34 protein-coding genes are annotated in these 40,586 nt (G+C 63.5%); 17 read left to right on the plus strand and 17 right to left on the minus strand.

Features of this window, described 5'->3' with window-relative positions:
• The first annotated feature begins 295 nt into the window (after positions 1–295).
• The 5 genes from RA21_RS10080 to RA21_RS10100 all read left to right on the plus strand — a co-directional run bounded on the left by RA21_RS10080 (position 296) and on the right by RA21_RS10100 (position 6,611).
• Positions 296–2,023 carry a sensor histidine kinase gene (locus tag RA21_RS10080; protein WP_039148395.1) on the plus strand — a complete coding sequence of 576 codons (1,728 nt, stop codon included), beginning with the start codon at positions 296–298 and terminating at the stop codon, positions 2,021–2,023.
• A complete protein-coding gene (locus RA21_RS10085; protein ID WP_039148398.1) occupies positions 2,020–3,357 on the plus strand; it encodes a sigma-54-dependent transcriptional regulator in 1,338 nt (445 codons plus the stop codon). The genes RA21_RS10080 and RA21_RS10085 overlap by 4 nt, the downstream gene beginning before the upstream one ends.
• A gap of 125 nt (positions 3,358–3,482) precedes the next feature.
• Positions 3,483–4,493, plus strand: a complete 1,011-nt coding sequence (locus RA21_RS10090; RefSeq protein WP_039148401.1) for a C4-dicarboxylate TRAP transporter substrate-binding protein — start codon at positions 3,483–3,485, stop codon at positions 4,491–4,493.
• 72 nt (positions 4,494–4,565) lie between these two features.
• Complete coding sequence (locus RA21_RS10095) at positions 4,566–5,198, plus strand: TRAP transporter small permease subunit (RefSeq protein WP_039148403.1); 633 nt, start codon at positions 4,566–4,568, stop codon at positions 5,196–5,198.
• Between the two features lie 12 nt (positions 5,199–5,210).
• Entirely contained in the window at positions 5,211–6,611 is a 1,401-nt protein-coding gene (locus RA21_RS10100; protein ID WP_039148405.1) for a TRAP transporter large permease, read from the plus strand.
• Positions 6,612–6,665: 54 nt separating this feature from the next.
• Here the strand turns inward: RA21_RS10100 and RA21_RS10105 are convergent, their stop codons facing one another.
• The 8 genes from RA21_RS10105 to RA21_RS10140 form a co-directional block, all read right to left on the minus strand.
• A complete protein-coding gene (locus tag RA21_RS10105) occupies positions 6,666–8,213 on the minus strand; it encodes a sensor histidine kinase (protein WP_039148407.1) in 1,548 nt (515 codons plus the stop codon).
• Positions 8,198–8,893: a response regulator transcription factor gene (locus RA21_RS10110; RefSeq protein ID WP_039148409.1), complete on the minus strand. Its 696-nt coding sequence runs from the start codon at positions 8,891–8,893 to the stop codon at positions 8,198–8,200. The genes RA21_RS10105 and RA21_RS10110 overlap by 16 nt, the downstream gene beginning before the upstream one ends.
• A gap of 13 nt (positions 8,894–8,906) precedes the next feature.
• A complete protein-coding gene (locus tag RA21_RS10115) occupies positions 8,907–10,433 on the minus strand; it encodes a DUF4153 domain-containing protein (RefSeq protein ID WP_039148411.1) in 1,527 nt (508 codons plus the stop codon).
• Positions 10,434–10,681: 248 nt separating this feature from the next.
• Entirely contained in the window at positions 10,682–11,353 is a 672-nt protein-coding gene (locus RA21_RS10120) for a TetR/AcrR family transcriptional regulator (protein WP_039148413.1), read from the minus strand.
• A 1-nt stretch (position 11,354) separates the two neighbouring features.
• Positions 11,355–12,911 (minus strand): trimethylamine methyltransferase family protein, encoded by a 1,557-nt coding sequence (locus RA21_RS10125; RefSeq protein WP_039148414.1) that lies wholly within the window; start codon positions 12,909–12,911, stop codon positions 11,355–11,357.
• 4 nt (positions 12,912–12,915) lie between these two features.
• Entirely contained in the window at positions 12,916–15,321 is a 2,406-nt protein-coding gene (locus RA21_RS10130) for a GcvT family protein (RefSeq protein WP_039148416.1), read from the minus strand.
• Positions 15,322–15,457: 136 nt separating this feature from the next.
• Positions 15,458–16,444 (minus strand): pyridoxamine 5'-phosphate oxidase family protein, encoded by a 987-nt coding sequence (locus RA21_RS10135; protein WP_082008926.1) that lies wholly within the window; start codon positions 16,442–16,444, stop codon positions 15,458–15,460.
• Between the two features lie 59 nt (positions 16,445–16,503).
• Positions 16,504–17,124: a glutathione S-transferase family protein gene (locus RA21_RS10140; RefSeq protein WP_039148419.1), complete on the minus strand. Its 621-nt coding sequence runs from the start codon at positions 17,122–17,124 to the stop codon at positions 16,504–16,506.
• 141 nt (positions 17,125–17,265) lie between these two features.
• Between RA21_RS10140 and RA21_RS10145 the strand changes: the two genes are divergently transcribed.
• The 6 genes from RA21_RS10145 (at position 17,266) to RA21_RS10170 (ending at position 23,014) form a co-directional block, all read left to right on the plus strand.
• Entirely contained in the window at positions 17,266–18,162 is an 897-nt protein-coding gene (locus tag RA21_RS10145) for a LysR family transcriptional regulator (RefSeq protein WP_039148422.1), read from the plus strand.
• Positions 18,163–18,468: 306 nt separating this feature from the next.
• Positions 18,469–19,605 (plus strand): ABC transporter substrate-binding protein, encoded by a 1,137-nt coding sequence (locus RA21_RS10150; RefSeq protein ID WP_039148425.1) that lies wholly within the window; start codon positions 18,469–18,471, stop codon positions 19,603–19,605.
• 68 nt (positions 19,606–19,673) lie between these two features.
• Positions 19,674–20,594, plus strand: coding sequence for a branched-chain amino acid ABC transporter permease (locus tag RA21_RS10155; protein WP_019294606.1), 921 nt, complete (start codon positions 19,674–19,676; stop codon positions 20,592–20,594).
• On the plus strand, positions 20,591–21,580 hold the full coding sequence (locus RA21_RS10160) for a branched-chain amino acid ABC transporter permease (RefSeq protein WP_039148428.1): 990 nt from the start codon (positions 20,591–20,593) through the stop codon (positions 21,578–21,580). Before RA21_RS10155 ends, RA21_RS10160 begins: the two co-directional genes overlap by 4 nt.
• Positions 21,573–22,328: an ABC transporter ATP-binding protein gene (locus RA21_RS10165; RefSeq protein WP_039148431.1), complete on the plus strand. Its 756-nt coding sequence runs from the start codon at positions 21,573–21,575 to the stop codon at positions 22,326–22,328. The genes RA21_RS10160 and RA21_RS10165 overlap by 8 nt, the downstream gene beginning before the upstream one ends.
• Positions 22,325–23,014, plus strand: coding sequence for an ABC transporter ATP-binding protein (locus RA21_RS10170; protein WP_039148434.1), 690 nt, complete (start codon positions 22,325–22,327; stop codon positions 23,012–23,014). Before RA21_RS10165 ends, RA21_RS10170 begins: the two co-directional genes overlap by 4 nt.
• An 88-nt stretch (positions 23,015–23,102) precedes the next feature.
• On the opposite strand, the gene RA21_RS10175 is transcribed toward RA21_RS10170, so the two are convergent.
• The gene (locus RA21_RS10175; protein ID WP_039148437.1) at positions 23,103–25,352 is read right to left on the minus strand and encodes a methyl-accepting chemotaxis protein; all 2,250 of its coding nucleotides are present in this window, start codon (positions 25,350–25,352) and stop codon (positions 23,103–23,105) included.
• Between the two features lie 376 nt (positions 25,353–25,728).
• Between RA21_RS10175 and RA21_RS10180 the strand changes: the two genes are divergently transcribed.
• Positions 25,729–26,178 carry an Lrp/AsnC family transcriptional regulator gene (locus RA21_RS10180; RefSeq protein ID WP_019294601.1) on the plus strand — a complete coding sequence of 150 codons (450 nt, stop codon included), beginning with the start codon at positions 25,729–25,731 and terminating at the stop codon, positions 26,176–26,178.
• An 11-nt stretch (positions 26,179–26,189) separates the two neighbouring features.
• Here RA21_RS10180 and RA21_RS10185 read toward each other — a convergent pair whose 3' ends face one another.
• Positions 26,190–27,140, minus strand: a complete 951-nt coding sequence (locus RA21_RS10185; RefSeq protein WP_019294600.1) for a LysR family transcriptional regulator — start codon at positions 27,138–27,140, stop codon at positions 26,190–26,192.
• Positions 27,141–27,308: 168 nt separating this feature from the next.
• Here RA21_RS10185 and RA21_RS10190 point away from each other — a divergent pair, with 168 nt between their 5' ends.
• The 4 genes from RA21_RS10190 to RA21_RS10205 all read left to right on the plus strand — a co-directional run bounded on the left by RA21_RS10190 (position 27,309) and on the right by RA21_RS10205 (position 30,809).
• A complete protein-coding gene (locus RA21_RS10190) occupies positions 27,309–28,322 on the plus strand; it encodes a TRAP transporter substrate-binding protein (RefSeq protein WP_019294599.1) in 1,014 nt (337 codons plus the stop codon).
• Positions 28,323–28,392: 70 nt separating this feature from the next.
• Positions 28,393–28,929: a TRAP transporter small permease gene (locus RA21_RS10195; RefSeq protein WP_039148440.1), complete on the plus strand. Its 537-nt coding sequence runs from the start codon at positions 28,393–28,395 to the stop codon at positions 28,927–28,929.
• Between the two features lie 18 nt (positions 28,930–28,947).
• Complete coding sequence (locus RA21_RS10200) at positions 28,948–30,288, plus strand: TRAP transporter large permease (protein WP_019294597.1); 1,341 nt, start codon at positions 28,948–28,950, stop codon at positions 30,286–30,288.
• A 17-nt stretch (positions 30,289–30,305) separates the two neighbouring features.
• Complete coding sequence (locus RA21_RS10205; protein WP_019294596.1) at positions 30,306–30,809, plus strand: universal stress protein; 504 nt, start codon at positions 30,306–30,308, stop codon at positions 30,807–30,809.
• Positions 30,810–30,866: 57 nt separating this feature from the next.
• Here RA21_RS10205 and RA21_RS10210 read toward each other — a convergent pair whose 3' ends face one another.
• The 7 genes from RA21_RS10210 to RA21_RS10240 all read right to left on the minus strand — a co-directional run bounded on the left by RA21_RS10210 (position 30,867) and on the right by RA21_RS10240 (position 39,408).
• Positions 30,867–32,363: a M81 family metallopeptidase gene (locus RA21_RS10210; protein ID WP_039148442.1), complete on the minus strand. Its 1,497-nt coding sequence runs from the start codon at positions 32,361–32,363 to the stop codon at positions 30,867–30,869.
• Positions 32,364–32,365: 2 nt separating this feature from the next.
• Entirely contained in the window at positions 32,366–33,988 is a 1,623-nt protein-coding gene (locus RA21_RS10215) for an amidohydrolase (RefSeq protein ID WP_039148445.1), read from the minus strand.
• 38 nt (positions 33,989–34,026) lie between these two features.
• On the minus strand, positions 34,027–34,950 hold the full coding sequence (locus RA21_RS10220) for an oligopeptide/dipeptide ABC transporter ATP-binding protein (RefSeq protein ID WP_039148448.1): 924 nt from the start codon (positions 34,948–34,950) through the stop codon (positions 34,027–34,029).
• Complete coding sequence (locus tag RA21_RS10225) at positions 34,947–35,927, minus strand: ABC transporter ATP-binding protein (RefSeq protein ID WP_039148451.1); 981 nt, start codon at positions 35,925–35,927, stop codon at positions 34,947–34,949. Before RA21_RS10225 ends, RA21_RS10220 begins: the two co-directional genes overlap by 4 nt.
• Positions 35,924–36,781, minus strand: a complete 858-nt coding sequence (locus tag RA21_RS10230; RefSeq protein ID WP_019294591.1) for an ABC transporter permease — start codon at positions 36,779–36,781, stop codon at positions 35,924–35,926. Before RA21_RS10230 ends, RA21_RS10225 begins: the two co-directional genes overlap by 4 nt.
• A 14-nt stretch (positions 36,782–36,795) precedes the next feature.
• Positions 36,796–37,734 carry an ABC transporter permease gene (locus RA21_RS10235; RefSeq protein ID WP_019294590.1) on the minus strand — a complete coding sequence of 313 codons (939 nt, stop codon included), beginning with the start codon at positions 37,732–37,734 and terminating at the stop codon, positions 36,796–36,798.
• 111 nt (positions 37,735–37,845) lie between these two features.
• Positions 37,846–39,408 (minus strand): ABC transporter substrate-binding protein, encoded by a 1,563-nt coding sequence (locus tag RA21_RS10240; RefSeq protein WP_039148454.1) that lies wholly within the window; start codon positions 39,406–39,408, stop codon positions 37,846–37,848.
• A 224-nt stretch (positions 39,409–39,632) separates the two neighbouring features.
• On the opposite strand from RA21_RS10240, the gene RA21_RS10245 reads away from it, so the two are divergent.
• The gene (locus RA21_RS10245; RefSeq protein ID WP_019294588.1) at positions 39,633–40,436 is read left to right on the plus strand and encodes a helix-turn-helix transcriptional regulator; all 804 of its coding nucleotides are present in this window, start codon (positions 39,633–39,635) and stop codon (positions 40,434–40,436) included.
• The last annotated feature ends 150 nt before the right edge of the window (positions 40,437–40,586 follow it).

Raw genomic sequence — 40,586 nt, forward strand, 5'->3', positions numbered from 1 at the left:
GTTTCCTTCGCTCCTTTGAGGCCGGGCTTGGGCCCGGCTTTTGAAATTCAAGACTGCGCCATTGCGGCTGAAATTGCAGCCGCGGGGCGGTCACATCCTCGGGAGCCGCAGAAGCAGTGATCAGGATGCTGTCCCGGGACGCAACGTGCCGCCGCCCGGAAAGGTTCCGCCTGGCATTGATCTTGTTTCCGGAGTGTGCGGCAGGCGCGCAGAAGTTGTCCAGCCTTGAGAGCGGCTGGCGCCTGAGGTCCACTAATGTCTTGCCATGGCGCGTTTTTGCGGCCTATCGACGGGAATGCGCCTGATCCCGTTCCTGATATCCCTCGTGGTGACGATTGCCGTCGCGGTCGGCGTGTTCCGGGTTTCGAGCGTTTACTTCCAGTCGGAAGAGGTTTCGCAGGCCGAAGGGCCGCTGTCGCTTTATCAAAGCTCCGTTGTCGCTGAGCTGGAGCGGTTTTCCCATCTGACGCATGTGCTGGCGCGGGATGCCTCTGTCATAGGTGCCGCCGGCGGTGATGACACCGGCACGCTGAACCTGCGGCTGGAAGACTTCGCCGCCAAGGCGGGGCTGGATGCGATTTACCTGATGGACACAAACGGAGTTGCCATCGCGGCCTCCAATTTCCGCCAGCCCGGCAGTTTTGTCGGCCAGAGCTACGCGTTCCGGCCTTATTTCCAGCAGGCCCTGCAAGGCGGGCAGGGGCGGTTTTACGCCATTGGCACCACCACCGGCCTGCCGGGGTATTTCATCGCCGATGCAGTGCGGGGCCCGGAGGGAACGCTGGCGGGTGTGATTGCGATCAAGATCGGCTTTCAGCCGCTGGAGCAGAGCTGGAGCGGATCTGGCGAGCAGGTATTGATGGCCAATGAGGACGGCGTTGTGCTGCTGGCCTCTGACCCCGCCTGGCGGTACCGGGTGATGGCGCCGCTGACGGCAGGGCAGCGGCAGCGTATCAAGGCGGCGCGGCAGTTTCCGGGCCAGGCGCTGGAACCGCTGGACTGGCAGGCGGGCGAGGGGCCGCGCGCGGTGATTTCCGGGCGGGAGCAGATACATCTGACGGCACCGGTCCCGCCGCACGGCTGGACCCTGCATTACTTTGCCAGCGGCGACCGGGCGGTGGCGCGCAGCTGGCTGGTCACCTCGCTGGTTGGATTTGCCGCGGGCCTTGCACTGATCCTGTTCCAGGTGCAGCGGGCGCGCCGGATCAGCGCCGCGCTGGCGCGGTCCGAACAGGAAGAGGCGCAGCTGCGCCGGGCCAACGAACTGCTGGCGGGCGAGATCGAGGACCGCCGCACCGCGGAACGGCGGCTGAAGCGCACCCAGGATGAACTGGAGCGCGCCAGCCGCCTGGCAGCTCTGGGCAGGCTGGCCGCATCGGTGACGCATGAGCTGGGCCAGCCGATTGCCGCCATGCGGAACCATCTGGTTGCCGCGGAGATCGCTCCGGGCAATTCCGCGGCGCTGCCAGCCAGGATCGGAGCGCTGGTAGACCGGATGGAGGGGATCACCCGGCAGCTAAAGTTCTTTGCGACTCCGGATGCCGAGAGCCAAACCGCGGTTGACCTGAACGCTGCGATGCGTGCCTCTGCCGCCCTGGTTGCCCCCAATCTTGAGGAGGCGGGGGCAGAGCTGCGGCTGGATCTCTGTCCCGGACCGGTCAGCGTGCAGGGCAGCCGCCTGCGGATTGAGCAGGTGATGACCAACCTGTTGCGCAATGCCATTGATGCCAGCGAGGACAGCGCGGCGCCGCTGATCGTGGCCCGCACCGGCGCCGAGGGGGGCGAGGCCTGGTTTGACATCAAGGACAATGGCCATGGCCTGGGCGAAGCCACGCTGGCTGATCTGCAGGAACCCTTTGTCACCACCCGCGAAAGCGGCCGGGGCATGGGCTTGGGCTTGGCGATTTCTGCCGGTATCGTGCAGGATCACGGCGGCACGATGACGGCCCGCAACAGGGACGCAGGCGGTGCGGTGTTCCGGGTCGCGTTTCCGGTCCGGCAAGCAGAGGAAGATCAGCCATGAGCAGCGCCAGGCCCTTCAGCATTCTGGTCATTGATGATGACAAGGCGATGCGCCAGTCGGTGGCGGAACTGCTGGAGGCTGCGGGCTGGCAGGTCACTGCGGCGGCACGGGCGGCGGCGGGGCAGGAGAGGCTGGCAGAGTTTCAGCCCGATGTCATCCTGTCGGATGTGCGGATGCCCGGCATGTCTGGGCTGGACCTGCTGGCCGCGCTGGATCCCGCCGCGCCGCCGCTGGTGCTGATTTCTGCCCATGGCGACATTCCGATGGCCGTGAAGGCGATGCAGGACGGCGCCTATAGTTTCGTCGAAAAGCCCTATGAGCCGCGCCGTCTGCTAGCGATCCTGCGCCACGCGGCCGAACAGCACCGGATGCAGCAAAGCAACGCGCGGCTGAAGGCGCGGCTGTTTGCGCTGTCGGGGCTGGACCGGGTGCTGCTGGGACAGTCGGCGCCGGTGGTGCAGCTGCGGCAGGATATCCTGGATCTTGCAGAGACCAGCACCACGGTTTTGATCGAGGGCGAGACCGGCACCGGCAAGGAGCTGGTTGCCCGCGCGCTGCATGATCTGGGGGAAAACGCCGATGCGCCGTTTCTGGCGCTGAACTGCGCCGCCCTGTCGCCCGCCACCTTTGAAGCGGAAATGTTCGGCACCGAAGGCGGGTCCGGCGGGCGGCTGCTGGCGGCTTCGGGCGGCACGCTGTTTCTGGATGAGGTCTGTTCTTGCCCCATGGAAGTGCAGGCCAAGCTGCTGCGGGTGATCGAGGACAAGCAGATCCTGCCCGCAGGCGGCCAGTTGCCGGTGCCGGTCAGCTTCCGCGTGGTCTCAGCCACCAATGAGGACGTTGAACTGGCTGTGCAGGAGAACCGCCTGCGCAAGGATCTGCTGTTCCGCCTGAATACCATGGTGCTGAGCCTGCCGCCGCTGCGCCAGCGCCGCGATGACCTGATGCTGCTGGCGGCGCATTTTCTGGCGCAGTTTGCGCAGCTTTACGAAACCGCCGTACCGGACATTTCCCAGGACGACTTGACGGCGCTGCTGGCACATGGCTGGCCGGGGAATGTGCGCGAGCTGCGCAGCGTGTGCGAGCGCCGGGTGCTGGCGGCGCGCCGCGGCGGCGGCACCATGGCTGAAGCCATCCGCATGGATCAGCCCCCGGACGACGTGCCGAATACCCTGCGCGAGGCTGTGGCCGCGTTTGAGCGCGAACTGATCGGCAAGGCGGTGAAAGCCCACGAGGGCCGCATGGATGCAGCGGCTGAGGCGCTGGGGATCGGCCGCCGCACGCTGAACGAAAAGATCGTGAAACTGGGCCTCGACAAGGACGCCCTTCTGTAGCCCGTGCACCTTGCGGAAATCCGCAGGGCGGCCCGCAAATGCCGCGCGGTTTCCTTCATAGGCAGGCGGCCCGCCGTCCCGGATACTCCCCCAATCATATCCGCATGTTTCTGGGAGGAGCACTGATGCGCACTTATCTCAAGGGGGCCGCGCTGGCCGCCCTCACCGCCGCCTTTGGCACCGAAGCCCTGGCCACCGAATGGAACGTCTCGCTGTGGGGCAAGCGCCGGGCCTTTACCGAGCACGTCGAGAAGCTGGCCGAACTGGTCTCTGAGAAAACCGGCGGAGAGTTCACCCTGAACATCAGCTATGGCGGGCTTTCGAAGAACAAGGAGAACCTCGACGGCATCTCCATCGGCGCCTTTGAAATGGCCCAGTTCTGCGCCGGCTACCACCGCGATAAGAACCCGACCATCACCGTGCTGGAGCTGCCGTTCCTGGGGGTGACATCGCTGGAGCAGGAAATCGCCGTCTCGCAAGCGGTCTACCAGCACCCCGCAGTGCAAAAGGATCTGGCCCGCTGGAACGCAACCCTGCTGATGCCTTCGCCGCTGCCGCAATACAATCTTGTCGGCACCGGTGATGTGCCCGGCACGCTGAAGGACTTTGAAGGGCTGACCGTGCGCGCAACCGGCGGTATCGGCAAGGCGATGGAAGCGGTCGGCGCGGTCCCGACCTCGATGTCGGCCACCGAGGTGCGCCAGGCAATGGACAGCGGCATCGTCAAGGCGGTGGCCTTTGCACCGCACGCGCATATGTCCTTTGGCACCATCGAAAACGGCACCTGGTGGACCACCAACCTGAACCCCGGCACGGTGAACTGCCCGGTGGTGGTGAACACCGATGCGCTGGACAGCCTGTCCGATGAGCACCGCGAAGCGCTGCTGGGTTCGGTGGATGAGGCGCTGGCCCATTACGTGGACTTTTACAAGTTCAACTCGCTGGACACCTGGGAACCTGCGCTGGATGCCGCCCGGATTGAGCTGGTGACCTTCCCGGATGCGGAAATCGCTGCCTTCAAGGAGGCCGCTGCGGCACCTGCGGCCCAGGCGTGGATCGAGGAAAACGCCGCCCGCGGCCTGCCTGCGCAGGAACTCTACGACCTGGTGACAGGCCTGATTGCCGAAGGTAATTAAGCCTGCCGCGCCCCGCAGCCGCGCGCTGCGGGGCCACTGCTTTTTCCCCTGAAAAACTGATGGAGTCCCGCCATGGCCGGCTCATCCCTCGTGCTGACAGACGGCAGCCGTCTCAGCGCGCTTGACCAGAAACTCTACCGTTTGGAAAAGCCCCTTGCCCTGCTCAGCGGCCTGGCGGTGTTTTCCCTGATGCTGCTTGCCGTTGGCTCCGTCGGCGGGCGCAATTTGTTTAACAGCCCGCTGCCGGGTTACGTCGACTGGATCGAGCAGGCGATGCCGCTGATTGCCTTCATGGGCATTTCGTTCACCCAGCGCGACGGCGGCCATATCCGCATGGACATGCTGGTGGGCGCGCTGAAGGGTAGGGCGCTGTATCTGGCCGAGTTGCTGACCACCGCCGCCGTGCTGATCCTGATGCTGCTGATGGTCTGGGGCAGCTGGGCGCATTTTCAGCGCAGTTTCGACTTTGCCGCGCCGTGGTGGAGCGCTGATAGCTCGATGGATATCTCGCTGCCGCTCTGGCCTGCGAAACTGCTGGCGCCGGTAGCGTTCAGCGTGCTGTGCCTGCGCCTTTCACTGCAGCTCTGGGCCTATGGCCGTGCTTTGCGCAGCGGCACGGACAGGCCCGTTGCCGTCCCGATGATTGCCGATGCCGCCACCCAGGCGGCGATGGAGGCGGATCACGTCTCCGGCCACGACAGCTGAGGAATTTCTGACATGGAACCGATTGAAATTGGGCTGATCGTTTCAGCCGGGCTGCTGGTGATGGTGATCCTGGGCATGCGGGTGGCCTTTGCCGCGGCTGCTGCCGGGATGATTGGCCTGATCTGGATTTTCTGGGCCAAGTTCGGCTATGATCCGGCGCGGTTCACCAAGGCGCTGACCATCGCGGTCAAGACCGCAGGCCAGGTGCCGCATTCCAAGGTGTCCAGCCAGGCGCTGAGCCTCATCCCGACGTTCATCCTGATTGGCTATCTCGCCTATTACGCGGGCCTGACCAAGGCATTGTTCGAGGCCGCCAAGCGCTGGATGGCCTGGGTTCCGGGCGGGCTGGCGGTCTCCACCGTCTTTGCCACCGCGGGGTTTGCCGCCGTGTCCGGCGCAAGCGTGGCCACCTCCGCCGTCTTTGCCCGCATCGCCATCCCGGAGATGCTCAAGATCGGCTATGACAAGCGCTTTGCCGCCGGTGTGGTGGCAGCGGGCGGCACCCTGGCATCGCTGATCCCGCCCTCGGCCATTCTGGTGATCTATGCGATCATCGTTGAACAGGATGTGGGCAAGCTGTTGCTGGCAGGCTTCATTCCCGGGGCGTTTTCGGCAGTGATCTATGGTCTCTTGATCGTTGGCATGGCGATGGTGATCAAGGACTTCGGGCCGCGCGTCACCGGTTTCACCTGGCGCCAGCGGTTTGCGGCATTGCCGCCTGCGCTGCCGATCGTGTTTGTCGTCGTGACCATCATCTTCTTTGTCTACAACCCCTTTGGCGGCGACGCCTGGGGCACCCCGACCGAGGGCGGGGCAATCGGGGCGTTTGTGGTGTTCCTGATGGCCCTGCGCCACGGCATGCGCTGGCGGGAACTGAAGGATGCGCTCTTGGAGACCGCCAAGCTGAGCGTGATGATCTTCACCATCATATGGGGGGTGCTGATCTATGTGCGGTTCCTCGGCTTTGCCGATCTGCCCGGTGCCTTTGCCGATTGGATCACCTCGCTGACCATGAGCCCGATGCTGATCCTGATCTGCATCCTCTTGGCCTATGCGGTGCTGGGGATGTTTATGGATGCAATCGGGATGCTCTTGCTGACGCTGCCGGTGGTCTACCCGGCGGTGATGGCGCTCAATGGCGGCGAGGCGGTTTCCGCCGCGGACAGCACCTTTGGCATGTCCGGCCCGATGTGTGCGATCTGGTTCGGCATTCTGGTGGTCAAAATGGCTGAGTTCTGCCTGATCACCCCGCCCATCGGCCTCAACTGCTTTGTGGTGGCGGGCGTGCGCGATGATCTGAGCGTGCAGGACGTGTTCAAGGGTGTGACGCCGTTCTTCATCGCCGATGCGGTGACCATCGCGCTGCTGGTGGCGTTCCCGGCGATTGTACTGTGGCTGCCGGGGCAGGTCTGACACGTCTTTGATGCGCTGAACCGGGCCGCCTGCTGCTGGGCGGCCCGGTTGATTTCAGCGGAAGGTCAGCCGGAAACAGGCGCCGCTGCTGGACGGGACAACACTCAGCGTGCCGCCGAGGGCCTCTGCCGTTGCCTTGACGATGTTGAGCCCCATGCCGGTGCCGCCGCTGTCCCGCCGGGTGGTGAAGAAGGGCTGCAGGATCTTGTCCGCGTTGCCTGCGCTGATGCCGGGGCCGTCGTCTGCGATCTGGAGACAGGTGGCGGTGCCGTCCTGACAGGCGGTCAGCACGGCCTGTTTGGCGCCGTGTTGCTGTGCGTTTTCCAGAAGATGGGTCAGGATGATCTGCAGGGTGGGGGCGGCAACCGGCAGCGGCAGGGTGCCGTTCTGCACCTTGACCGCAAGGGCCGGGAAGGCCTGCGAGATCTGCGCATGGATTTCGTTCAGGCAGCAGCTTCCTGCCATCGCGCTCTGATCCGCCAGGCTGAAGGCGCGCATGTTGGCCAGCAGGTCCTCCATCCGCTTGCCGCCCTTGTCTACGGTGTCGAGCAGCCGGTGCCGTTGTGCCGGGGGCAGATCGTCGTCGCGCAGCAGTTCTGCAGCGCCTTTCAAGGCGGTGAGCGGCGATTTCAGCTCATGCGTCACATGGGCTGTATAGGTCTTCAGCGCGTCCTGCTTGCTTTGCAGGCGGCCGGTCAGAGACTGGAAGCTGCGGCTCAGGTCCTCGATCTCGCGGGTGCCAAGCTGGTCCGGCGGCTCCCACGTCTGGCTTCCGTGGCCCGCCAGCTGGCTGCGCTGGATCAGCAGCTGGATCGGACGGGTGATGAAGCGCCAGAACACATAGCCGATGAGCATAGTGGACAGGGCAACAAATCCCGCGGCCTTGGCAAGGTTGAAGCGCTCGCCATAGAGAAAGCGGAAGATGTGGTTCGGGGTGCGGCTGAGGTAGACCGCGCCGATCAGGGTCTGGTCCGCATAGACCGGCATCGCCACGAACACGCGCACGCGGGCCCCGCGGCTGAGAGTGTAAAGCGCGGGCGGCGCGTCCTCGCGCAGGCGGGTGCGCGCAACAGAGACGGTTTCGCCTGCCAGCGCGCCCTGCACCTCCTCCACATGGCCCAGAAAGGTGCCGGTTTCGGCGGTGCCTGCAAAGACGTTGCCGCGGGCGTCGAGAAACCGGTAGCCGGCCAGCGTCTGCGCCTGTGCGGCATTGGCAATGCGGGTCAGCGGGGTTGCGATCTTCCGGTAAGGGGCGCCCGCAGGACCAGAGAGCGGTTTTGCGTCGGGGCGGGGCGGCAGGACGGTTTCGCTGTTGACGGACAGCGACGGAAACACCGCGTGCTCGCCGGAGACCGGGCGCCCGCGGGGCGGCTTGGTGCCAGCTGCGCCTGCATAAAGCTCGGCATAGGCCGCCGACATCACCGCGGCCTGGGTCAGCAGGCTTTCCTCGGTCTGCTGCACCAGCTGGCTGTCGTAGAAGCGGAACAGGATAAGCCCGGCAAAGGGCAGGCAAAGGACCAGCGCCAGCACCAGAAGCACCACCGCCCAGAGCCGCGGCCGCCATTTGCGGGTCAGCCCGTTGTGGTTCAGGCTGGGGTGCATGCGCCCATCCTGAGGCCGACGCCGTGCACGGTCACGATCCCCTCGGCGCAGCCCGCCTGCGCGAGCTTGGCGCGGATGTTGCGGATGTGGCTGTCGATGGTGCGGTCGGAGACATGGATGTTGTAGCCATACAGCGCATCCACAAGCTGTGCCCGCGACAGCACCCGGTCCGGGCGGGCCATCAGGGTTGCCAGCAGCCGGAACTCCGACCCGGTCAGGGCCACTGGCACTGCGCCAAAGCGGCAGAGGTGGCGCTCCGCATTCAACTCCAGGCTGCCCTGCGCCAGCACCGCTTCGGGCAGCGCCGGGGCAGCAGGGACGCTGCGTTTCAGGATCGCCTTGATCCGGGCCACCAGTTCGCGCGGGGAGAAGGGCTTAGTCAGATAGTCGTCAGCGCCCAGCTCCAGCCCGACGATGCGGTCGATCTCGTCATCGCGGGCGGTGAGGAACAGGATCGGCACGTCGGAGGATTTGCGGATCTCGCGGCAGACTTCCAGCCCGTCCATTTCCGGCAGGCCGATGTCCAGCACGATCAGGTCGGGAGTCTCCTCCCGGCTGGCATTCAGCGCGGCGAGGCCGTCGCTGGCAAAAAGCGTCTCAAAGCCAGCTTTTTCAACCGCGAAGCCGGTCACCTCAAGGATATCGGGATCGTCATCGACAACAAGAATGCGGGCTGGCATCAAATGGGGTCCTTCAATTCTGCCGCTGATAATAGGCTTGGATCCGCCACCTCCGAAAGCCCCATTCGCGCCAGTTGGTGATGGCGGTCTTGTAGAGGTCATAGTGCATTGCGCTGCCGCAGACCTGCTGTCCGGTTTCGGTTTCAAAGGCATGGACAGTGGGGTAGGCACCGGCACCGAGGCTGCAGATGTAGTATGTGTCCTGTTTCACCAGCGTACTGCCGTGGGTCAGGTTGTAGCGGGCGATGACCTCGGCGAAGTTCACGAAACCGCAGATGTAGAGAGTGCCGAGAAGGGCGGCAAAGCAGCGGCGCAGCAGCCAGGCATTGCCGTGGCCGCGGCGGATTTGCATCACGGTCAGAACCAGCCCTGCCAGCACCAGCGCCATCCAGATGAAGGCAGCAATCCGCAGGTAAGTCAGCGCATAGGCCCCGACATAATGATGCAGCCGGATGGCGGCGGTCAGCACCAGGAACATGTTCTGCGCCAGCCAGAGGTAGACCAGAGCGCGCAGGGTTCTGTCGGCGCCAGTCATGCTGCGCGTCACCAGCGTGAACACACCGGCCAGCAGTGCCGTCACCACCAGCGGATAGGATCCACGGTGGGCGTAAGAGGCATAGCTCATCCCCTCCGGCAGGGAGACGCCGCCGGTCAGAATGCCAAGATCCATCACCGTTTGGACCAGAAACAGCAGGTTGAACAGCACCAGCGAATTGCGCACTGAAACCGGGTTGATGAGAAAGGCGGCCCGGCTGGGACCTGCCTTTTGCACGGAAACGGGCGGTGCTGCACTGCCCAGCCATGTCCCGCTGAGGTTGAGGCAGGGCCACAGCAGCGCTGCCATCACGGTCCAGAACAGGAGCCGCAGCCAGAATTCCAGCTCGAACAGGCGGGCCGGATCCAGCTCTGCCAGAACCTCCTCCAGCACCGGGTTGGCGGCGGCCAGAAGCATTAGGAAAACCGCGCCCATGAGCAGCGGCAGCGCCATCGCTGCCGCCTGGCGGCGGGCGCCTGAGCTGAGGTCCGTGGCGGGCATGGCGCGGAATGCATCGCGCAGCAGCAGCGTGGCGCCGATGGTCGGCAGGCGCAGGGCGGTGCGCAGCGCCAGACGTTCGCTGGCGGCCTGGCCGTAGACCGCCCAGACCACAAGGCAGACCAGACCGCCGAGGCTGAACAGAACCGACAGGAACTGCAGCTCAATGGCGGCGGGCAGATTGCTGAGCACAGCAAAACCTGCCGCACCGGCCCATTCCCGGGCTGTTGGCCGCCGCGGTTTCATCGCCATGACGGCAGCAGAGAGGATCAGCGCAAAAACCGCAACCGAGATGCCTGCGGGCTGTTCCCAGAACAGCCAGTCGGCAACTGCAACCAGGGCCGCCAGAAGCGGTATCGCATGGCGGATCCGTAAAGCGGCGATGAGCGGCCCGCCGTCCCGCGGGCGGCGGTGCGGAGCCTGCGGCGGCCCGTCCGCCGTTTCCAGCCACCACCCATCCAGCCTGATGCTGTCGGGCACCCCGTGAATAACCAGTTCCTGCCTCATGTCCTGTCTCCTGCTCTCAAATCTCTTTGCCAGGCAGGATGAGGCCCGCGCTTGCAGCTTTGGCGTGCTGTCTCCGCAGGTTTCAGGGGGCTTTTGTGCAGATTTCGTGCAGGGATGAAGTGTCCGCTGCTTGCCTTTGAAGGGAGAGATTCCGCGGGCTTCCCCAGGGTATGCCTCTGCAGTTTTCGGCTGCGGGTGCAGCGGGCCGCCTTCTCGGCGCCGTCGCGGCAGGCCGAGACGTGCTGCAGTCAGCGGTCCATCTTTTGTTCCGCAAAGGCCCGGGCCGCGGCCACCGCCTGCTGGTCCGGGTCAACCCCGGTGAAACCCAGCAGGTAGCCCTCCAGCCGGGCGGTGCGGGCCTGCATAGGCTCGCGCACTTCCAGTGCGTGGTAGCCGCATTGCATGAAGTAAAGGATCCGGGCGCGGGCCTCAGCTTCATAGGCGGAGTAGCCGTGGCGTTCGAACATCGCCGTCACCGCAGCCAGCCGCTGCGCATCCGCCGCGTCGATCCGGTTGCGCACCTTGCCGTCGCGGCGCGACCATTCGCGGACCGCGAAGTCCAGGCTGGCGTCGAACAGGTCCGGGTCGACAAAACAGCGGAAGAAATTGCAGACCGCCCAGGAGATATTGGCGGCGGGCAGGTCGCAATGGTCGAGGATGGGCGCGGTGTTGCGCGCCTCCCAGTCGTCCAGCAGCGCCTCCAGAAGGTGTTTGCGGCTTTTGAAGTACCAGTAGAAGCTGGAGCGCGATACGCCGAGCCGTTCGCCGATCGCCAGCACCTTGACCCCGGCCACCCCTTCGCTGACCAGCAGGTCGCGGGCGACGTTCAGCCAGTCCTCCGGCGTGACCTTCACATGGCCGCTGAGGGGTTCCTTCTCGGGGTTGTCCCGGTGCAGCACCGGCGCGGCGCGTCTGGCCATGTCAGCTCTCCGGCGGGGCGCCGCCTTCTGCGGTGCGCTTGGCGATGAAGGCCTGCAGGGCCTCAGCGCGGGTTTCGTCCGTCACCGGCCGGGTATCATGGGCGAGGATATCCTTCCAGACCCGGGTGGCGCGCTGGTTGGCATCCAGGGCGCCGCGCTCGGACCAGGTGCCGAAATTGGCGTAGTCATGCACCACAGGCTCATAGAATTCCGTGCTGTAGCGGTCCATGGTCTGGGGGGCGGCAAAGAAATGTCCCTGCGGCTCCACTTGTGTCAGCGCGCTGGCGTAGCCGATTTCCTCTGGTCCGGCCTGGGCGCCTGCGCAAAGTTCGGCAATCATGTTCAGGACTTCGGCGTCGGTGACCAGTTTTTCGTAGGAGACGGACAGCCCGCCCTCCAGCCAGCCGGCCGAGTGAATGATCACGGTGGCGCCGGCCATCAGGCAACCCCAGAGCCCCATCTGGTTTTCATTGGCCGCCTGCACGTCGTTGCAGTTTGACGCGGACCCGGCGGCAGAGCGCCAGGGCAGACCAAGGTGCCGCGCCAGCTGGCCTGCGGCCAGGGAGGCCTGGAAATGCGCGGGCGTGCCGAATGCAGGCGCGCCGGATTTCATGTCCACGTTGGAGGTGAAAGTGCCATAACAGACCGGCGCGCCGGGATTAGCCAGTTGGGTGAGAGTGAGCGCGGCCAGCACCTCCGCATGGCTGAGGGTGATCGCGCCCGCGACGGTGATCGGCGCCATGGCTCCCATCAGGGTGAAGGGCGTGATGATCGAGACCTGCCCGTGGCGGGCAAAGTCGATGAGGCCTTGCGCCATCGGAATGTCCAGAGTGCGCGGGCTGTTGGTGTTGATGATGGTGTAGCAGCGCGGCTCTGCCCGGAATTCCGCATCCGACACCCCGCGGAAGTCGCGGATCATCTCGAAGCAGTCCATCACCTGCGGCGTGCCGCGTGAGAAGATGAAGGGGAACTTGTCGGTCCGGGTCATCTGCGCCTCAGTGGTGAAGTAATGGCGCAGATGGATGGGGACGTCCTGCGGCTCCACCTGGGGGGAGATCATGTGGAAGACGTCGAAGTGATGGGTAAGCTGCAGGTATTCCAGGTAATCCCGGGCTGAGCCGGGGCGGCGGCCGCGTTCCAGATCGGTGGCATTTGGCGCGCCTGCCCCTGCCTGGAACACCAGGCTGCCCAGCTCCAGCGTGATATCGCGCTCCCGTGCGCCCGCCCGGCAGGTGATTGAGCGGGGGGCAGTGGCCAGCGCCGCCTCCACCATGTCGCGGCCGATATAGACCATTTCGCTGTCTTCATCGACGCGGGCGCCGCCTTTGGCATAGACTTTGCGCGCCTCCGGCAGCAAAACCTTCATGCCCAGTTCCTCGAGCATCTTCAGCGCGGTTTCATGCATGTCCGCGATCTGATGCGCCGGGAAGACCTCCATCAGCGGGAAGGGGTTTCTTAGCTGGCGGTAGTTTGTGGTGCGTCGCGGGGCAGGGGCGGTGTCGCCCCCGCGTCCCCGCCGTCTGCGCCCGCGGGCGGCGCTGTCGTTTTCGATGGTCATGGCCTTAACCTCTCATCGCTGTGCCGGAGGGGTCGTAGGGGGAAGGTGCAATCACACGGGCGGCGCGTTCCTGACCCACGATGTGGACGGTCAGGTCTGTGCCTTCCGCAGCTGCCGCCCGGTCCACCATGGCCAGCGCCAGCGATTTACACGTGGTGTGGCCATAACCGCCGGAAGTGACAAAGCCGACGCGGGTTTCACCCTGCCAGACCGGCTCATAGCCGCTGGCGTCGGCGTCCGTGGCGTCCACTTCCAGGGTAACAACCACCTGCGCCGGGCCGCCGGTCTCGCGTTCCTTCAGCGCGGCATCGCGGCCGATGAAGTCCTTGTTCCAGTCAATCCAGCGGTCCATGCCGGTTTGCGCCGCCGTGTAGCCTTGGGTGAATTCAGCGCTCCAGATGCCAAAGCTTTTTTCCAGCCGCAGGCTCAGCAGCGCATTGAAGCCGACTTCGCGGATGCCAAGGTCTGCACCGGCTTCCAGCAGGGTCTCGCGCAGGGTGATGTGCTCGGCAGCGGAGCAGTGGAGTTCGTAGCCCAGTTCCCCCGCGACCGAGAGGCGGCCCACCTTGAGGCGCAGCATCCCGATGTCGAAGGTGCCGCAGCCCATGAAGGGCAGGTCTTCGATGGGGCCATCCGTCAGCTTTTCCAGCACCTTGCGGCTGTTCGGGCCGGAGAGGCTGAAGCCGGTGACGGCATCACTCACGTCGCGCACCTCTACACTTTCGCCCATGTGGTCCTGGAACCAGCGCGTGTGCCATTCGCGCAGGTAGTAGCTGCCCATGATCCACCAGCTGCCGTCCCCCCAGTTGAACACGGTGAGGTCGCCCTTGAGGCGGCCCTCAGGCGACAGCATCGGCGCCAGTTTGGCGCGGCCAGGGGCGGGGAGTTTCGACGCCATGAGGCGGTTGAGCCAGGCCACGGCGCCTGCACCTGAGACCTCAAACCGGGAGAAGGCGGAAATGTCGAGGAGGCCCACGGCCTCGCGCACCGCCTTGCATTCCTCTGCGACGATCTCAAAGGCGTTGGAGCGTTTCAGGGTCGGGGTTTCGGTAAAGTCTTGCGACGGGGCGAAATAGAGCGGGATCTCCAGCCCGTAACTGGCGCCCCAGCGGCAGCCTGCGGCACTCATCCCGTCGTAAGCCGGAACCTTCTTCAGCGGGCGGCCTGCGGGCAGCTGCTCATTCGGGTAGGTCATCACGAAACGGCGGGTGTAGAACTGGCCGGTGGTTTCCTTGATGAAACGCTTGTTCTGGGCGTAGTCGCCGAAGCGCGCCACATCCATGCCAAAGACATCCGCCTCCGGCTCGCCATGGATCATCCATTCGGCCAGCGACTTGCCGACGCCACCGCCCTGCAGGAAGCCGGCCATCACGCCGCAGGCGCACCAGTAGCCGGGCTTGCCGCGCACCGGGCCGACCAGCGGGTTGCCGTCGGGGGCAAAGGTGAAAGCGCCATTGACCCAGGTCTTGACCCCGGTGGTTTGCAGCGCCGGGTAACGTTCGAACCCCAGTGTCAGTTCGCGCTCAATCCGGTCGGGGTCTTCCTGCTGCAGCTCGAACCCGTATTCCCAGGGCGCGCCGTCCATCATCCAGTGCTGGTGGTCGATCTCGTAGATGCCGAGCAGAATGCCTTTCTGATCCTGGCGCATATAGGTGAAGCCTTCGAGGTCCACGGTCATCGGCACCTCGAAATCGAGCTGTTCCAGCGCGGGGATGGTGTCGGAGATCAGATAGTGGTGGTTGAGCGGTGAGACCGGCAGTTCTACGCCAGCCATCCGGCCCACCTGCTTGGCCCAGAGGCCCGCGGCGTTGACCACATGCTCAGTGTGGATGGTGCCCTTTTCGGTCACGACCTGCCAGCCGCCCTCCACCTGGTGCAGTTCCAGCACCCGGTTGTGCTCGATCACCTCGGCGCCGCGTTTCTTGGCAGCCCCGGCATAGGCGTGCACGGTGCCGGTGGTGTCGACATAGCCCTCGCGGTCGGCCCACATGCCGCCGAGGATGCCCTCGGTGGACATGATCGGGCATAGCTCGCCAGCCTCCTGGGGGGTGATCAGGCGGCAGTCGTCGATGCCGATCGACTGGAAAGTGCGGTAGGCCGATTGCAGCCATTCCCAGCGGTCCGGGGTGCCTGCCAGCGTCATGCCGCCGGTCATATGCATGCCGACGGACTGGCCGGATTCCTGTTCGATCTCGGACAGGAGGTCGATGGTATAGGCCTGCAGCGAGGCGATGTTGGGATCTGCGTTCAGCGCGTGGAAGCCGCCCGCCGCGTGCCAGCTGGACCCTGCTGTCAGCACCGAGCGCTCGATCAGGCAGACATCACTCCAGCCGAATTTCGCCAGGTGGTAGAGGACAGAGGTGCCGACAACACCGCCCCCAATGACAACGGCACGATAGTGCGACTTCATGGCTTTGCTCCCTGTCTGCCGTCACCGGGCAGGCGGGGATCTCCCCCGAATCCGCCCTTTGGACATTTCTGTCCAATTCATCGGCGATCCTGGACAGTCTTGTCCAGAGAAAATTTCAGGGTCTCACGCGAGGATGCTATTTGGCGGGTGTGCCGCTACTGGACTGGGTTTCCGCCCAGGTGCCGGTGCGCAGGGTTTGAGCGGCAAACCTTCCCGGGCCGGTTCGCCAGGGCAGGGCGGCTTCCAGCCACAGGCCCTTGTGAAGGGTAAAGCGCCAGCCGCGCTGTGCGCGTTCAAAGGCGGTCACGTCCGGATGGTCTTCTTCCAGCAGCTCCACCGCGCCGGTCAGCAGTAGAAGACTGCCGGTTTCAAAATCAGGGAAGGCCAGGCCCGCGCGCGGGTTCAGCAGGAAGTTTCCCAGCGTGTTGAAGTGGTTGTTGCCGCGGAAATCCGGGATGGTGAGGGTATTGCCTGCCACCCGGACAAAACCGGGCCGCCCGCCGCGGTGGGAGACATCGACGCCTTCGCGTTCCGGGTCTTCGGCGGTGGGGATGTGGCTGGCGACAAAGAATGTGTCGGCCTGGGCGATCCGTGTGCTGTGCTCCGGCGGCAGTGTGGTAAAGGCCTGTGGGCGCGCGGGGGCCGCGTCATTGGCAGGGGTCAGATCGCGCTCCTGGATATATTGCGGGCAGTTGCCAAAGGACTGGTCCACCCGCAGGGTGAAACCTTCCGGGCCTGCTGAAACAATCCGCCCGTTCAGCCGGTTGCGGCGGCGGCTGTGCAGCTCGATCCCCAACAACCCCAGCGGTGCGCCCTCGCGGATGGCGGCCTGGACCGGGTCCCCCGCAGTTCCATTCAGCGTTACTTGCAGGTGCTCCGGGTCGGGCGAGACGGCAAATCCGGGGGCACCGCTGAGCAGGCTGGCCCAGGGCCAGCCGTCATCGTCCACGGCGCCGGCCGCCAGGAACGGCAGCTGGGCGAAGAACTCCCGGTGCTCCTCAGGCATGAAGGGGCGGATCATCCGGCGGCCCAGGGTTTCTGCCATGTCGCGCTTGCCCGCGCGGCGCTGCATTTCCTGTTCGCCTGCGTGGAAGGGCGAGGGGCTGTCTGCGTCATGGGGCATTGGAGCCTCCTTTAGCTGGAGCGGTGCGGCGGCGGCCCGGTGGACCGCCGCCGGCGGGATCAGGCAGCCAGCCCAACCTTGGTTGCGGGCATCGGCTTGAAGCCTTTCAAAGCTTCGATGTTTGCCAGCAGGGCGCGGACGTTGGGGTAAGGCTCCAGCGAGATGCCGCCCTCCGGCGCGTGGGCGATGTAGGAGTATGCTGCCACGTCAGCGATGGTGGGGGTGTCGCCGACCAGGAAGCTGCGGCCCTCCATATGGGCGTCGATCTTGCCCAGCACACGGGCCGCAACGGTTGCGCAGAAGTCTGCATCCAGCGGCGCATTGAAGACGTTGATCAGCCGCGCCGCCGCCGGGCCAAAGGCAATCTCGCCTGCCGCAAGGGTCAGAAACTTCTGCACCTCGGCCTCTTGGACCGGATCGGAGGGCAGCCAGGACGGCGCGTATTTGCGGGCGAGGTAGACTAGGATGGCGTTGGAATCGCTGATGACGGTTTCACCGTCCTCGATCACCGGCACCTGGCCTGCGGGGTTCAGCGCCAGGAAGGGCGGCTGTTTGTGCTCGCCAGCGGCGAGGTCGACGTTCACAACCTCATGGGCGAGGCCGGTGAGGCTGGCAAACAGCTCCACCCGGTGGGCGTGGCCGGAGAGGGGAAAGCTGTGGATGCGGATCTGATGTGCCATGTCTGGGGTCCTTTGCTGCGGCAGGGGCCGCTGGTTTCTGAAGACACCCGGTAGATACACCGTGCCTAGCATGGCGATAATATTCCAATTCATGGAATGATTATGTATATATCGTTCATAACTGATGCCGGAGGCCCTGGGATGGACAAGCTAGACTGCATGCGCGCCTTTGCCGCCGTGGCGGCGCAAAGCTCCTTTACTTCCGGCGCACGGCAGCTGGGGATCAGCACCAAGCTGGCCAGCAAGTATGTCGCCCGGCTGGAGGAGCAGCTGGGCGCGCAGCTGCTCAATCGCACCACCCGCAAGGTGACGCTGAGTGATACCGGGCGGGCCTATCTGGAGCGCTGCCTGCCGCTGCTCGCGCAATTCGACGAGCTGGAGGACGTGGTGCAGCTGCGCCAGCAGGAGCTGGCAGGCCCGATCCGCATCACCGCGCCTACTGGTTTCGGCAGCCGGGAACTGGTGGAGGCACTGCAGCCGTTCCAGCAGGCGCACCCCAAGGTGGAGGTAGAGCTGGTGCTGTCCGACCGGCATTTGCCGATGCTGGAGGAGGGGGTGGATCTGGCGGTGCGTTTCGGCGCCCTGAAGGATTCGACACTGGTGGCGCGCAAGCTTTGCGGCATGCGGCTGGTGGTGGTGGCCTCGCCCGGTTACCTGGCAGAGCACGGCGAACCGGCGGAGCCAGAGGCGCTGGCGACCCACAACTGCCTGCTGCAGATGACCTCGCCGCAGCCCGATGCCTGGGTCTTTGGCCAGGGTGCTGCGCAACGGACCGTCACCGTCAGCGGCAGCTTCCGCGCCAACTCCCCCCGGGCGGTGGCGCATATGGCCGCCAGCGGGCTCGGCATTGCCCGCTGCCCGCATTACACCGCGCTGCCGTTCCTGCGCGACGGCAGGCTGCAAGTGCTTTTCGAACAACAGGAAACTGACCCGGCAACGCTTTACGCCGTTTATCCCTCCAGCCGCCACCTGACGGTGCGGATCCGGGCACTGATTGATCATCTGGCAGGTTGCTTCGGACAAGGCTTTTCAGCCTGAGAACCTGCTGCTTCTTTCTGGTGACCAATACCCCGGGGAGCGCGAGGGGCCGGCCCCTCGCATCTGCAGCAAGGCCATTATCATGCATCTGCAGCAATTCGGGCAACAATATTGCCCTATATATTTTATGCTTGAAATATATATTCAAGCCTGCGTAGGCTGATCCCGAGGGCTGGCGCAAGATCAGCCGCGACGATGCCGGCTGTGGCGGGGCTTGGCTTCTGCCGGGGCGGCGTTAAAGTCGCAAGCATTTGATCAAGAACCCAGGCCCCCAAGGGCCGGTCATATTCTGGGAGGAAAGACGTAATGAAGACCATTCGGATGCTTGCAATGGCGGCTGCGATTCCGGCGCTGGCTGTTGCAGCACAGGCGGATACCAAGATCGGTATGATCACCACATTGTCCGGCGGCGGCGCCGGGCTGGGCGTGGATGTGCGCGACGGTTTCATGCTGGCGATCGAACAGGATGGCCGCGAGGGCGTCGAGGTGGTGATCGAGGACGATCAGCGCAAGCCCGACGTGGCGGTGCAGATCGCCGACCGGATGATACAGTCCGAGAAGGTGGACATACTGACCGGCATCATCTGGTCGAACCTTGCGATGGCGGTGGTGCCTGCGGCAACCGCGCAGAATGTGTTCTACCTGTCGCCGAACGCCGGCCCCTCGGCGCTGGCGGGCAAGCGCTGCCATCCGAATTACTTCAACGTCGCCTGGCAGAACGACAACCTGCACGAGGCCGCGGGCGCCTATGCCAACGAGGCAGGGCTGAAGAACAGCTTCATCCTGGCGCCGAACTACCCGGCGGGGCAGGACGCTCTGACCGGCTACAAGCGGATGTATGGCGGCGAACTGGCGGGTGAGATCTACACCAAGCTGGGTCAGACCGATTATGCCGCCGAAATCGCGCAGATCCGGGCGTCCGGAGCCGACTCGGTCTATTTCTTCCTGCCCGGCGGCATGGGGATTTCCTTCCTCAAGCAATATGCGGGCAGCGGCGTGGACCTGCCGGTGGTGGGACCGGCGTTCTCCTTTGACCAAGGCATCCTGCAGGCGGTGGGCGACGCGGCGCTGGGGGTGAAGAACACCTCGCAGTGGAACAAGGACATCGACAATGAGGCCAACGCTGAATTTGTTGTGTCCTTCCAGCAGAAATACGGCCGCCTGCCGTCGCTTTATGCTAGCCAGGGCTTTGACACTGCCAACCTGATCCTGAGCGCGCTGGACAAGGCGGAGGTGTCTGATCAGGACAGCTTCCGAGCGGCGCTGAAAGCGGCGGAGTTCGCATCGGTTCGCGGTGATTTCAAATTCGGTGACAACCACCACCCGATCCAGAACATCTATGTGCGTGAGGTGATCAAGGAAGGCGACGTCTTCACCAACAAGATCATCGCCACCGGCCTGAGCGATCACGCCGACGCCTACGCGGCCGAGTGCAAGATGTAAGACCTGACCCGGACGGGGGCGCCTGAGGTGCCCCCGCACACGGCAAGACTTCCCCTTCGGAAAATCAAATGACGTATATTCTAGTTCTGGAGCAGATCCTGAATGGGCTCCAGCTCGGGATGATGCTGTTTCTAATGGCAGCCGGGCTGACGCTGGTGTTCGGGGTGATGGGGCTGATCAACCTGGCCCATGGCTCGCTCTATATGGTTGGCGCCTTTGCCGCCGCGGCGGTGGCGGGCTGGACCGGATCGTTCCTGCTGGCGCTGATCGCAAGCCTGGCCGCCGCTGCCGCCGCGGGCGCGCTGATGGAGCTGGTGGTGATCCGGCGCCTCTACCGGCGCGACCATCTGGACCAGGTGCTGGCGACCTTTGCGCTGATCCTGATTTTCTCTGAGGGCACACGCTGGCTGTTCGGTTCTTTCCCGCTGTTCCTGGACGTGCCGTCCTACCTGTCGGGGCCGGTGAGCCTGCCGGGGGGTATTCAATATCCGCTGTACCGGCTGACGATCATCTTGATCGGCTTGGCCATTGCCGCCGGGCTGTTCCTGCTGATTGCGCGCACGCGCATCGGCATCCAGATCCGGGCGGGCGAGGCCGACCGGGAGATGATTGCCGCGCTTGGCGTTGATATTTCCAAGCTCTACACGCTGGTATTTGCGCTCGGCGCGGCGCTGGCCGGGCTGGCGGGCGCGCTGGTCGGCGCAATCCAGTCGGTGCAGGTCGGCATGGGCGAGCCGGTGCTGATCCTGGCCTTTGTGGTGATCGTGATCGGCGGCATCGGCTCCATCAAAGGCGCGTTGGCCGGGGCGCTTCTGGTGGGGATGACCGATACGCTGGGCGGTGTGTTCCTGCCGCAGCTGTTTGCAGTCTTCATGGACCCGGCCAGTGCGGCCTCTGCCGGGGCGTCGCTGGCCTCGATGCTGATCTATATCCTGATGGCGGCGATCCTCTTGGTGCGCCCCTCTGGCCTTTATGGAGGGAGCGCATGATGCTGACGCGCGAGAGCCTGCTCAATTGGGCGATGATTGCGGCGCTGCTGATCGTGCCGCTGGCTGCCTGGAGCCTGGATGAGCCGTTCATCATTACGCTGGCGACCAAGGCCGCGATCCTGGCGCTGGCCGGGGTTGGGCTGAACATTGCCCTAGGGCTTGGCGGGCTGATCAGCCTGGGCCATGCGGCGTTTTTCGGAATCGGCGGCTATGCCATGGGCATTCTGGCCGCCCATGCCCAGAACTATGAGCCGCTGTTTGAGTGGCCGTTCCTGTTTGAGGGCAGCAACCAGATGCCGCTGATCTGGCTGGTGGCGGTAGTGTTCAGCGCGCTTGCGGCGCTGGTGATCGGCGCGCTGTCTTTGCGCACTTCGGGCGTTTATTTCATCATGATCACCCTCGCCTTCGGGCAGATGCTCTATTACTTCGCAATCAGCTGGAGTGCCTATGGCGGCGAGGACGGGCTGTCGATCTGGGTGCGGAATGAATTCCCAGGTCTCAACACCCTGGATCCGATCCAGTTCTTTGCCATTGCCTATGTCATCCTCTGCCTGGCGCTGGTTTTCGCGGCGCGGCTGGCGCGCTCACCCTTCGGGCTGGCTCTGGCGGCGGCGCGGCAGAATGAGGACCGGGTGCAGGCGGTGGGCCTCACACCGTTCATCTTACGGCTGACGGCCTTTGTGATTTCCGGCGCCATCACCGGGCTGGCGGGGGCGCTGTTTGCCGATTTGAACCGGTTCGTCAGCCCGACCATGCTCAGCTGGCACACCAGCGGCGAGATCATGATCTTTGTGATCCTCGGCGGGGTCGGGCGGCTTTACGGTCCGGTTGCCGGTGCCGCGCTTTATATTCTGCTGGAGCATCTTCTGGGCGGGATCAGCGATTACTGGCAGATTTTCCTAGGTGTGCTTCTGCTGCTCATCGTGCTCTTTGCCCGCGGCGGGTTGATTGGAGCGCTGGCTGGACGGGAGAAGGCACATGGCTGATGTGGTTCTGAAAACCGATAGGCTCAACAAGTGCTTTGGCGCGCTGAAAGCAAGCAGCGATGTTTCGCTGGACCTGCGGTCCGGAGAAATCCATGCGCTGATCGGGCCGAACGGGGCGGGCAAGTCCACTCTGATCAAGCAGATCGCGGGCAACCTAGTGCCGGACAGCGGCACGGTCGAGCTGCTGGGGCAGGATGTGACCGCGCTGGATACGGTGGCGCGGGCGCGGATGGGGCTGGGGCGGACGTTCCAGATCTCCGCACTGGCGATGGAATACACGGTGCTGCAAAACGCGGTGCTGGGCGCGCTTGGCGGGCGCGGTCGGCCGTTCCATTTCTTCCGCAACGTGATGAAGGACCCGGAACTGCTGGAGACCGCCCGCACTGCATTGGAGCGGGTCGGGCTGACGCAGGATGCCAACCGCCGCACTGCGGATCTGTCGCACGGCCAGCGCCGCCAGCTGGAGGTGGCGGTGGCGCTGACGCTGAAACCGAAGCTGTTTCTGATGGATGAGCCGATGGCGGGCCTGGGCACTGCCGGGTCCAAGGCGCTGACCGGGTTCCTGGATGGCTTGCGGCAAGAGGCTCCGATTCTGCTGGTGGAGCACGACATGGATGCGGTCTTTGCCCTGGCGGACCGGATCAGCGTGCTGGTCTACGGCCAGATCATCGCCACCGGTACCGCGGATGAGATCCGCGCCAATGCCGAGGTGCGCCGCGCCTATCTGGGAGAGGAGGATGCCGCATGAGCCTGCTGTCATTGCAAGGGGTTGAGGCCTCCTACGGCCCGGCGCAGGCGCTGTTCGGCGTCAGCCTGGAGATCGGCGAGGGCGAGGTGGTGGCGCTGATGGGCCGCAACGGCATGGGCAAATCCACCACCATCAAGACGATCTGCGGGATGCTGGCGTCCTCCAAGGGGGAGCTGACGTTCGACGGCCACGACCTGCGCCAGCTGCCGTCGCACAAGATCGCCCGGCTGGGAGTTGGTCTGGTGCCGGAAGGCCGGCGCTGTTTCGCGCCGCTGACGGTGGAGGAGAACCTGATTGCCGCGGCCTGTCCCGGCCCTTGGGATATGGCCAGGGTGGCAGAGCTGTTTCCGCGGCTGGAGGAGCGCCGGACGCAGGCCGCCGGATCGCTTTCGGGCGGGGAGCAGCAGATGCTGACCATTGGCCGCGCCCTGATGACCAATCCGCGGCTGCTGATCCTGGATGAGGCAACCGAAGGCTTGGCGCCGGTGGTGCGGCAGGAAATCTGGGCCGCCATTGCCCGGCTGAAGCGCGAGGCGGGTCTGTCGATCCTGGTGGTGGACAAGTCGCTGAAGGAGCTTTCCGCCGTCGCCGACCGCGCGGTTATACTGAACAAGGGCAGCAACGCCTGGGAGGGCCGGATAGGTGAGCTGCCTGCGGATATTGCGGACCGGTTCCTGGGGGTCTAGGTAAGCGGCATGTAATGAGACTTATGTTGAGTTAGATCCGTTTCCCCGCATTGTGAATTTCCCCCGGCTGATGCCGGGGGAACTATGTTCAAGCGCTCATTCGGTGCGGTTCTCTGGCGAACTCTTGGGCCGGGGCTGAACCGCTGCCGCCCAGGTCAAAGCGGCCAACAACGTCCGTCAGGCTTTGTGATTCATTCTGCAAGAGCTGGCTGGCTGCCGCGGCTTCTTCGGACATGGCTGCGTTCTGCTGGGTCATATTGTCCAGCTGATGCATGGCGCCGTCGATTTTCTCCAACCCTTCGGACTGGATGCGGACGCCGTCAGCGATTTCAGTCACCAGCCCGGAAACGGCTGAGACCTGCTCGATGATGCTGGTCAGCGCATCGCCTGCGCGGCCCACCATGGCAACGCCATTGGCAACGTGCTCCTCACTGGCGGAGGTCAGCCCCTTGATCTGCCCTGCGGCATTGGAGGCGCGTTGCGCCAGTGCGCGCACTTCAGAGGCGACCACGGCAAAGCCTGCCCCGGCGGGACCCGCTCGGGCGGCTTCGACGCCCGCGTTCAGCGCCAGAAGGTTGGTCTGGAAGGCAATGTCGTCGATCATGTTGATGATCTTGGAAATCTCCGCCGAGGCTTCCTGAATCTGATCCATTGCCGCCACCGCCGAGGTTACTACATCGGTGCTTTGCTCTGCCTCGCTGCGGGCGCCGCGCATAGTCTCGTCCATCCGGCCTGCCCGGTCGGCGGTATTGCGGATGCCACCGGTCAGCTCGCGGATGGCGCCTGCGGTTTCTTCCAGTGTCGCTGCCTGGCTCTCGGTGCGATGCGCCATCTCAGTTGCTGCGCCGCGCTGTTCCTCTGAGAAACGGCCGACGTTTTCTGCAGCATCGACAACCTCGCCCATAGAGCCGCGCAGGCGTTCCAGGCTGCGGTTGAAGTTTTCCCGCAGGGTTTCGTAGTGCCCGTCGAATGGCGCCTGGATGTCGCAGGCCAGGTTGCCGCGCTGCAGTTCTGACAGGGCCGCGCTCATGCTTTCGACTACGGCGGCGGTATGGCGGGCAGCCTCTACTTCGCGGGCTGCGGCCTCATCGGCGTCCTTCAGCTTGCCGCGGAAGGTGTCGAGGCTGCGGGCCAGATCGCCAAGCTCATCACCGCGGGCGAGGCCCTGGATTTCGGAAGTGTAATCTGCATCGGCCAGCGCATTGGTGGCTTCGCGCAGAGCGTGGATCGGACGGGTGACGCTGCGCGCCGCCAGCCAGGAAACACCGATCGCGGCCAATAGCGCCGCGCCGATCATGGCAGCCGCAATCAGGCGGATACGCTCGACAACGGCAAAGGCGGTATGTTCGTCGGTTTCCAGCACCAGCGACCAGTCGAATCCGGGCAGGTCCAGCGGCATTACCTGCGCAATGGCGCGTCCGCCCATTGAGGAGGCGACACCTTCGAACTGGCCTGCCTCGCGCGACTTGGCGGCCTCGATCTGCGGTGATCCCGTAAGTTTCTGCAGTGCCGGAAACAGGCCCACAACGGAGGACGGGCTGCGGGCTACACCGTCGCTGCTAACCACATAGATGTTCTGATGGGTGCCGCCGGACAGGTTGCTGGTCAGCGCCTTGACGACGCCATCGGTGCCGAGCTGGATGGCAATCACCCCGGCGATTTTACCGTTCTTGGCAAACACTGGTGCGGCCATGAAGGCTGCGGCGTCCGGACTGTGGCTGTAAGCGGAAAAATCTGCCACCGCGATTGTGCCTGCTTCTGCCTCCAGCGCTGCCTGGAACACCTGCGACAGGCCGCTGTCAGGCGTTTCCTGAACACCGGTCATGAAATCGTCCTGCTTTTTCACCGAATAGACTACCTGCCCGGCGGGGGTGATCAGATACAGGTCCTGATAGCCGTTGAGGCGCAAGCTTTGCAGGAAGGTGGGGTGATAGGTGACATGCGACTGGTTGTAATAGGAACCGTCGCCCGCATCTGTCAGCTCCTCCCGCCGGTCCTCAGAGTTGGGGTTTCCGGCGGCGTAGGTCTGCTTGAGATACGCAACCGGGTCGTCTTCCTCGACCATGCCGATCACCCGCTCGAAATTGCTGATGGCGCGGAACACCGCAGGCTGCCCTGCCAAACTGGAGAGGTCGGAACGCGCGGCCTTGATCAGGAAGCCAAGCGCCTGGGCGCCGGATTTGGCCTCGATCTTCTGGGCGGCAAAGGCGTTTTCTCGGATGCTGCGCTCTGCCATGGAATAGACCAGAACGGACACGGTGACGAGAAACACACCCGTCAGCGCAACCATGATCAGCGGCAGTTTCAGTTTCAGCGGCAGTTTCGTTAGTCGGGGCATTGGCCAGGGTCTCCTGCAGTCTGCGGCGCCCGGTCGCACCGGGGCCTGAAGGAGTCATAGTCTGGAAAGTCCTGATAAAGTGTGTACCGCAAATAGGCCGCAAATGAAGTTTTCCGGAATCTTTGCGTATTTGATGCCGCAAATTTGAATCGTGTGCCAATCCGGCCGGAAAGATGCCTGAAGCACTTATTTTTAAGGCCCTGCTAGTGCGTTGAGTCAGGAAATGCGCTGCGGGGGTGACGCAAATTGTCAGGTCTGAACATATTCACATTCCGTAGTTTTGCATCCGCAAGACGTTCGCTTTAGCCGGTCGCCGGAAAGGCCCGTGGCGGGTTTTCAAGTTGTCATTCATGTTAAACCAAACCAAAAATCACTCATGGACAAAAAAGACCGTGAAATTCTGAGGCTGATACAGGCCAATGCCCAGCTGACCGCTGAAGCGATCAGCCAGGAGGTCGGCCTGTCAGCGCCCGCGGTGCAGAAACGGCTGAAGAAGCTGCGTGACACCGGGGTGATCGAAAGGGAAATCGCGATCCTGTCGCCGTCCAAGATGGGCCGGGAGATGACGGTGATCGTGCAGGTTGTGCTGGAGCGTGAAAGCCGGATGCATCTGGACGCCTTTAAGCGCAAGATGCGCAAGGCGCCGCAGGTGCAGCAGTGTTACTACACCACTGGAGAGGCGGACTTTATTCTGATGGTGATTGTGAAAGACATCAAGGAATACGAAGCCTTCACCCAGGAGTACTTTTTTGATGAGTCCAACGTCAGCCGGTTCACATCTTCTGTGGTGATGGACCGGGTCAAGGTGTCGCTGGACATCATTTGAACAGTTTCGGCTCAGGTCCGGGCAAGTAGCGCATCGGCCGCCGGGAGGGAGTGCGCGGCGGTCAGCGTGTCCAGAAACAGCTTGGTGATGCGGTTCACCGCAGGGCGTCTGCGGGTGACAGCCGCAAATTGGCTGCGGTAGCGGATCTCCTCGGGCAGCACTGCTTTCATCAGTCCTTTTCGGATATAACCCTCGGCCATATGGTCCGGGAGGAACCCCAGATAGCTGCCGGACATGATGAGGATCGCCAGTGCCTGTTCATTCTGCACTTTCGCGGCGCGGCGGAAGCCCAACGTCTGACCAACATGCAAGTTAGGGGAGTTCACCCGGATTCCCGCATAGTTCATTGCCTGCACATCCGACAGGCTCAGAGCGGATAGGTCGCGGTCCATGAACGGGTGCCCCTTGCCGCAGTAAAGGAACATGTTTTCACCATAAAGCGGCATGTAATCAAGGCTGGGGGACGGCCGGTGCAACGCAAGAATGCCAATGTCGAGCTGGCCGCTGATCACCTTGGTTTCGATCACGTTGGGCGGCTCCAACGATAAATCGATTTCCACCGCGGGGGCGGCTTTGTTGAAGGCCCGGATGCCGCCCGGGACGAAGGCTTCCGGATTTGAGGCGCATTGATCGAACAGCGCAATCCGGATGGTTCCGGCCAATTGCTGCTTGATTTCATTCACCTCGGCGCGGAAATCCGCCACAGAGATCAGCAGCCCTTCGGCGGAGCGCAGCACCTTGGCGCCATCGTCTGTCAGGGAGAAACCTGCGGGCCCCCGGTTGCAAAGCTTCAGGTCCAGCCGCAGTTCAAGGTCAGCAATGTATTTGGAAATCGTCGATTTGCCGATGTTCAGTTCGCTTTCGGCGGCAGCCAGACCACCGCTTTCGGCCACTGCCTTGAACACGCGAAGTAATTTCAGATCGGCGTCTGCGACATGTTTGAGATGGGTTTTGCGGGCCATTTTAAAGTTCGATAACTGTGAAACCTTGAGCTCAATAGTTTACATTCTAGAAACATAGAACGCAATGTAGCCTCCCGCAGACCAAGGCTGGAACCGGCTGGCAGATGTGCTGTGGAGGGCGCGCCGCCCCGGACCTTGGGACCCAAGATGACAATACGGGAGGAAGTTATGTCATTTCTCAAGAAGGTCTGCACGCTGACTGCGGCCGTTTCTGCTGCCGCAATGCTGACCACCGGCGCTGTTTCCGCCAAGAACTTCAAGATCGCCGTGGGTGACGGCGCTGGCAGCTCGCAAGAAGGCACCGGCAAGTTCTTTATCGAGGCGCTGGAAGAAAAATCCGGCGGCAAGCACACCGGCACCATGTTCCTGAACGGCCAGTTGGGCTCTGAGCAGGACACCGTGAACGAGGCCGCAATCGGCACCTTGGACATGTCGCTGCTGGCAATCAACAACGTCACGCCGTTCTCGCCGACCGTCGGCGTGTTCACCCTGCCTTATGTGATCCTGTCGCTGGAAGATGCGGAAAAGCTGACCCAGGGCCCGATCGGCCAGGAGCTGACCGAAAACACCATCCGGGACGCCGGCGTGCGTATCCTGGCCTGGACCTACACCGGCTTCCGCCGTCTGACCAACTCCAAGAAGCCGGTCACCACCGTGGCTGACCTGCAGGATCTGGTCATCCGCGTTCCCAAGAACGAAATCATGATCGAGACCTACAAGTCCTGGGGCATCAACCCGACTCCGATGGCCTGGTCCGAGACTTTCACCGGCCTGCAGACCAAGGTTGTTGACGGCCAGGACAACCCCTACACCACCATCAACGCGATGAAGTTCTACGAAGTGCAGGAATATGTGACCAACCTGCGCTACATCTTCTCGATCGAGCCGCTGATCGTGTCTGAGGCAGTGTTCCAGGACCTGTCCGAAGAAGACCAGCAGATCCTGATCGAGGCGGGCAAGGAAGCGACCGTGAAGTCGGCTCAGTTCCTGCGCGACATCGAGGCCCAGATCAAAGAAGAACTGCTGGCCAAAGGCATGCAGATCGATGATCCGGCAAACGACGAAGCCGAGTTTATCAAGCTGGCGACCGAGGCAGTCTGGCCGCAGTTCTATGACTCCATCGGCGGTGTCGAGAAGCTGAACACCGTGCTGACCACCATTGGCCGTGATCCGGTTCAATAAGACTCTGACAGACCTATAAAAATAACGAAGCAGCGCCGCGGCGCTGCTTTGCACAGGGGAGGAGTGCATCATGTTCTGGAAATTCCTGGACAATATAGAAAGCTATATCTGCCGAATATTGCTGTCCGGCTTTGTCATTCTGCTGTTTGTGCAGATCGTTTCGCGCGAGGTGTTCGGCCATTCGTTTTCATGGATCGAAGAGCTGTCGGTCTATATGTTCGTCTGGTTCGTCTACTTTGGTGCCAGCTATGCAGCGCTGAAAGGCGCGCATAACCGGGTCACCTTCCAGTTCAAGTTCCTGCCTGCGGGCTGGATCAAGTACATTGAGGCCTTTGCCGACCTCTTCTGGCTGTTCTTCAACTGCTATTTCCTGTGGCTGGCCACCGATTTCGTCTTCAACAAGATGAACAAGTTCTGGAAGTCGCAGACCTTGGGCATTGAGATGAAATACATCTACATGGTGCTGCCCATTGCCTTTGCGCTGATGACGATCCGCATTTTGCAGGTGAATTACCGCAAGCTGATCCGCGGCGAAGATATCCATGATCCAGACCAGATCGACCTTGATGAAATCAAGGCCGCCGCTGGCGTGGACAAGCGCACGTAACCGGGAAGGGACAGGACTATGGAAACCGAAATCGTCACGATCCTGTTTGGATCCTTTCTGCTGCTGCTGCTTTTGGGTGCGCCTATCACCGTCGCGCTGGGGGTATCGTCGCTGCTGTCGTTCCTCTATCTGGATGAAAACCCAATCAAATTCGTGCAGATCGCCTTTACATCTGTCGGCTCCTTCCCGCTGATGGCGCTGCCTGCATTCATTCTGGCAGGCGCGTTGATGGAGGCTGCGGGGATATCCAAACGGCTCATTAACGTGGCCGAAAGCCTGGCCGGGCCATTCACCGGCGGCATTTCAGCGGCCACCGTGATGGCCTGCCTGTTCTTTGGCGCAATCTCCGGCTCTGGTCCTGCCACCACGGCGGCGGTTGGTATGCTGATGATCCCGGCAATGATCAACCGGGGCTATGAGAAGGGTTATGCTTCTGCGGTCACGGCGTCCTCCGGCGGTCTGGGCATCATCATCCCGCCGTCGATCCCGATGGTGATCTTTGGTATCGCAGCCCTGGGCATGGCGCCGCCGCCGGAGGCGGTGGAGAAATTCGGCACCTTCCAGTCGGTCTCGATCTCCAAGCTGTTCATCGCAGGGTTCGTGCCAGCCTTCCTGATTGCCACCAGCCTTTTGATCCTGAACTTCTTCATGTCAAAGAAGCGCGGCTACAAGGGTTCTGCCGACGGCTGGTCGATCCGCAATGTCGGCTGTGAGATGTACCGCGGGTTCTGGTCGCTGATGGCGCCGCTGGTAATCCTGGGCGGTATCTACACTGGCTTCTTCACCCCGACCGAAGCGGCCATCGTGGCGATCTTCTATACCCTTGTGATCGGTGTCTTCATTTACCGCGAACTGACCTGGTCGTCGCTGTTCCAATCGCTGGAGGCCACGACCTGGCTGACAGGGCGGGTGCTGCTGATCCTGTTCACGGCGACGGTGTTCGGCCGCCTGCTGGTGGAAAACCAGATCCCGGCAATGATTGCTGACAGCATGCTGAGCTTTACTCAGAATCTCTATGTGATCTGGGCGCTGATCATCTTCTTCCTGCTTTTTGTCGGCATGTTCATGGAGACGCTGGCAACCATCCTGATCCTGGTGCCGGTGATGCTGCCGGTGGCCTATTCTGTGGGCATCGACCCGATCCACTTTGGCGTGGTGATGGTCTGCACCTTGGGCATCGGCTTCCAGACGCCGCCTTTGGGGGAGAACCTGTTCATTGCCTCTGGCATCTCGAACATCTCGATTGAGACGATTTCGCTGCGGGCCCTGCCCTTTGCGGCTGTGAACACGATTGCGATCTTCATCATCGCCTTCTTCCCGGAAATCTCGCTGTGGCTGCCGCGGCTGTTCGGCTACTGATCTGAAAGGAGACTGGCATGAAACCGATGATCACAAACATCCTGTTTGCCACCGACCTGTCGCACAACTCTACCTTGGCGCTGCGCCATGCGGCCAGCCTAGCGCATGCGACAGGAGCGGAGATCCACGTGCTGCATGTGAATGAGCCGATCTCAGAGGATGCGCGCATCACGTTTGAGATGTTCGTGCTGAACGATGAAACCCGCAAATCCGCGGCCAAACGGCGGCATGAGATGGTCAAGCAGATGCTGGCCGAGCGGCAGGCGCGGTTCTGGGCATCTTTTGAAGGCGACGAGGCCAAGATCCGCGATCAGGTCACCTCTGTCGAGGTGACCGACGGCCACCCGGCAGAGGTGATCCTGCGCCGTTCGGTCGAGTTAGGGTGCGACCTGATCGTGCTGGGGGCCCATGACCACGGGTTCTCCCATACGTTTCTGGGCACTGTGGCCAAACGGGTGCTGCGCCGCTCGCAGATCCCGACGCTGGTGGTGCCCTACCAGAACGGCGAGGACGAGGACTGATCCTCCCCGCAGGCGGTTTCCCCTGGCCGCCTGCAAAGACCATCCCTGCAACAGGTGTCAGCCCTTTGCAGGGATGGTTCTGACGTCCGGGTGCAGGTTCTTGTACGGGAACCCGCCCAGATCACAGGGAAACACGCCCGGGGCCGCTACCGGAAAAACGGCGCTGGCAATGGGCTCAAAGTCAGCGCGGAAATGGGCAGTGCTTTTCACGCAGACCGTGCTGAAGGCCGCCGGGGCCAGCCCGATATGGGTGAAATGCGCCAAGTCGAGGCATTGGTTGCGGATGCTGGTAACAACCAGGGTGATGTCTGCGCTTGTCCCATGCAGCCGCAGCGCCGCTGCGGAACCCAGCTCCGCTACTCCGCCGCCATACATCTCACCGCTATAGCGGCAGCGGCCATCGCCAAGTGCCAGAACCTCGAACTTTGCTTCAAACGGCTGGTCGCCTTCTGCGCCTGAGCGTCCGCCAAGTGCTGTGCGGAAGATGCCGCCCTGCCCGGCTTCATGCGCCGCGGCGGCGGTTGCGGGATCATGGAACAGTCCCATCAGAACGCCCTGCGCATCTGCCTGCGCCAGTGCCGCCAGCAGTCCGGTGGTGTCAGAGGTGCCGCCTGCGCCCGGATTGTCCTGCACATCCGCCAGCACAATCGGCATGCCTGCGCGCGGCTGGCAGGCAATCTCCGCCGCTTGCTGTGGCGTCAGCATCGGGTGGCTGAACTGCGGTTCCAGCTCGGTAAACAGCCTGGCGATATGGTCCGCGGCTTGTGCCGCGGCGCCAGAAGTCCGGGCATAGGCCACGCAAGAGGGCCGCGTATCCGGGAAATCCGCTGCGGTGAACCCCAGCGCGATGTCCGCCAGCACGCCCGCCTGCTCCAGAGGCGGCAGCGCGGCATAAAGCTCCCGCGCAGGTGTGGCGGTGGTGTATTGCGCATGCAGCGGGATCAGGCAGTCCATCTGCCGGAAAGCCTTGTGCAGCCTGTCGCCCGCCAGAAGGTGCTGCAGCACCGGTACACAGCGGGCGCCGGTTTCCGCCATGTCGAGATGCGGATAGGTGCGGTAGATGGCGATGTAATCGGCCCGTTCCACCGACGCCGCAGAGATATTGGCGTGAAGGTCGAGGCTGACCACGATGGGCAGATCCGGCCCGGCCCAAGCGCGCACCCGGTCTAGCAATTCCCCTTCGCCGTCGGGGTGGCTTTCGGTCACCATGGCGCCGTGCAGTTCCAGGAAAATGCCATCAAGCGGGCCTGCGGCGCGCAGGCCGTCCAGAATTTTGGCACAGACGGTTTCAAAGGCCTCATCGGTGACATGCGCTGACGGCTCCGCTGCGCACCACAGGATGGGGACGAGGTCCATCCCAGCCCCCGCTGCGGCCTCGGCAAAGCCTGCGATGGGCAGGTTCATGCCGCGGGTTTCGCGGATCACTTGCTCACCTTGCAGCATGGCTGGCCAGGAATCCGCCATCTCGAATTCTGCCAGCCCGGCCTTGGTGGTGCCGAAGCAATTGGTTTCATGCTGAAAGCCTGCAATGGCGATCCGCGGCTTGGCCTGCATTATCACTGCTCCTGCGCCCAAACGGTTTGCCCGCGGCGGATGGTGCGGGTGACTGTGGTGGTCTCGATCTGGTCCGGGTCCTCCAGCGGATTGCGGTTCAGCACCGCGAAATCCGCCAGCTTGCCCGCTTCGATGGAGCCACGGGTGTTTTCCTGGAAGACTTGCCAAGCGGCGTCGATGGTCTGGGCGCGCAGGGCCGACAGGGCGCTGATCCGCTGTGCCTCACCAAGCCGCCGCCCGCTGGCGGTCAGCCGGTTCACCGCGCAATGGGCCAGGTGGATGGGTCGCGTCGGCGTTACGGAGGCGTCGTTGTGGATGGTGTAGCGCACGCCAAACCGTTCAGCGGAGGCGCAGGGGGAAATCCGCTCTGCCCGCTCCGGCCCCAGGAAGGTGTCGTAATGGCGGTCGCCCCAGAAATGCACATGCGCCGGGAAGAAGCTGACGGTGATGCCAAGCTTTGCCATCTGCTGCAATTGGTCGTCGCGCAAGGCTTGCCCGTGGATGATGGTGTGGCGGTGATCTTCGCGGGGGTTGGCCTCCAGCGCGGCGGCCACTGCATCAATGAACATCTGCGCGCCTGCGTCGCCGTTGCAGTGGCAGTGGATTTGAAAACCCAGGTCGTGCAGCTTTTGGACCTCCGCCCGGTGTTCGGCGGCATCCGCGTATGACATCCCGCAGGGGTGCGCCGGGTCCACCGGCTTGTGATAAGGCGCGCTGAGCAATGCGGTCTGCAACTGGAACGCCCCATCGGTGAACAGCTTGCGCGGGCCAAGTGTGAAATGCGGATTTCCGGGCCAGTCCAGCGCATCGGGGCCGCGGCTCAGCTCCGGCTCTAGTTCTCCGATCGGCAGCAGCATCAGGTCGTAGCCGGGATCCTGATCAGCAGGCAGCGAGGCGAAATGCTCCAGCATCTGCCGTGTGGCCCAGGCGTTCTGGGCGTAGGTGACGCCATACGCCAAGTACTCGTCGCGGCAGCTGTCGAACCCGGCCCAGAAGCGGTCGCGGTCGATCAGGAAATCGGTATCGCCCATCTCCCCCATCGCTGACAGGCCTTCGATCAGCCCGGTCAGCGCGCCGGTGTCCGGGTCGCGCCCGAAACGCCCGCCCAAGGGATCGGGCGTGTCCCGGTTGACGCCGCGGCGCTCCAGCGCCAGCGAATTGGCAGCGCCGTTGTGGCCGGAGGCATGAATGACCCAGACGGGATGCTCAGTTGAGACACTGTCCAGCTCGGCGCGTGTCGGCATCCGGCCTTCGGCAATCGCGGTGTTGTCGAACAGCACCCCCATCACCCATTCCCCGGCAGGGGTTTCGGCTGTCTTGGCCCGCAGCCGGTCCAGCGCGGTTGGGATATCCGGGCAGTCGCCGCTGGGGGCAGAGGCCAGGTTGACCCGGAACAGCCGGATGAAGCCGGGATCGGGAAAATGCCCGTGCGGGTCGATGAAGGCGGGGATCAGGGTCTGGCCCCTCAAATCCACCTCATCGGTGCCCGCAGGCATCCGCGCGCGCAGGTCCGCCTCAGCGCCAACAGCGCGGATGACTTCGCCTTCGGTCAGCACCGCCTGGGTGCAGGAATCGGCCGCGTCCATCGTCAGGACAGCGCCGTTGAAATACAATGTGCTGGTCATGGTCTTTCAGATGTTGAGAGGTTTCGAGCGAAAGGCCTTCAGCCCAAGGGTGCCAGGCAGCGCAACCCGTGGCCGTTTGCGACCTCCCATTGCGGGGTTTGAATGCAGATCTCCTGGGCAAACGGGCAGCGTTCGCGGAATTCGCAGCCTTTGGGGCGGCGCAGCAGGCTGGGCGGCTCGCCTTTCAGCGCGATGCGCTCCAGCCGGGCGTCGGGGTCGGGTTCCGGGTTCGCGGACAAGAGGCAGCGGGTATAGGGATGGCGCGGCTCCTTGAAGATGGCCTCGGTGGTGCCTTCCTCGACCAGCCGGCCAAGGTACATGATGCCCATCCGGTCGGCCACATGGCGCACGACGTTCAGGTTGTGGGTGATGATCACCATCGCCAGCCCCAGCCGTTCGCGCAGGTCGTTCATCAGGTTCAGAAGCTCTCCCTGCACCGACACGTCGAGCCCCGCGGTGGGTTCATCCGCCAGGATCAGCTTCGGCTCCAGCGCCAGCGCGCGGGCCACGCCCACCCGCCGCGCCTGCCCTCCGGACAGCTGATAGGGATAGCGGTCGGCAAAATGCGCAGGCAGGTTCACCATCTCCAGCAGGCGCCTGGCCTCGGCGTCCAGATCGCGGTCCTTCATGCCCTGGATGCGATAGGGTTCGGTGATCAGGCTGCCGATGGTCAGCCGCGGCGACAGCGAGCCGACCGGATCCTGGAACATCATTGCGATGTCCTTGCGCAGCGGGCGCAGCTCGCGTTCCGAGGCGCCGCGGATTTCGCGGCCCTCGAATTTGACCGACCCTTCCTGCGCCGGGGCCAGACCGGCAATGGCGCGGATCACCGTGGTCTTGCCGGAACCGCTCTCACCCACCAGCGCATAGGTTTCGCCCGGCTCGACGGTGAAGCTGACACCGGCCAGCACATTGACCGGGCCATAGCTGGTCTTGAGGTCCTTCAGATCCAGCAGGGTCATTGGGCGGCCTCCTTGTGGTTCAGCCAGCAGGCGGCGTGGTGGCCCTGTTTCAGCTGTTCAAGCGGCGGCACCTCCGCCGCGCAGCGCGGCATCGCCTGGTCACAGCGGTCGCGGAAGATGCAGCCGCCAGGCAGGTTCGCGAGGTCCGGCACCTCGCCCGGGATGGTGGGCAGCACGCGGGCGCGTTCCTTGATATGGCCCGGGTCGCAGTCGATCAGACGGCGGGTATAGGGGTGCTTCGGATCGTGGAAAATCTCGCGCACATCGCCGCTTTCGACCACAGCGCCCGCATACATCACCACCACCCGGTCGCAGAGCTCGGCAATCACGCCCAGATGGTGCGAGATGAACAGGATGGCGCAGTTGAGCTCCTGCTGAAGCTCCTTCAGCCGTTCGATGATCTGCACCTCCAGCGTGGCATCCAGCGCGGTGGTCGGCTCATCCGCGATCAAGAGGTCGGGTTCCGACATCAGCGCCATGGCAATGGCAATCCGCTGCCGCATCCCGCCGGAGAATTCATGCGGGAACTGGTTGAGGCGCGCCTCAGGGTCAGGAATACCCACCGCGCCCAGCATCTGCGCCGCGCGCGCCCGCTTCTCCGCCTTGGAGGCCTTGGAGCGGTGCTGGATGTCCAGCATCTGCTGGCCGATGGACAGCACCGGGTTGTGGGTCTGCATCGGGTCCTGAAACACGATGGAGATGTCGGCACCGCGCAAATCCCGCATCTTGCGTTCAGGCAGCTGCAACAGGTCCTGGCCCTTGAACCTCACCTCGCCCTGGCGGAACCGGGTGTTCGGCGCGGTCAGCCGCAGGATCGAGGAGATCAGGGTGGACTTGCCGCAGCCGGACTCGCCGACGATGCCGACAATCTCGCCCTTGCGGATGTCAAAGGATATGTCGCGCAAGGCTTTCAGATCGCCGCGGGCGGTCTCGTAATCGACGCTGAGGCGGTCGATTTCCAGAAGTGTCTCGGTCATCGCTGTTTCCTCAGTTTCGGGTCGACCACATCGCGCAGGGATTCGCCCAGGAAGGTGAAGCCAAGGGTTGCCAGGATGATTGGCAGCCCGCCGCCCACCACCAGCCAGGGGGTCTGGCGGATCAGCGAATAGCCGTCCTTCAAAAGCGCCCCCCAGCTGGGGGTCGGCGGTTTCACCCCGAGGCCAAGGAAGGAGAGCCCCGCCTCCAGCGCGATCACGGTGGGGATGTCCATCGCCGCCAGCACCGCCAGAACGCCGACGATATTGGGCAGCATGTGCACGCCCAGAATACGCTTCATGCTGGCACCCATGGAGCGTTCGGCCAGGATGAACTCTGAATTGCGCAAGGTCAGCGTCTGGGTCCGCGCCACCCGGCCATAGGTCGGGATCGAGGTTGCCATCACCACAAACACCACAGTTTGCAGGCTTGGCCCCACCAACGCGACCACCGCCAGCGCGAACATCACGGTGGGGAAAGAACGGATGGTGTCAAAGAACAGCATCAGCAGGTTGTCGAGCCATTTCGGCCCGTAGCCAGCGATCATGCCCAGCGTCAGGCCGATGGCCATGGCGCCGAAGACAGCCGGCAACGCGACCTGCAGCGCCACCTGGCCGCCTGCAATCACGCGGGAAAACGTATCGCGGCCCAGCTGGTCGGTGCCCAGAAGATGGGTCCACGACGGTCCCTGCAGCCGGTCCTTGATGTTCATGCCAACCGGATCGAAGGGCACGATCCAATAGGCGAAGATGGCGCAGAACACGATGGTGCCGACGATGATCAGCCCCATCAGCCCCAGCGGGTCGCGGGCGACGCCGTGGATGATCTGGCCCAGTTCAGAACGGGATTTTGCCATATCTCACGCCCTCCTTATGCTGCCGTGCGGGCGCGGGGATCGAGCCAGGCGTTGATCAGGTCGGCCAGCGCGGTGGATACCACAAACAAGCCGGTGGAGATCAGCACCGATCCCATCACGATCGGGTAGTTGCGGGTGGTGATGCTGTCGATCACCAGCTTGCCAAGGCCGGGGCGGGCAAAGACGATTTCGGCAAAGACGGCAGAGGACAAAAGGAAACCCATGCCGACGCCGATCACCGTGACCACCGGCAGGATGGCGATGCGCAGCGCATAGACCATCACCACCCGGCGTTCATGAATGCCAAAGGCGCGGGCGGTGCGGATGTGGCTCTCGCCCATTACCTCCAGCATCGAGGCGCGCACCAGCCGGGCGATATAGCCGACCCAGCTGAGGCCGATGGCAAAGGCGGGCAGCACCAGGTGGTCAAGACGGCCCCAGAAACCCTCGCCTGCACCGATGGCCGGGAACCATTGCAGGTTCACCGCAAAGATCAGCAGCGATAGCAGCGCGACCACAAAGGCGGGCGCGGCAACGAAGCTCACCGAAATGGCCGCGGTAATCCTGTCGATCAGCGTATTGGGGTGCGCGGCAGCATAGGCGCCAAGCGCGATGCCCAGAGTGGCGGACCAGGCGATTGACCCCAGGATCAGCCACAGGGTGTGCGGCAGCTGTTCAAAGACAATGGCCGTCACCGAGCGGCCCGAGAACACGTCGATCCCCAGGTCGCCTTGCATCAGGTTGCCGTAGAAGATCAGCAGCTGTTTCCAGATAGGCTGGTCCAGCGCCAGTTCCGCCGTCAGCCGCGCCTGCAGCTCTGGCGTGGCGCGCGGGCCCAGCATGATCTGGACCGGATCGCCGGGCACGGCGCGGATCATCAGGAACATGACGGTGACCGCCACGATCAGGATCAGCAGTGCCAGCCCGAACCGCCGGATTGCATAAAGTAACATGGCCGCATGGCTCCCTTGTCTTCGCTGTGCGGATGAAAACGGCACGGCTGCGCCGCATATTGCAGCCGTGCCAGGTCAGGCCCGGGGGGAGGACCGGGCCTGCGGGGAGTGTCAGGCCTTGCCGAAGTAGCGCAGCAGTGCCAGCCCGTCGGGCCGCAGCGCCGGCACCACGCCAGCCGAGTGGATCACCGGCGTCGCCTCATGGGTCAGGAAGCGGTAGGCGCCGCTTTCCTCCATCAGATCCTGTGCCCGCCGGTACATCTCGTCTCGTTTCGCCTGGTCGGTCAGCTGCGAGGCCTCGGCATGGATCTTGTCGAACTCGTCGTTGCTGAACTGCTCCCAGTTCCAGTGGCCGACCTGTTCGGTGGTGAACCAGGAGGTCGCATAATACGGGTCCGGGGTCATCGAGTAGCGGTTCAGCACCAGCTGCAGATCCTCGTTGTCGGCGCTGGCCCAGAAGGCACCGGATTCCAGCACGTTGACCTCAACCGTGATGCCGATCTGCGCCAGCGTCGCCTGGATCACCTGGGCCGCGGTGGTGAAGGTGGTCTTGTTCAGTGTGTCGAGCTTCAGCGTGACGTTGGTTTCACCGGATTCCGCCAGCAGCTCCGCCGCCTTGGCAAAATCGGCCTGCGGTGGAACCAGCGATTGCGGACGGTGGCCCGCCAGGCCCGGCGCGATGATGCCGGTCGAGGGCTCGACGGCACCGAAATAGGCAGCTTCCAGGACCGAGGGCACATCAATCGCGTGCTGGATCGCCTGGCGCAGTTTCTTGTTCTGCAGCTTGGGGTGGTCCAGGTTCATGCCGAGCCATGCATAATATAGCGACGGGTACTCCAGCAGCGTGCCGCCATTGGGCACACCAGCGCGGTAACGTTCGACAGAGCCCAGCGAGACACGGGTGAAATCCAGTTCCCCGGCTTCAAACGCGATTTCGGCGGTGTTCTCGTCGTCGATCGGCAGAATCTCGATGGTGTCCCAAGCGGGAGCTTCGCCCTTCCAGTCGGGGTTGCGCTTCAGCACGGTCTTTTCCTTGGGCGACCAGCTGTCGCGCAGATAGGGGCCGGATTCCGCCAGCGGATCGGTGGTTGCCTTGCCGCCCGCGGCCTCCCAGGCCTTCTTCGACACGATGTTGCCGGTGATATAGGGCAGCGCGATTGACCACAGCGGCGCAAAGGGTTCCTTCAGCACGATGGTGCCTTCCCGCTCGCCGGTCACTTCCACGTGGCTCAGCGGGCCCATGTCGGGTTTGTTGGGGCTGTCGGTCGCCTCGTCCACGATTCGCTCAAAGCTGAATTTCACGTCCTCGGCGGTCATCGCGCCAAAACCGTTGGTGAATCCGATGTCGTCACGCAGCGCGAACTTGATGTGGGTCTCGTCGCCCTGCTCGATCATCGCGGCGGCATCCATCTGCCAGTCCCATTCGCGGCCCGGCTTGTACTGGATCAGCTTGTTGTAGATCGAGGCATGGATTTCCTCGTCGATCACGCCTTTGGAAAACGCCGGGTCGATGCTTTGCATGTCGCCGTAGGAGCGCACCCGCAGGGTGCCTTCCTCTGCCGCCATGGCGCGGCCGCCCAGCCCCATCGGCAGCGCCGCCGCCGCCCCCAACGCCGTGGCGCCCTTCAGAAATCCGCGGCGTCCCAGCGCCGTCTTGGTCCATTCGATCTTCATTGTGTCCTCCCTTGGATCAGATCAGCTCCGCCTGAGCTCCTCCGCCTGCAAGCACCTCTCAGGGGCAGCCCCCGGCGGGCCTTTTTGCTGGTATTCGGGTTCCCCTGGCTCAGACGGCTTGGCACCAGAAGACGCCTGTTTCGCGGAACGTGGAATTGTGCAAACATGCGCGAAGCGGCGCGGTTTGCATCACAGCCGCGTCACTTTGCGAAAGGAAATGGGCGGTGTCCGAAAATTTTTCAGAAAACCTGCGTTCGCTCTGCGCCGAACACGGCAGCATTGCCCAGATCTGCCGCGAGGTTGGAATCAACCGTCAGCAGTTCAACCGCTACCTAAACGGCTCCAGCCTGCCCGCGGCTCACAACTTGCGCCGGATTGCCCGTTATTTCGACATCCCGGAGGCGCGGCTGTTTGCTCCGCAAGCGGAGTTCGAGGCACAGCTCAGCGATGCAGCGCGCTCGTCGCCGCCGGGTCCAAGCGACAGTTTCCTGGAGCCGTTCCGCGGCCAGCAGCGCAATCTGAAGCGCTATCTGGGCTTTTACCATGCCTATTTCCGGACGCCCTCCTGGGGTGAGGGGATCTTCTGCTCCCTGACCCGTTTCTACGAAAAGGATGGGTTTATCCTGTCGCGCAACCTGGAAATCGCTCATGATCCAGAGCAGAGCATCCGGCAAATCTCGCGCTACGAAGGCATGGTGACCCAGCGTGGAAACCGGCTGTTCATCACCGAGCATGAGCGCGCCCATGAAGGCAGCGTGGCACAGACCATCCTGTTTTCCGCCCACCGGCAGCAGCTGAAGTACCTGCGCGGCATGACAATGGGGTTGGCCTGGCGCCCCTTCCCGCGGCCCTATGCGGCCAAGGCAATCTGGAAACGGCTGGATGAACGGGTCTCGGCACGCGAGGCGATTGCCGCCTGCGGCGTCTATCCGGTGCGGAGCACCCGGATAGACCCGACAGTGCGGAACTATCTGGCGACACCGGACAAGGAGGATTACCCGGAGATGTCCGGCAGTGTGCTGCTCTGAGCAGTTCTGCCCCGCAAACGCCCCTGCGGGCCGGGCAAACTTTTTCGCAAAAGTTTTGGCAAATTCCTTGGCCAGGGAATTTGGCCCGGGTCATCTCAGCGGTTTGTCTCTTCCAGGGCGTCCTCATCCTGCTCAGGCATTTCCTCGATC

It is taken from the genome of Leisingera sp. ANG-DT, assembly GCF_000813785.1.
Classification (GTDB): Bacteria; Pseudomonadota; Alphaproteobacteria; order Rhodobacterales; family Rhodobacteraceae; genus Leisingera.

What these genes read in the sequence shown, in the direction of transcription:
- RA21_RS10080 (WP_039148395.1), top strand. Translation starts at nt 296, where the DNA reads ATGCGCCTGATCCCGTTCCTGATATCCCTCGTGGTGACGATTGCCGTC.
- RA21_RS10085 (WP_039148398.1), top strand. Translation starts at nt 2,020, where the DNA reads ATGAGCAGCGCCAGGCCCTTCAGCATTCTGGTCATTGATGATGACAAG.
- RA21_RS10090 (WP_039148401.1), top strand. Translation starts at nt 3,483, where the DNA reads ATGCGCACTTATCTCAAGGGGGCCGCGCTGGCCGCCCTCACCGCCGCC.
- RA21_RS10095 (WP_039148403.1), top strand. Translation starts at nt 4,566, where the DNA reads ATGGCCGGCTCATCCCTCGTGCTGACAGACGGCAGCCGTCTCAGCGCG.
- RA21_RS10100 (WP_039148405.1), top strand. Translation starts at nt 5,211, where the DNA reads ATGGAACCGATTGAAATTGGGCTGATCGTTTCAGCCGGGCTGCTGGTG.
- RA21_RS10105 (WP_039148407.1), bottom strand. Translation starts at nt 8,213, where the DNA reads ATGCACCCCAGCCTGAACCACAACGGGCTGACCCGCAAATGGCGGCCG.
- RA21_RS10110 (WP_039148409.1), bottom strand. Translation starts at nt 8,893, where the DNA reads ATGCCAGCCCGCATTCTTGTTGTCGATGACGATCCCGATATCCTTGAG.
- RA21_RS10115 (WP_039148411.1), bottom strand. Translation starts at nt 10,433, where the DNA reads ATGAGGCAGGAACTGGTTATTCACGGGGTGCCCGACAGCATCAGGCTG.
- RA21_RS10120 (WP_039148413.1), bottom strand. Translation starts at nt 11,353, where the DNA reads ATGGCCAGACGCGCCGCGCCGGTGCTGCACCGGGACAACCCCGAGAAG.
- RA21_RS10125 (WP_039148414.1), bottom strand. Translation starts at nt 12,911, where the DNA reads ATGACCATCGAAAACGACAGCGCCGCCCGCGGGCGCAGACGGCGGGGA.
- RA21_RS10130 (WP_039148416.1), bottom strand. Translation starts at nt 15,321, where the DNA reads ATGAAGTCGCACTATCGTGCCGTTGTCATTGGGGGCGGTGTTGTCGGC.
- RA21_RS10135 (WP_082008926.1), bottom strand. Translation starts at nt 16,444, where the DNA reads ATGCCCCATGACGCAGACAGCCCCTCGCCCTTCCACGCAGGCGAACAG.
- RA21_RS10140 (WP_039148419.1), bottom strand. Translation starts at nt 17,124, where the DNA reads ATGGCACATCAGATCCGCATCCACAGCTTTCCCCTCTCCGGCCACGCC.
- RA21_RS10145 (WP_039148422.1), top strand. Translation starts at nt 17,266, where the DNA reads ATGGACAAGCTAGACTGCATGCGCGCCTTTGCCGCCGTGGCGGCGCAA.
- RA21_RS10150 (WP_039148425.1), top strand. Translation starts at nt 18,469, where the DNA reads ATGAAGACCATTCGGATGCTTGCAATGGCGGCTGCGATTCCGGCGCTG.
- RA21_RS10155 (WP_019294606.1), top strand. Translation starts at nt 19,674, where the DNA reads ATGACGTATATTCTAGTTCTGGAGCAGATCCTGAATGGGCTCCAGCTC.
- RA21_RS10160 (WP_039148428.1), top strand. Translation starts at nt 20,591, where the DNA reads ATGATGCTGACGCGCGAGAGCCTGCTCAATTGGGCGATGATTGCGGCG.
- RA21_RS10165 (WP_039148431.1), top strand. Translation starts at nt 21,573, where the DNA reads ATGGCTGATGTGGTTCTGAAAACCGATAGGCTCAACAAGTGCTTTGGC.
- RA21_RS10170 (WP_039148434.1), top strand. Translation starts at nt 22,325, where the DNA reads ATGAGCCTGCTGTCATTGCAAGGGGTTGAGGCCTCCTACGGCCCGGCG.
- RA21_RS10175 (WP_039148437.1), bottom strand. Translation starts at nt 25,352, where the DNA reads ATGCCCCGACTAACGAAACTGCCGCTGAAACTGAAACTGCCGCTGATC.
- RA21_RS10180 (WP_019294601.1), top strand. Translation starts at nt 25,729, where the DNA reads ATGGACAAAAAAGACCGTGAAATTCTGAGGCTGATACAGGCCAATGCC.
- RA21_RS10185 (WP_019294600.1), bottom strand. Translation starts at nt 27,140, where the DNA reads ATGGCCCGCAAAACCCATCTCAAACATGTCGCAGACGCCGATCTGAAA.
- RA21_RS10190 (WP_019294599.1), top strand. Translation starts at nt 27,309, where the DNA reads ATGTCATTTCTCAAGAAGGTCTGCACGCTGACTGCGGCCGTTTCTGCT.
- RA21_RS10195 (WP_039148440.1), top strand. Translation starts at nt 28,393, where the DNA reads ATGTTCTGGAAATTCCTGGACAATATAGAAAGCTATATCTGCCGAATA.
- RA21_RS10200 (WP_019294597.1), top strand. Translation starts at nt 28,948, where the DNA reads ATGGAAACCGAAATCGTCACGATCCTGTTTGGATCCTTTCTGCTGCTG.
- RA21_RS10205 (WP_019294596.1), top strand. Translation starts at nt 30,306, where the DNA reads ATGAAACCGATGATCACAAACATCCTGTTTGCCACCGACCTGTCGCAC.
- RA21_RS10210 (WP_039148442.1), bottom strand. Translation starts at nt 32,363, where the DNA reads ATGCAGGCCAAGCCGCGGATCGCCATTGCAGGCTTTCAGCATGAAACC.
- RA21_RS10215 (WP_039148445.1), bottom strand. Translation starts at nt 33,988, where the DNA reads ATGACCAGCACATTGTATTTCAACGGCGCTGTCCTGACGATGGACGCG.
- RA21_RS10220 (WP_039148448.1), bottom strand. Translation starts at nt 34,950, where the DNA reads ATGACCCTGCTGGATCTGAAGGACCTCAAGACCAGCTATGGCCCGGTC.
- RA21_RS10225 (WP_039148451.1), bottom strand. Translation starts at nt 35,927, where the DNA reads ATGACCGAGACACTTCTGGAAATCGACCGCCTCAGCGTCGATTACGAG.
- RA21_RS10230 (WP_019294591.1), bottom strand. Translation starts at nt 36,781, where the DNA reads ATGGCAAAATCCCGTTCTGAACTGGGCCAGATCATCCACGGCGTCGCC.
- RA21_RS10235 (WP_019294590.1), bottom strand. Translation starts at nt 37,734, where the DNA reads ATGTTACTTTATGCAATCCGGCGGTTCGGGCTGGCACTGCTGATCCTG.
- RA21_RS10240 (WP_039148454.1), bottom strand. Translation starts at nt 39,408, where the DNA reads ATGAAGATCGAATGGACCAAGACGGCGCTGGGACGCCGCGGATTTCTG.